This is a genomic window from Crossiella cryophila, from assembly GCF_014204915.1.
GTDB lineage: Bacteria > Actinomycetota > Actinomycetes > Mycobacteriales > Pseudonocardiaceae > Crossiella > Crossiella cryophila.
This window is the reverse complement of sequence record NZ_JACHMH010000001.1, coordinates 9027501-9083310: the sequence shown is the minus strand read 5'-3', so window position 1 is coordinate 9083310 and position 55810 is coordinate 9027501. Positions and strand designations below refer to the sequence as shown.

Genomic DNA, 55810 nt, shown 5'->3' with positions numbered 1-55810 from the left:
CTGCGGCTCGCACAGCGGGCCCATGCCGGAGACCAGTACCTTGGCCGCGAACACGCCCTGGGTGGTGCGCACGATCCACCGGCCGCGCTGCTCGTCCCAGTCCGCCCGCTCCACGTCGTGGCCGAACCGGATGTGCGGGTACACGCCCTGGTCCCGCGCGGTGCGGCGCAGGTAGCGCCAGATCTCCGGCTGCGGGGAGAACGAGCGCGTCCAGTCCGGGTTGGGCGCGAAGGAGAAGGAGTACAGGTGCGAGGGCACGTCGCAGGCCGCACCAGGGTAGGTGTTGTCCCGCCAGGTGCCGCCGACCTCCTGCGCGCGCTCGAGCAGGACGAAGTCGGTGATGCCGCGCTGTTTCATCCGGATGGCCATGGCGAGGCCGGCGAATCCGGTGCCGATGACGGCTACGTGCACCTCGTGCATGGGTCCGCCTCCTTATTGAGTGCTATTCAATAAGCTACTGGTGTTGTTGAACCGAAGTCAATAAGCTGGACGGCGTGGCCCAGCGCACTCGTCTCAGCCCCGACCTCCGGCGGGCTCAGCTGCTCAAACTCGGTGTGGAGCTGCTCAGCACGCGCACCCTGGACGAGCTGTCCATCGACGATCTGGCCGCCGAGGCGGGCATCTCCACCGGCCTGCTGTTCCACTACTTCGGCTCCAAGCGCGAGTTCCACCTGGCCGTGGCCAGGGCCGCGGCCACCCAGTTGCTGGACTTCCTGGCCCCCGACCCGGCACTGCCGCCGGTGCCGCGGATGCGGCAGAGCCTGATCGGCTTCGTGGACTACGTGACGCAGAACCGGGACGCCTACACCTCGCTGGTGCGCGGCGCGGCCACCGGCGATGAGGCCATGCGCGCGCTGTTCGAGCAGACCAGGACCGCGATCGCGGAGATCGTCCTGCACAACGTGGACGACCTGGGCATCGAGCCGACCCCGAAGCTGGCGATGACCGTGCGCGGCTGGGTCGCCTTCGCCGAGGAGGTCACCATCACCTGGCTGCGGCAGGAGGAGGTCGACCGGGACGGGCTGCTGGAGCTGCTGGAGCGCGGCTTCTTCCAGCTCGCCATGGTCGCGGTCGGCGTCGACGCGGTCGCGCCGTACCTGCCTGATCTGTCCTGATTCAGCCGGATCCGGGCAACCGGACCGCTCATCCGGTCGGATGAGTCGCGGTGCTACCGTCAATGCCGTGCGCAGCCGGTACCTGAGCCCTGGATGGCTGGCCGGGCATGTCCTGGTGCTGCTGGTCGCGCTCGTGTGCGGCTGGCTCGGCTGGTGGCAGCTCGAACGGGCGCTCTCCACCACCGGCAGCGGCCTGAACCTGGGTTACGCGTTGCAGTGGCCGCTGTTCGGCATCTTCGGCATCGTCGGCTGGATCCGGTTCCTGCGCATGGAGTCCACCCGCGCGGACGAGGACCAGGACGAGAGCGCCGAGGCGCCCGAACCCGAGGTGCCCGAGCAGCCCGCCGAGCCGGTGGCGGAGAAGTGGCTGCCAGGACGGCCCCGGCCGGCGGCCCAGGACGCGGACATCGACCCCGAGCTGGCGGAGTACAACCGCTACCTCAAGCAGAAGGCGGAACAGTGGCAACAAAGGTGAAGCCCGGAACCCTGTCCCGGTTCCGGATCATGGCCTACATCGTCGGCGTCGGCCTGCTCGCGCTGGTGCTGGTGGCCATGCCGTTGAAGTACCTCGCGGACATGCCGCTGCTGGTCGCCTTCATCGGCCCCATCCACGGCTTCCTCTACGCCGTCTACCTGGTGCTGGCCTTCGATCTGGCGCTCAAGGCCAAGTGGTCGATCGGCGGCACCCTGCTGGTGCTGCTGGCCGGGACGGTGCCGTTCCTGTCCTTCGTGGCCGAGCGCTGGGTGACCCGCAAGGTCCAGGCGGGCGAGAAGATCTAGCCGGGCCCCGGTCTAGTCGGCGGAGCGCTGGCGGACCAGCACCTCGACCCCGTCCAGCACTCTGGCCAGCCCGAACTCGAAGGCGTGCGCCGGGTCGACCGCGCCGCCGTGCTGCATCCCGGCGGCCTGGCCGACCCGGCTGGCCACCGGGTAGCGCGCCGGGTCCAGGACCTTGCTCAGCAGCGGGGCGTGCGCCTGCCACCACTGCTCGTCGGTGACGCCGCTGCTCTGGTTGGCCACCGCGATCTCGGCGGCGTTGCGCACCGCGCTGTGCACGTAGTCCAGCACCAGCCACAGCACCGAGTCCATCTCGACGTCGCTGAGGCCGATGCCGTCGATGGCGCTGAGTTCGTGGTCGTACTTGGCAGTGACGTTCGGGCCCAGCACCGGGCGGCTCATCAGCACGTGCGGCAGCCAGGCGTGCCGCTGGTAGAGCGCCTGGTTCTGCCGGGCCAGGTGTTCCAGCCGGTCCCGCCAGCCGCCCTCGGGGTGCTCGCGGGGGAGTTCGCCGAAGACGGTGTCCAGCATGACGTCGATCAGCTCGCCCTTGCCTGGCACGTAGGTGTAGAGCGACATGGTGCCCACGCCCAGTTCCTCGGCCACCCGGCGCATGGACAGCGCGCCGAGGCCCTCGGTGTCGGCCAGGTCGATCGCGGTGCGCACGATCCGGTCCACGTTCAGCTCGGGCTTGCCCTTGCGGCTGGCCCGTTCGCTGGTGCGCCACAACAGGGCCAGGCTGCGCGCCGGGTCCCCGTGGCCGCTGTACTCGATGTTCGCCATGGCCGGATCAGCCTAAAGGGGTGTGGTTGAGGCTGGCCGGTCCGGGTATTCGGCTGGGCGTACCCACCACGAGGAGGACCCCATGGCCCGCGACGCGGTTTCGCTCATCAAGGCCGATCATCGCCTCATGGAGCGGTTGTTCGAGCAGCTCAAGCAAGCCAAGCCGGCGGAGCGGGCGCAGCGCCTCGACGAGATCGAGGTGCGCCTGGCCGCGCACAGCCGGGCCGAGGAGATCCACGTCTACCCGGTGCTGATGGTCGCCGACCCCGGTGAGCAGGCGCAGGTGCGGCACGGCACCGAGGAGCACCTGGAGGCGGCCGAGCTGCTGGCCAAGGCCAAGGCGGGCAAGCCGAATTTCACCGTGGCCTTCCGGAAGTTCGTCGACGCGATCGACCACCACGTCAAGGAGGAGGAGACCGAGCTGCTCCCCGCCCTGCGCGCGGCGGTGGACCGGGAGGAGCTGACGCGCCTCGGCGAGCTGTTCGACCACGCGCGGCAGACCTACCTGACCGCAGCCGGGATCGCCCCGGACGTGCCGGCACAGGTCACCAAGGAAGAGCTGTACCAGCAGGCCAAGGCCGCCGACATCCCCGGGCGGTCGAACATGTCCAAAGACCAGCTCGCCAGGGCGGTGCGCAGGACCTGACCCGGCGAGTTCCGGAGGCGCGGGCCGCGTCCACCGCTCAGATCGGCGCGGCCAGCGCCTCTTCCAGGGTCTCCCGCAGGTCGAACAGGGTGCTCAGACCGGTGGTGGCCAGCGGCCGGAACACGGTGCGGTTGCCCGCGACCAGGCGCAGCGCGGTGCCCTTGCCCTGCGCCGCCTCGCGCGCCTCGACCAGCGCGGCCAGGCCGCTGGAGCCGAGGAAGGAGACCCCGCTCAGGTCGATCACCAGCAGCGGGCGGCTGATCGCGAGCTGTTCCTCGATGCCGGACTTGAGCAGCGGGGTGGTCAGCAGGTCGACCTCGCCGCCGACCTTGAGCACCCCGGCTGACTCGGTGGAGGCCGCCGAGTCAAGATCGATCAGCGCCGCCGCGCGGGCCTGGTCCTCTGACTGCTCGCCGGCCGTCGACACTGCGTCCTCCACTGAAGCTTCCCGAAGTGAACAGGCGTTTCACTTTTACCGTAGGCAGCTACGGGGTAAGGCACAACATAGCCGGGGTTGGTGACACCGGTGTGGTCGGTGGGCCAACGCTCAGGAGGGCCGGGACGGTGGCTGGTGAGCGCGGTGGGGGAGAGGACCTGCTCGGGACGCGGCCGGACCTGACCAGGGTCCTGCAGGAACGCCTGCTGCCGACCGCGCTGCCGGTGCTGCCGGGGGCCAGGCTGGCCGCCCGCTACGCCACCGCCGGATCGGCGCGCAGCGCGGGCGGGGACTGGTACGACGCGATCAGCCTCGGCGACGGCAGGCTGGCGTTCAGCGTCGGTGACGTGGTGGGCAGCGGACCGGCGGCGGCCGCGGTGATGGGCCAGCTGCGCAGCGCGCTCTCGGCCTACCTGCTGGCCGGGATGGAACTGGCCGAGGTGATCACCCGGCTGGGCGAGTTCGCCCGCCGGATCCCCGGCGCGGCCGGGGCCACCGCCTGCATCGCGGTGCTCGACCCTGCCCTGGGCGAACTGAGCTACACCAGCGCCGCGCACCCGCCGATCGTGCGGGCCCGCCCTGGTGGCCGGGCCGTGTTCCTGCCAAGGGCCGACGGCAACCCGCTCGGGCTCGGCGACGGCGACTTCGCGCTGCGCCGGGCCCCGGTCGAACCCGGTGACCTGCTCCTGCTCTACTCCGACGGCGCGGTGGACCGCACCGGCAGGCCCCCGCATCGCGGCGCGGCCGGGTTGCTGGCCCGCATCGCGGAGATCGCCGCCGACCACGAGGCCACCGTGGACGCCTGCTGCGACCGGCTGCTGGCCGGGCTGCTGCCCGAGGGCCCACCGGCCGACGACATCGCGTTGCTGCTGCTGCGGGTGCGCTCACCGCACGCCCCGCTGGACCGGACCGTGCCAGGGCGTTCCGACCAGCTCGGCGTGCTGCGCCGGGAGCTGCGGGACTGGCTGGCCGAGCGGGAGATCGACGGCGAGGACGCGCTGGCGGTGCAGATCGCGGTCGGCGAGGCCACCGCGAACGCGGTCGAACACGCCTATCCCGGCGCCGATCCGGGCCCGGTCACGCTGACCGCCGAACTCGACCCGGCAGGCACGCTGCTGCTCGCCGTCACCGACGCCGGGAGCTGGCGGGTGCCGGATGAGGACCCGCACGGGCGGGGCAGGGGACTGCTGCTGATGCAGGCCGCGATGGACTCGGTGCGGGTGCGGCACACCGAGGCCGGCACCACGGTGGAACTGCGCCGCAGACTGGGCGCCGGGCCCGGCCGGGAGGTCGAACCCGGGCTGGACGAGCTGGCCGTGGTGATCGAGACCGGTCCTGGCGGCCCGCTGGTGCGGCTGCGCGGCGTGGTCGACTCCACCACCGTCGACCTGCTGCAACCCGTGCTGCGCCGGACCGGCCGGGGCGGCGCGCTGGCGCTGACCGTGGACCTGGCCGAGGTCGGTTACCTGGCCAGCGCCGGGGTCCGGATGTTCTTCGAGCTGGCCGCCGAGGCCGCCGCGGCTGGTGGACGGCTGGTGCTGTGCGCCCCGCCGGGAACCTCGGCGGGCTATGTCGCCCGGCTCACCGGCCTGGACGCCTACGCCGAGGTGAGGACACGCTGACCGCGACACCGCCCGGCGAGGCCGCGGCCTGCGTGCCCACTCCCCGCACCGGCTCAGTCGGTGCCGAAGGTCTGGTCCCCGGGGGTCTGGCTGCTGCGGAAGTCGGTGATGGCCGTCTTGGCCGCGAACACCGCCGCGACGGCCTGCCCGACGGCGACCGCGCCCTTCACGCTGACCAGGTTCTTCTCCTTGGTCAGCCGGACCAGCAGCCGGACCGTGTTGATCGCCGACACCGCGGCGAAGGCCAGCTTCAGCACACCCTGGAGCAGTTCCAGCTTGTCCACAGTGGACTTGGCCTTGTTTTCCATCCGGCTCCTCCTATGACGACGGCTACAGAAAGCTCGGGTACCCCCATGGCCGGCCCGCACTCCGCTCCGGCACTCGCGTCACCCGCTGCGTATTCTCCGGGGGACGAGGGAGGCAGGCCGGAGGTGGGTGACCCACAGGGCGACGGACGGCTCTCGATCGTGCTGGTCGAGGACGATCGCGGGGACGCGTTCCTGGTCGAGGAGCTGATCGCCGAGGCAGGGCTGAGCGTTGACCTGCACTGGGCGCGCAGCGTCGCGGACGCCCGCCCGTACCTGCGGCCGGGCGTGCACTGCGTGCTGCTGGACCTCAACCTGCCCGACGCCGACGGCCTGCAGGCCCTGCACACCGTGCTGGAACGGGTGCCGGGCGCGGCCATCCTGGTGCTCACCGGGCACAGCGACGAGCAGCGTGGCGTCCGAGCGGTGGCAGCAGGCGCGCAGGACTACCTGGTCAAGGGGCAGGTCGACGGCGGGCTGCTGGCCAAGGCGATCCGGTTCTCGGTGGAGCGCAAGCGGGTCGAGGAGGGCCTGCGCAAACTGCGCGAGGCCGAGCTGCTCGCGCAGGAGAACTCCCGGCTGGAACGCGGTCTGCTGCCCACCCCGCTGCTGTCGGACCCGCGGATCGGCCACCGCACCCGGTACCGGCCCGGCCGCAGCCAGACCCTGGTCGGCGGCGATTTCTACGACCTGGTCGAGGCCGACGACGGCACCCTGTTCGTGCTCATCGGCGATGTCTCCGGGCACGGGCCGGACGAGGCCGCGCTCGGCGTGTGCCTGCGTGCGGGCTGGCGGACCCTGGTGCTGGCCGAGACCCCGCCGGAGCGGATGCTGCCCGCGCTCAACCGCAAGATCATCCGGCATCCGTACCCGCGGATGGTGTTCGCCACCGTGTGCATGCTGATCATCTCGCCGGACCGGCGGATCGCGCACCAGTACCTGGCCGGGCACCCGCCGCCGATCGCGCTGGCCGGTCCGGACACCCGGCAGCTCCCGGAACGGCCGAGCGGGCCCGCGCTGGGCATCTTCGAGCGGAGCGAGTGGCCCGCGCTGCGGCTGGACCTGCCGCCGGAGTGGACGCTGCTGCTCTACACCGACGGGCTGTTCGAGGGCCGGACCGGGCGGGGCAGGGAACGGCTCGGCGAGGACGGTCTGGTCCGGCTGCTGCGGGCGCGTCCGCAACCCGGCCCCGATCCCGCGCGCTGGCTGGACGAGGTGATCAACGAGGTGCAGCAGCTCAACGGCGGCCCGCTCACCGACGACGTGGCCATGCTGCAACTGTCCTTCCACCCCTCAGCCGGATGAACGCGGCCGAGGTCACCGCACTGTCCACTGTGGATGAACGGCGGCGGTGGTCGCTGCGGCGGCGGCTCGCGGTGTCCTTCGGGGTGCTGGGCGCGTTGCTGGCCATCGGCGTGCTGGCCGGGGTGCTGGCCGCCTCCCGGCTCTTCGCCGCCAGCACCGAGGTGGTCGACGACGTGTCCCCGGCCCGGATCCGCTCGGCCATGCTGGGCCAGACCTACGGCGCCCAGCAGTTGGCCGTGCGTGACTACGTGCTCAGCGGCACCGAGAACCGGCTGGAGCGCTACCAGGCCGAGCGCAACCAGGAGTTCAGCACGCTGACCCGGCTGCGCGAACTGCTCGACGGCCGGACCGAACTGCTGTCCAAAGTGGACACGGTGGAGGCGGCGGCCCGGCGCTGGCAACGGGAACTGGCCGAACCGGCCATCGCCCAGGTCCGGCAGAACGGCGCCAGCGGGGCGCTGCTGGGCGGCCTGGACTACACCGAGCCGCGCTTCGTGGCCCTGCAGGAATCGCTGACCAAGCTGGACAGCGCGGTCGGCGCGCAGCGGCTGGCCAGCAAGGCCGCGATGGAGCGCGCGCTGTGGGTGCTCACCGGCCTCGGCATCGGGTTCGTGGCCTTCGCGCTGGTGTGCGCGGTGGTGCTGTGGTTCGCGTTGCGGCGCTGGGTGACCGGGCCGCTGCACATCCTGGGCGAGGAGACCACCAGGGTGGCCCAGGGCGATCTGGCCCGGCAAGTCGGCAGTGACGGGCCGCAGGAGATCGCCGCGCTGGCCGCGGACATCGAGGCCATGCGGGTGCAGATGTTCACCGCGCTGATGACCGCGGTGCGGGTGCAGGAGACGTTGCGCGAACAGGCCCAGCAGCTGGCCGAGTCCGCCGAGGAGCTGCGCCGCTCCAACGCCGAACTCGAGCAGTTCGCCTACGTCGCCTCGCACGACCTGCAGGAGCCGCTGCGCAAGGTGGCCAGCTTCTGCCAGCTGCTGCAACGCCGTTACGGCGGGCAGCTGGACGCGCGCGCGGACCAGTACATCGAGTTCGCGGTGGACGGCGCCAAGCGGATGCAACAGCTCATCAACGACATGCTGGCCTTCTCCAGGGTCGGCCGCGCCATCGGCGAGTTCACCCCGGTCGAACTGACCCAGGCCCTGGAACGGGCCCGCACCAGCCTGACCGCCGCCCGCGAGGAGACCGGCGCGGTGATCGAGTCCGACCCGCTGCCCAGGGTGCTCGGCAACCTCACCCTGCTCGCCCAGGTGCTGCAGAACCTGCTCGGCAACGCGATCAAGTTCCGCGGCCAGGACACCCCGCTGATCCGGATCAGCGTCGAGCGGCACGGCGCCGAATGGCTGTTCCGCTGCGCCGACAACGGGATCGGCATCGAACCGCAGTACGCGGAGAAGATCTTCGTGATGTTCCAGCGGTTGCACGCCAAGGCCGACTACACCGGCACCGGCATCGGCCTGGCGCTCTGCCGCAAGATCATCGAACACCACGGCGGCCGGATCTGGCTGGACACCGAGGTCCGCGCAGGCACTACGGTCTGTTGGACCCTGCCCGCGCTCGCCGAGGAGTCCGCGTGATCGATCCGTCCATCACCCGCCCCATCGAGGTCCTGCTGGTCGAGGACGATCCCGGTGATGTGCTGATGACCACCGAGGCATTCGAGGAGAACAAGGTCGGCAACCGGCTGCACGTGGTCAGCGACGGCGTGGCCGCGATGTCCTTCCTGCGCCGCGAGGGCCAGTACGCCGACGCCCCGCGCCCTGACCTGGTGCTGCTGGACCTCAACCTGCCCAAGATGGACGGCAGGGAGGTGCTCTCGGAGATCAAGAACGATCCGGCGCTGCGCCGGATCCCGGTGGTGATCCTGACGACCTCGGAGGCCGAGGAGGACGTGCTGCGCAGTTACCAGCTGCACGCCAACGCCTATGTCACCAAGCCGGTGGATTTCGAGCAGTTCGTGAAGGTGGTGCGGCAGGTGGACGACTTCTTCCTCACCGTGGTCCGGCTGCCCCGCAGCGACTGAGGTTCACAGCGCGAGCACCCGGCGCAGCCCGGCGTCCACATCGCGCATCAGTCGGAGCGGCAGCATGCCGACCTGCTCGGACAGGTCCTCCTTGTTGAGGGTGACCAGCGAGGTCACGTTGATCACGGAGTTCTTGGGCAGCCCGGTCGCGGTCCTGGGCAGGTAGACGTTGCCGGGGAAGAGGGCCAGTTTGGTGTTCGAGCTGACGGCCGCGACCAGCACGGTGCCCAGCCTGCTCACGTTGTAGGGGGCGGACTGCACGACGAGCACCGGGCGCAGCTTGGCCGGGCGGGAACCCTCGGCCTCGCCGAGATCGGCCCAGTGGATGCCGCCGCGTTCGATCACCACTCGTCAGCCATCCCGGCCAGGTGGCGGCGACCCGCGGCGACCGCGGCGGTGGTGGTCGTGTCCGGGCCCTCGACGTAGGCCAGGGCGGCATTGATCTGATTTGTCAGTGATTCTTCGTCGATATGTTCAAGATAGAATCGCGCGGCCCGCGTGAAGAACTCCGAGCGGGTGACTCCCAGTCGGTCCGCATACACCTCTACCTGGAGAAACGTCTCCCTTGGCACGGAGATCGCAGTTTTGGTACTCAGCGTCGTCATGGCCCGAGTATAACCCAGTTATACCGGCCGTGGCACCCCCGCCCGAAGTGCGGCGGGGGTGCCACGGATCAGCCGGTCACCGGGCGAACTGGAACCAGTTCACGTTCACGAAGTTCGCCCCGCCGCCACCGGCGGCCACCAGGTACAGCCGCTGCACCCCGGTGGCGTTGCCGCTGACGTTGGCCACCCGGCTCTGCCAGGTCTGCCAGCCGCCCGTGCTCGCCCCCGACACGGTGGCGACCACCGGACCGGTCGGCGAGCCGAGCCGATACTCCAGCGTCCCGGTGCCGGTCGCGCCGGAGGCCACCCTGGTGGTCACCGTGCGCGGGGCGGTGGCGCCGAAGTCGACGTCGGCGTAGGCGAGGTAGTCGCCAGCGGCCAGCCAGCCCACGTTCTGCCCGCAGCCGGAGTCGGTGCAGCGCTGCACATCGGTGCCGCGCTGCTCGTCGTAGTAGCTGGCGCCGATCAGGCTGTACGGGCTCTGGGTGGCCGGGAACCGGTCCCCGAAGCCGTAGCCGAACAGCGGGGTCTTGCCGTCGCCCACGTTGACCGGCTGCTGGGCGGCGCTGGCCATCCAGCTCACCGGCAGGGTCGCGGTGGGCTTGTGGTCGCCGAAGAGCACGTCGGCCACGCCGTTGCCCTCGGTGCCGGGCAGCCAGGCGGCCACCAGCGCGGTCCAGTCCGGCAGCTGCGGGGCGATGTCCAGTGGGCGGCCGGAGACCAGCACGGTGATCACCGGGATGCCTGCCGCCTTCAGCCGGTTCAGCGTGGCCAGGTCCTCCGCGTCCAGGCCGAGGCCGCCGGGGCGGTCGCCGTTGAACTCCGCGTACGGGGTTTCGCCGACCACCGCGATGGCGGCCTGGTAACTGCCGTCCACGCCGTTGCCGCCGCGCTCGTAGGTCACCGTGGTCTGCGGCGAGACCGCCGCCCGGATCCCTTGCAGCACAGTGGTTCCCGGCGTGATGTCACCACTGCTGCCCTGCCAGCTGATCGACCAGCCGCCGCTCTGGTTGCCGATGTCGTTGGCGTTCTTGCCGGCCACGAAGACCTTGCTCGCGGTCTTGGGCAGCGGCAGCACGCCGTTGGCGTTCTTCAGCAGCACCTGGGACTTGCGCACCGCCTCGCGGGCCAGCGCGCGGTGTGCGGGGCTGCCGACGGTGCCGGTGAAGGAGCGGTCGGTGAGCGGCTTCTCGAACAGGCCCAGCTCGAACTTCTTGGTCAGGATGCGCCGGTTGGCGTCGTCGATCCGGGACATCGGCACCCGGCCCGCCTGCACCTCCGCGCGCAGCAGGTCGATGAACTTCCGCCACTCCGCGGGCACCATCACCATGTCGATGCCCGCGTTGATCGACTGCCGCACCTCGGCCGCGGTGAAGCCGGGCTGGCCGTCGATCTGGTCGATCGCGTTGTAGTCGGAGACCACCAGGCCGGTGAAGCCCAGCTCGTTCTTGAGCAGGTCGGTGATCAGGTACTTGTGGCCGTGCAGCTTGGCGCCGTTCCAGCTGCTGTAGGTGATCATCACCGAGCCGACCTTGCGCGCGATGGCCTCGCGGAAGGGCGGCAGGTGCACCGAGCGCAGTTCGGCCTCGGAGATCTGGGTGTCGCCCTGGTCCTTGCCGCCGGTGGTGCCGCCGTCGCCGATCCAGTGCTTGGCGGTGGCCAGCACCGAACCGGGCTGGTTCAGCGCGCTGCCCTGCAGGCCGGTGATCATCGAGGTCATCGAGGTGGCGATCTCGGGGTGCTCGCCGAAGGACTCGTAGGTGCGGCCCCAGCGGTCGTTGCGGGCCACGCACAGGCAGGGCGCGAAGTCCCAGTCGATGCCGGTGCCCGCGACCTCCTTGGCGGTGGCCTCGCCGATCCGCTGCACCAGCGCCGGATCGCGGGTCGCGCCAAGGCCGATGTTGTGCGGGAAGATGGTCGCGCCGCGCACGTTGTTGTGCCCGTGCACCGCGTCCACCCCGTAGATCAGCGGGATGTTGAGCGGGGTGGCCAGCGAGGAGCGCTGGTAGTTGTCGTACATGTCGGCCCAGGCGGTGGCCGTGTTCGGGTTGGGCGCGGAACCGCCGCCGGAGAGCAGCGAGCCGAGCCGGTAGGTGGTCACGTCGGCCGCGCTGACCGAGGCGCGCTCGCCCTGGGTCATCTGGCCGATCTTCTCGTTCAGCGACATCCGGGGGAGCAGGTCGTTGACCCTGGCCGCCACCGGCTGGGCCGGGTCCTTGTAGATGGGGTCGGCCGCGGCGGCGGGACCCGCGGTGACCAGGGTCGAACTCAGCAGGGCGAGGGTGAGCGCGCCGGTGGTCAGTCTCGCGATCGACCGGCTTCCGTGAGCGCTCTCACGACGATGTGAAAGGGGCATGGCGGGGCCTTTCGGGAATTCGTTGCGACTCACAACAAGGCGGCACCCTGACCGTAACCGGTCAACCCCCGTTAGGTCTAGACCAATCAGGTCCCTACTTTCGGGCTGAACCGAGCAGTCTAGAAATACGGCCTGTTCGGCTTATCGACCCCATGTGGAAATGGAGCTACGCTTTTCTTCCATTTCCTTCGAGAGTGTTTCCGCAACAACCGCGAACGGTGAACTCTCTTTTCTAGCGTACCCCTGCACGCATGTCCACGGCTGTACGTGAGTGCAAACAGTGAATAGAGTCCGCCCTTACGTTCGCGCGAGCGTGCCTCACTTCCGTTCTGCACTAGAGCCAACCCTGCCCGGTGGTGCCAACAGGTGCCGTCCGGCAGCTCTGCGGGAGAGGAATTATTCGATGAGTGGAACACGGGACTGGCGGGGCAAGGCGGTGGCGGTAACGCTGCTGGCCGCTGCCACCACCGCCATGGCCGCCCTGCCTGCCGTCGCCGCGCCGGAGGCCGCCATCCGCAACGCGGGTGGTGAGGGCGCTGTGCCCAACAGCTTCATCGTCGTGCTGAAGGACAGCGCCGAGGTCAGGGCAACCTCGGTCGCCACGGTCGCGAGTGACCTCGCGAGCACCTATGGCGCAAAGGTCGGACGAACCTATGACACCGCCCTCCGTGGTTTCTCGGTGACCGCCGGGGAATCGCAGGCGCGGCGTCTGGCGGCTGACCCGAACGTCGCATTTGTCGAGCAGAACCGCACGGTGAGTATTTCCGGAACCCAGCCGAATCCGCCATCCTGGGGACTCGACCGAATCGACCAGCGGTCCCTCCCGCTGAATCAGTCGTATACGTATCCGGTTGACGGCGCCGGGGTGAGCGTCCACGTCATCGACACCGGTATCCGGGTGACGCACCAGGACTTCGGCGGCCGGGCGGTCTCCGGTTACGACTTCATCGACAACGACACCAACGCCGATGACTGCCAGGGGCACGGCACGCACGTCGCGGGCACCGTGGGTGGCACCGCGCACGGCGTGGCCAAGGCCGCCAAGCTGGTCGCGGTCCGCGTGCTGAACTGCCAGGGCTCTGGCACCTACGAGCAGGTCATCGCCGGTATCAACTGGGTGGCCAACAACGCGGTCAAGCCGGCCGCCGCCAACATGAGCCTGGGCGGCGGAGCCAGTGACGCCGTCGACGCCGCGGTCCGCGGCGGTATCGCCAAGGGCGTGACCTTCGCGCTCGCGGCTGGCAACGGCGACCCCTTCGGCCGCCCGCTGGACGCCTGCACGGTGTCCCCGGCGCGGACCCAGGAGGCCATCACCGTCGGCGCCACCGACATCAACGACAACAAGGCGACCTTCTCCAACTTCGGCACCTGCGTCGACATCTTCGCGCCAGGGGTGAACATCACCTCGGCGTGGAAGGACAACGACACCATCACCCGGACCATCTCCGGCACCTCGATGGCCGCCCCGCACGTCGCGGGTGCGGCGGCGCTGATCCTGCAGGCCAACCCGGCCTTCACCCCGCAGCAGGTGCGGGACGCCATGGTCAACGCGGCCACCCCGGACAAGGTGATCGGTCCTGGCACCGGCTCGCCGAACAAGCTGCTGTTCGTGGGTGAGGGCGGCACCGTGCCGCCGCCCACCTGCACCGTCACCAACGACACCGACATCCCGGTGCCGGACCTGGCCACCGTGGAGAGCCCGGTGACCGTGGCCAACTGCGCGGGCAACGCGGGCAACGTGACCGTGGACGTCAACATCAAGCACACCTGGCGTGGTGACCTGGTGGTCGACCTGCTGGCTCCGGACGGCACCCCGTACCGGCTGAAGAACTCCAGCGGTTCGGACAGCGCGGACGACGTGGTGGGCTCCTTCACCGCGAACGCCGCGGGCAAGGCCAAGAACGGCGTGTGGAAGCTGCGGGTGCAGGACGTGGCCCGTGCCGACACCGGCACCATCCTGACCTGGACCATCAAGCTCTGACGAACCCCCGGGGTGGCGGCGTGTTGGGTGAATCTCAACCGCCGCCACACCGGCGTCAGCCGGGTTAGCTTCACCGGGTGCCCACCGTTGTCGCTGGTTTCGTGCCGATCTGGGCACTGACCGGGGTGGGTTACCTGGTGCGCCGGACGAACCTGTTCGGCCTGGCCGCCGAACGCGCGCTGACCAGGGTGGTCTTCTACCTGGCGATGCCCGCGGTGCTGTTCACCACGCTGAGCCGGGTCTCGCTCAAGGGCCTGGCCAGCACCTCGATCCTGGCCTTCGCGGTGAGCACGGTCCTGGTCGGCGCGATCGGCCTGGCCGCCAGCCGCTGGCTGTTCCACCGCAGGCTGGCCGATCAGGCCATCGGCGGCATGTCCTCGGCCTATGTGAACGCGGCCAACCTGGGCATCCCGGTGGCCATCACCGTGCTCGGCGACCCGAGTTTCGTGGTGGCCGCGCTGATGTTCCAGCTGCTGGTCGTCATGCCGACGGTGCTCACCCTGATCGACACCGACCTCAACACCGGCGGCACCGGCCGCTTCCGCCGGGTCCTGCTGCTCCCGGTCCGCAACCCGGTGATCCTGGGCGCCGCGGGCGGTCTGGCCATGGCCGCCCTGGGCTGGCAGATCCCGCCCCTGCTCGCCCAGCCCCTGGACCTGCTGGGCGCCGCGGGCGTGCCACTCGCGCTGCTGGTGCTGGGCATGTCCCTGTTCGGCCGCGGCCAGTCAGCGGACCTGCCCCGCCGGAGCGAGGTGCTGCTGGTGGTGCTGCTCAAGATCGTGCTGCAGCCCCTGGTCTGCTTCCTGGTCGGCCACTTCGCCTTCGGCCTCACCGGCCCGCCGCTGCTGGCCGCGGTGCTCTTCGCCGCGCTGCCCACCGCGCAGAACGCCTTCGTCTTCGCCAGCCAGTACGAACTCCGGGCCGGCGCGCTGGCCCGGGACGCGATCCTGCTGACCACCCTGCTCTCGATGGCCAGCCTGACCCTGGTCGCCTACCTGCTCGCCTAGCCACACTCCCCGGACCACAACACGAACCGCCGATTCCGCGGCTGCTGCGCCCGTGCGCTGTCCGCGTGCGCCCGGATGAACCCGCGCAACCGGTCATCACCCACCGCGACCGGCTCCGGGTACACCACCCAGCTCACCGTCTCGTCGTACCCCGGCGTGGTCAACGACCCCTCGTACCGGTAGAAATCCCGCCCCGGCGGCAACAACGCGGCCAGGTCGAAGGCGAACGGCGGCACCTCCACCGGCACCCCCGGCTCCTCGGCGCCCAGATCGAGGAAGATCGCCACCGCGCACACCCGGAGATCCTGCTCGGCGCGCACGTGCACCGCGTGCAGCTCGGCGATGTGCGGCCCGGCCGGCACCCCGTCCAGCCAGTGCTCCACCGGCCGGTGGAAGTGCACGTTCACCATCCGGAACGCCCGCCCGTCCAGCAGCACGGTGTTGTCCGCCGCGGGCGCGAACCGGTACCCGTGCTCCTGCTTGCTGACCGAGAATGCCTGCTCGCCCTCGGCCCACTCCACCCGCACCCGGTCCCGCAGCCCCGGCGCGGACACCGCGCCCCCCAGGCTGATCGGCGACTGCTGATCTCCCATGAGGTGAAGCTACCGACGCCGGGGCCCGCCTCGCCCGCACAATCACCCGGTCGGGAGCGGCACCCGATAGGTCACGTGGGTCACCGCGGCGCTGCTCTCCACCAGCACCGGCTCCAGCTCCAGCCGCGGCCCCTGGTCGAACAGCGAGGTCCCCGCCCCCAGCAACACCGGCGCCACGTGCAACCGCAACTCCTCGACCAGCCCCGCGTGCATGGCCGCCCGGATCACCTGCGCCCCACCGGCCACCACCACATCCCGCCCACCGGCCGCGGCCCGCGCCCGATCCACCGCCCGCCGCACCCCGTCGGTGACGAACATGAACCGCGTGACGCCCTGGATGTGATCGCTCCGCTCGCGATTGGTGAGCACGAAACAAGGCCGCTGCCAGGCTCCGTCCCCACCCCACTTCCCGATCCCCACGTCGAAGAGCCGCCGCCCCAGCACGAACGCCCCGGTGTTGGCGAACATCCGCCCGGCGACCTCCAGGTCCGCGGCACTGGGTGGCGTGTCGCCGAACCCCAGCCAGTGGTGCAACCGCAGCCCGTGCAGGCCCATCGGCTGCGCCGCGCTCACCTCCGGCCCGGCGACGAACCCGTCCACCGACACGGTGATCTCCGCGATGACCCGTCCCACACCAACTCCCAGCCCCGCCGATTAGCGTGTCCGGTATGCCGGGCCAGACCCGGCGCACTGGGAGGAAACCCTATGGCCAGCCACACCCGCCCCATCTGCCGGACCTGCGGCACCCAATACGCGGCGCCCCGCCCGGACTGCCCCATCTGCACCGACGAACGTCAGTACGTCCCCAGCACCGGCCAGCAATGGACCACCTTCGAGGACCTGCGCGCAGACCCGGCCCTCTCGGCCCGCATCGAACCCGAAGGCCCCGGCCTCACCGGTATCGGCACCAACCCCCGCTTCGCCATCGGCCAACGAGCCCTGCTGGTGAACACCCCCAACGGCAACATCCTCTGGGACTGCACCGCCTACCTGACCGACGAGATCATCACCGAGATCAACGACCAGGGCGGCCTGCACGCCATCGCCATCAGCCACCCGCACTACTACACCACCATGGTCGAGTGGTCCCACACCTTCGACGCCCCCATCCACCTGCACGAGAACGACGCCCAGTGGATCGGCCGCCCAGACCCCGGCATCCACCTCTGGTCCGGCACCCACAAGACCCTCCTGGACGAGGTGACCCTCATCAACCTGGGCGTCCACTTCGCCGGCGGCACGGTCCTGCATCGCGGCCAAACCCTGCTGACCGGCGACATCGTCCAGGTGATCCCGGACCGGACCCACGTGGCCTTCATGTACAGCTACCCCAACCTGATCCCCGAACGCCCGGCCGTGGTCCGCCGCGCCGCGGAACTCCTCAAGCCCTTGTCGTTCAACACGATCTACGGCGCCTGGTGGGACTCGAAGATCGAAACCAACGCCCACGAAATCGTCCAACGCTCAGCAGCCCGCTACCTCGCCTACACCCAAGAACCCTGACCCACCCCACGAAACCCCTTGCCACACAAGGCTTCCACCCGCAACCCCCGTCCCACAACGGCCAACACGGCGTACCACAACGGCCAACACTCCGTACAAGAACGGCCAACACGCCGGGCGAAGTTCCGACCTCCGCGCGTGTTGGCCGTTGTCGTACCGAGTGTTGGCCGTTTTCGTACGGCATGTTGGCCGTTGTGGTACGGGGACGGTCTTGAGCCCGCCTACTTGGCATCTCCGTAACACCCGACGACCGCCGCGCTCAACGGAAATCGGACCGGTGTGTCCCCGAACAGCAACCGGGTAGCCCGCTCCGCCGCATCCCGGACCACCTCGACCACCGCCTCGGCCAGCTCGCTCGGGCAGTGCACGATCACCTCGTCGTGCTGGAAGAACACCAGCTCCGCCGGAGCGGGCAGGCTGGTCCGCAAGCAGGCCAGCAACGCCAGCGCCCACTCGGAAGCCGTTGCCTGCACCACGAAATTCCGGGTGAACCGCCCCCGGGCCCGAGCCTGCCGGGCCTGGCTGGTCTCGGTCTCCGCGTCCTCCACGATCCCCTGCCACTCACTCCCCGGCGGCGGACAGGTCCGCCCCAGATGCGACCGGACCAGCCCACCCAACTCCCCGGCCCGAGCCGCCCGCTCCACATACTCGATCGCCGCCGGATACCGCTTCCGCAACGCCGCCAGCAACTCCCCGGCCCCGCCCGAGGTCTGCCCGTACATCACCCCCAGCATCCCGATCTTCGCCCGATCCCGGTCCCCGCCAAAAGCCTCATCCGCCAGCGCCGAGTACAGATCCCCACTGGCCCCGGCCGCCGCCAACCGCTGATCCCCGGCCAGCGCGGCCAGCACCCGCGGCTCCAACTGACTCGCGTCGGCGACCACCAGCGACCACCCCGGATCGGCGACCACCGCCCGCCGCACCGTCTTCGGGATCTGCAACGCACCCCCGCCCCGGGTCGCCCACCGCCCGGAGACCACACCCCCCGCCACCCACTCCGCCCGGAACCGCCCACCCCGCACCCAGGCCGACAACCACGACCACCCGTGCGCGGTGTAGATCCGGTAAAGCTCCTTGTACTCCAACAACAACGGCACCCCCGGGTGATCAACCCCCTTGATCACCCAGGACCGCGTGGACGGCAACGAGAACCCCGCCTTGGCGAACGCCCGCAGCACCTCGGCAGGCGAATCCGGATGGAACCGCCGCCCGCCGAACGCCTCGATGATCTGCTCGGTCAGCTCCACCAGCCGGGGCGGCGTGGCCCCCAGCGGCGGCCGCGGCCCCAGCAACTCCGTCAGCAGCGCGTCGTGGATGTCCACCCGCCAGGGCACCCCCACATGCCCCAGCTCCACCGCAGCCAGCCCACCCGCCGACTCCGCCGCCACCAGCAACCGGAACCGTCCTGGCTGCGGCAGCTCCGCGATCCGGGCCTGCTGATCCCGGTGCACCGCGATCACCGCGTCGAGTGGATCCAGATCCACCAGATCGTTGCGCGCCGTCTCGAACAACACCGGGTGCTCATCCCGCGGCCGCACCGGCGGATCCGGCAGCACCGGCAACCCGGCCTGCCGCGCGTACGCCGCCGCCAGCCCCCTCGGCTCCCCCCACCGGCCCGCGTACCCCGACAGCAGCGACTCGGTCAGCTCCAGGTCATGGCACCGCTCCAGCCGCACCCCGGCCCGCAGCAGCTGCGGGTACAACTCGGCACTGCTCGCGAGCACCCAGCGCGGGTGATGGGCCTGTTCCAGCGCCGCCATGGTGCCCGCAAGGGCAGTGGTGGACGTGACCTCGCTCACGGGCTGCCCGTCCTCGGCCAGCTCGCGCAGTCTCGCCTCCCCGTTGGGGCTGGTCACCACCGCGATACGCATCACGAGCGATTCTGCGCGATGGCACCGACAATCCTGTGTGGACGAGCCATGGGTAGCGTGTCGGGCGCACCCATGCAGAGGGAGTTTCTGAGGAGGGAACATGAGTGCGGACGAACGACCTTTGATCGATCTGTCCCGGGATCCGAACCCGGGCAAGCCGGATCACGCGCTGCCGGAGGGGGCGCCGCGGCATCCGCTGATCGACCTGTCCCGCGACCCGAATCCGGGCATCGCGGACCACGCCCGGCCGGATGACGAGGACTGATCCGGAGCTGGCTCGCGTCGGCGGGGCCTACAACAGGCCCCGCCGGTACGCCTCCCCGACCGCGGCCGCGCGGTCCCGCACGTCCAGTTTCGCGTAGATGTGCAGCAGATGCGTCTTGATGCTGGCCTCGCTGATGAACAGCCTGCGCGCCGCCTCCCGGTTGGTGGCCCCGCCCGCGACCAGCGTCAACACCTCCAGCTCGCGCTTGCTCAGCGCCCCTCGGGCCGGCTTGCGCACCTGACCGATCAACCGCCCGGCCACCGTCGGCGCCAGCACCGACTCACCGCGGCTGGCCGCCCGCACCGCCTTGAGCAGCTCCTCCGGCGGGGCGTCCTTGAGCAGGTAGCCGGTGGCCCCGGCCTCGATCGCGGGCAGCACGTCCGAATCGGTGTCGAAGGTGGTCAGCACCAGCACCCGCAGCTCCGGGTGCTGCTCGCGCAGCCGCCGGATCGCCCGCACCCCGTCCAGCTCCGGCATCCGCAGGTCCATCAGCACCACGTCCGCGGCCACCCGCGCGGCCAGCTCGACCGCCTCCAGGCCGTTGGCCGCCTCGCCGACCACCTCGATGTCCGGTTCCGCGCCGAAGGCCACGGCCAGCCCGTTCCGCACGATCGGGTGGTCGTCCACGATCAGCAACCTGATCCGGCTCATGCCTCGCCTTCCCCGGCCTCGAACGGGATCGCCGGCACCGCGGCGGCCACCGCGGTGCCCTGGCCCGGACCGCTCTCGATCTCCAGCGTGCCGCCCACCCCGCGCACCCGCTGCCGCATCACGCCGAGACCGTAGCCCTCCACCCCCGGCGCGCAGCCGGTGCGCGGCTGGATGCCCACCCCGTCGTCGACCACGTCCAGCAGCACCACATCGTCCTCATAGGACAGTGTCACGCCGACCCTGCTCGCCTTGGCGTGCTTGGCCACGTTGGTCAGCGCCTCCTGCGCCACCCGGAACAGCACCACCTCCACCCCGGTGGCCAGCCGGTCCGGATCACCGGTGACCGCCAGCTCCGGGGTGATCCCGTTGGCGGCGGCCCATTTCGCGGTCAGCTCGGCCAGCGCCTCCGGCAGCGGCGAGTCGGTCAGCGCCTCCGGCCGCAGCGCCCGCACCGACCGGCGCGCCTCGGCCAGGCTGTCCGCGGCCAGCGTCCGCACCCGGTCCAGGTGCTCCCGCCGCTCCGCCTCGCCCGGCACCCGGTCGGCCGCGTTGAGCTGGGTGATGATCCCGGTCAGCCCCTGCGCGAGGGTGTCGTGGATCTCCCGCGCCATCCGCTGCCGCTCCTCCCGCACCCCGGCCTCCCTGGCCTGGGTCAGCAACTGGGCGTGCAGCCCGGCGTTCTCCGCCATGGTCTCCCGCAGTGCCGCGTTGGCCGCGGTCAGCTCGGTCACCATGGCGCGCCGCCGCTCGCTCTCCCTGCCGATCACCCAGCCGCCGAAGGCCAGCGGCAGCAACAGCCCCAGCAGCGCCGAGTACGGCTGGACGTGCTCGGTCAGCCAGTCGGTCTGCGCCGCCAGGTTGACCACCGCGGTCACCCCGACCCCGACCATCGCCCCGCGGGCCGGGAACAGCAGGAAGGCGGACGGGTAGGCCACCGAGGCGAACGCGGCGTACTGCGGGTCCACCGCCAGCAGGCTGCCGCCGATGGCCACCAGCACCGCGTAGTAGCCGATCGCCAGCCACCGCCGCCTGCCGGTCTGCCGCTCGGCCGGGATCCAGAACCGGCCGTCCCGCCGGTTCTCCGCGACCAGGTCCGGCAGCCAGGGCAGCCACAACACGGCCAGCCCCAGCAGCACCAGCAACACGGTCAGCTCGGTCCCGGCAGGCCAGCCGCCGGTGACCCACACCAGGGAACTGGACAGCGCGAGCGTGCCGTACACCCAGGCCAGGTGCACCCACCTGGCAGGCGCGTCCGGCCGCCCGTGCAGCTCCTGGATCACTCCCATCGGAACGTCCGCGCGGCCACGGCGCCGAAGACCACGATCAGCCCGGCCATCGCCACCAGCGGCAGCGTGTCCGGCCACTCCCCGGCCCAGCTGGCCCGCATGGCCTGCATGGACGCCCCGATCGGCAGGTAGGAGCCGATGGTGGTCATGAACTTCGGGGTCACCTCGGCAGGCATGAACACCCCGCCGAAGATGATCAACAGGAAGAACACCCCGGCGCCGATCCCACTGGCCACCCGGCCGCTGGGCGCCACCGCGGCCACGCAGAGCCCGACCGCGAACAGCGCGCCGGTGCCGAGCAGGAAGGCCAGCGCGAAGCCCAGCGGCTCCTTGGGCAGCGGGAAGCCGAGAACGAACGAGCCGACCACGAGCACCATGGCCAGCGCGGTCAGCGCCATCAGCAGGCTGACCGCGAGCTGCGCGCCCAGCAGCCTGCTCGGGTGCACCGGGGTGGAGGCCATACGACGGAGTATGCCGTTCTCCCGGTAGGTCGCCAGCGCGCCGGGCAGCAGGGTCAGCGCGAGCTGGGCCACGCCGAGGGAGAGCGCCATGGCCGGGAAGTAGGTGACGATCGGGTTGGTGTTGGTCCGCGGGCTGGCCGTCAGGCCGAACATGGTGACCAGGGCCAGCGGCAGCATCAGCACCAGCAGCCAGGCGGCGGGTTCCCGCAGCAGCAGCTTGAGTTCGACGACGAAGAGCTTGCGCAGCACGTGCATGTCAGTGTCCTTTGTGGAGAGTCGGGCTCAGCGTTCGGTGCCGGTGAGTGCCACGAAGGCGTCGTCCAGGCCGGTCTGGTCCAGGCGCAGGTCCTCGGCCACGATCCCGGCCCTGGCCAGCGTCGCGGTCACCGTGTGCAGCAGGTTTCCCGTGCCGCGCACCGTGATCACCGATCCGCTCCGGTCCACTCCGGACACATCCGGCAGCGATTCCAGGAACCCTGGCGGCAGCGGGATCGAGGGCCGGAACCGGATCCGTACCTCCGCGCGCACGCTGGCGACCAGGCCGCCCGGGGTGTCCAGGGCGACCACCCGGCCCTGGTCGATCACCGCGATCCGGTCGCAGAGTCGTTCCGCCTCGGCCATGAAGTGGGTGACCAGCAGCACCGTGACCCCGTTGTCCCGCACCCGTTCCACCAGTTCCCAGGTGTCCCGGCGGGCCTGCGGGTCCAGGCCGGTGGTCAGCTCGTCCAGCACCGCGATCTTCGGGTTGCCGATGAGGGCCAGCGCGATCAGCAGTCGCTGTTTCTGCCCGCCGGAGAGCTTGCGGAAGGCGGTGTTCCGCTTCTCCCGCAGCCCCCACTCCTCGATCAGCCGCTGTGGGCTGGCGGGTTCCGGGTAGAAGGAGGCGTAGAGGTCCAGTGCCTCCCAGACGGTGATCTTGTCCGGCAACCGGCCCTGCTGGAGCTGCACCCCCAGGGCGGCCCGCAGCGCCAGGCTGCCGTGCGCGGGGTCCTCGCCGAGCACCCGGACCGTGCCGCCGTCCCGTTCGCGCAACCCGGTGACGCATTCGACCGTGGTGGTCTTGCCCGCGCCGTTGGGGCCCAGGATCCCGAAGATCTCACCGCGTTCCACGGTGAAGGACACATCGGCCACCGCGGTGTGCTCGCGGTAGCGCTTGTGCAGGTTGGCCACCTCGATAACCGGCATCGCCGCCCGCCTCTCGCTAGTTCCGTTGTCGGAACACAGCTTGCGGCGGACGGCGATGTTCGCGGATCGTCCAGGTGGCAGGTGGAGCGGTTGATGACCGGCATCAGCCGATCGGTTGATGTCAGCCCGAGGTGATCAGGTCCTGGGGCAGTGGGGTGTCGTTCTTGAGCGCGTCGAAGAACCGCTTGGACCTGGCCGGATCCCACTGCACCACCGAGCCCACGCCCGCCACGCTGCGGCTGGCGCCCAGCGGCACCGTGGTGGTCACCAGCCCGCCGTCGGCCGCCCCGCGCATCGCCCAGGCCAGCCCGGTCAGGTTGTGCAGGTGGTCGCCCTCGTTGACGGTCAGCGTCTCCACGGTGTTGTTGGCCAACGGGATCGCCCGGAACGGGTTGATGATCGTGGTGAACCCGGTCGCCTTGTCCACCAGCGCGGAGAGGAACTGCCGCTGCCGCGCGATCCGGTCCAGGTCGGCCCGGGGGGTGGCCCTGGTGCGCACGTAACCCAGTGCCTGCGCGCCGTCGAGTTCCTGGCAGCCGGCCTGCAGGTCGAGGCCTGCTTTGGGGTCCTTCATCGGCTTGTCGATGCACATGTCCACCCCGCCGACCGCGTCGACGATGTGCACGAACCCGCCGAAGCCGATCTCGGCGTAGTGGTCGATGTGGATCCCGGTGTTGGTCTCCACCGTGCGCACCAGCAGTTCCGCCCCGCCGAGGGCGAAGGCGGCGTTGAGCTTCTGCTTCTTCTTGCCTGGGATGTCCACAAAGGAGTCCCGAGGCAATGAGACCAAAGTGGACGGTCCGGAGCCGTCGGGGATGTGCAGCAGCATCATGGTGTCGGTCCGCTTGCCCGCAGCGCCACCGGTGGCCAGCTCCTCGCGGTCCTCCTCGGACAGTCCCTCGCGGCTGTCCGAGCCGACCACCAGCCAGTTGGTGCCTGGGGTGTCCGCCGGCCTGCCGGGGTAGTCCTTGAGCGCGTTGATCCGGTTCAGCTTGGAGTCGAGGTAGAACCAGAAGGCGACCAGTCCGATGAGCAGGACCAGCAGCACGATGAGCACGATTCGGCCCCAGCGCCGTTTGCGGCGCGGTTTCGCCTGCACCGGCGTGGCCTCCCGGTAGTAATGACCAGACACGACGTCACCATACGCATTTCCGGCGGTCAGTGACCCGGCGGCACCGGTGTTTCACCGTGTGTGCCCAGCGGGTACCCGGGGAACAGACCAACACGCGCTGGTCCAGACGTCGAGAAGGTGAGTCAGGTGGACGAGAACCTCAACGGGTATGTCGCGTTCCTGGTGCTCGGGGTGATCCTGGTGCTCGTCGACGGCCAGCTCATCCTGCGCAGCGGGAAGGCCTACCTCCAGCAGGGCTACCGGGACCAGGAGGCGGCCGCGTCCATGGCCCGGCTGGTCGCGGTGCTGTTCCACCTGGTCGTGCTGGGCCTGTTCATGATCATCTCAACGATGGAGGTCCAGGTCGGCGGCATGGTGCAGACCGTGATCACCAAGCTGGGCATCGTGTTGCTGCTGCTCGGCCTCATGCACGGGGTGACCATGGCGATCCTGAACCGGATCAGGGCCCGCCAGCGCGAGCAGCTGATGGCCGATGAGATGAACGAGCGGATCGAGGAACGGCACGCCCAGCAGAACGCGGGTCAGGGTTACCCGCCGGTGCCCGCGCAGGGGCAGGTCACCGTCACCCCTGGCACCAGCTCCTCGCCCGGACCGGTGGTGAGCCCGGCGATCGAGGACCAGCCCGGCGTGGCGCGACGCTGACCGTCGTGCCGTCGGCGCCCAGCGCCACGCCTGAAGTTCGCGGTCTGGCCCACCCCCCTCCGGGTCAGACCGCGAACACCTGGTCGTCATCGGCGAAAGCCTTGAACTCCAACGCGTTCCCGGCCGGGTCGCGCAGGAACATGGTCCACTGCTCGCCCTTCTCCCCGGCGAAGCGCAGGTAGGGCTCGATCACGAACACGGTGCCCGCCGCGCGCAGCCGTTCGGCCAGTTCGTCGAACTGCACGGTGCCCAGCAGCAGCCCGAAGTGCGGCACCGGCACGTCGTGCCCGTCCACCGGGTTGTGCGCGTCCGGGTTGCGCGGGGCGAGGTGGGTGACCAGCTGGTGGCCGTAGAAGTTCCAGTCCACCCAGCTGTCCGCGGACCGCCCCTGCGGGCAGCCCAGCACCTCGCCGTAGAACCGCCGCGCGGCGCCGAGGTCGTCGACCGGGATCGCCAGGTGGAATCGAGGCACGGACATGCGCACTCCTCAAACAGGGTCACTCAGGACGGCAGAATGTTAACATTCAGACAATCTGCCGACCTGCTGCTGGAGGCCAAGGTGACCGACACCACGCCGCTGCGTCCCGCCGACCGCCGCGGCCTGGCCGACGAGGTCGCCGACCGCATCCGCGCCGCGATCTTCGACGGCGCCTTCCCGCCCGGCGCGCCCCTGCGCGAGGTCGACCTGGCCGCCCGCCTGGAGGTCAGCCGGGGTCCGATCCGGGAGGCGCTGGCCAAGCTGGAACGCGAGGGCCTGGTCCGCACCCAGTGGCACCGCGGCGCCACCGTCACCACCCTGTCCGCCGAGGACGCCGAGGAGCTGTACACCCTGCGCGAGGCCCTGGAACGCCTGGCGGTGGCCCGCTTCCACGCCCACGCCACCCCGGCCGACCTGACCGCCCTGGACGCGATCGTGGACCGGATGCACACCGCGGGCACCGAGCACGAACTGCTGCGCCTTGACCTGGAGTTCCACGACACGGTCTACGCCGCCACCCGCCACGACCGGCTGAACCAGGCATGGTCGGCCATCCGCGCCCAGATCATCCTGTTCCTGCTCAGCCGGATCGCGATCAGCACCGACTACCGCCGTCAGGTCCCCGGCGAGCACCGGTCGCTGGTGGCGGCGTTGCGCGCGGGGGATCCCGGGCACAGCACCGAGTTGTTCGTGGCGCACCTGCGGCTTGCCTACGACCGGCTATCAGCGACGTTCTGTAACAGTTCCCGGTAGCCTGCCAACATGCTTTAGGGAAAGACTGTTGCCATTCGAGGGGAGATCAACGTTGGCACTGCAGCGGAGCTATCCGGGGTGCTGGGGTCTGCTGACGGCGGGGGCGGCCGCGCTATCGCTGATCGTGCCGCTGGGCGTGGCGGTGGCGGGCGGGGTCAAGGTGACCGAACCCGTTGCCGGGCAGCTGATCGCGGCCCCGGCCACCAGGTCGGAGCCGGAGCCGTTGAAGGTCTACCTCCGGCTCGAGCCCGGGAGTCGGCGACTCGTGGACCAGCCACAGCCGTTCGGGGTGACGCCGGAGCAGTTCGACGCTTGTCCGGGCGGAGCGCAGTGGGCGCCCTGCTCGCTCCAGTAGCCTGAGCGGCGTGTTCGGCGGACGGCGAGGGAACTGCACGCGAGCGGGTCTCGCGCGGGCTCTCGCCGTCCTCGGCCTGCTGGTCGGCCTGCTCCTGACCCAGGAGTCCGGGCACGCCGACGATCCGCACACCGCGGGCTGCCATTCGCTGTACTCGGTCGCGTTGCTGGTCGCCGACAACTGCGCGCCCGGCCAGGCCGCGCCGCAGCACGGCCCTGACCACCCGGCCGACCTGCTCGGCGCCTGCCTGGCGTTGCTGGTGGCGGTGCTGCTCGTGCTGGCCGCGCTGCCCGGCCCGCGGACGGTGACCACCGTGCTCGCCCAGCTCCGCGCCCCACGCCCGCCCACCGGGCGACACCGCCCCGCGCCCAGCCTCGCCCTGCTCTGCGTGCTGCGCACGTAGGCCGATCCGCCCGCATCCGCCACGAGGTCCCGCCGGCCTCGTGCGCCCGCGCGCGTTCGCGCCCACCCGCACGCACCCAGAACCGAGGGACACCCATGTCTGCCAATGCCAGGATCTCGCTCGTCGTCATCGCGGTCGTCGCCGCGGTGGTCACCGCCCTGTTCGTGTTCAACCGCCCCAACACCCCGGCCCCGGCCGCCCAGCCCGCTCCGGCGGGCACACCGTCCACCGCACCCGCCGAGGTGCTCGTCCGGCCCAACAGCCACAAGCTCTCCACCGCGCCCGACGGCAAGGTCACCGTGGTGGAGTTCCTCGACCTGGAGTGCGAGGCATGCCGCGCGGCCTACCCCGGCGTGGAGCGGCTGCGCGCGGAGTACGCGGGCAAGGTCACCTTCGTGCTGCGCTACTTCCCGATTCCCAGTCACCGCAACGCCGAACTCGCCGCCCGTGCGGTGGAGGCGGCGAGCAAGCAGGGCAAGCTGGAGCCGATGTACCAGGGCCTCTACGAGACCCAGGCGCAGTGGGGCGAGCAGCAGACCGACCAGCGCGGCGCCTTCCTCGACCTCGCCCGCCGGATCGGCCTTGACCTGCCCACCTTCGAGCGCGACCTGGACGACCCGGCCACCCAGGCCCGGGTGCTCGCCGACCGCGCCGACGGCACCACCCTCGGCGTGCGCGGCACCCCGACCTTCTTCGTCAACGGCGCCCAGTACACCGGCCGCCCCAGCTACGAGGGCCTGAAGTCCGCCATCGACGCGGCACTGGCGAAGTGAGCACCGCAGTGGCGGAGCGGGCCCCGTTCCCGCTCCGCCTGCTGCCCTGGCTGCTGATCACCGGCGGCCTGCTCGGCCTGGCCGCGGCCTTCGTGCTGACCGTGGAGAAGATCGTGCTGCTGCGCGATCCGGACTACGTGCCCAGTTGCAGCATCGACCCGATCCTGAGCTGCGGTTCGGTGATGCGCACCGCCCAGGCCGAGGTCTTCGGCTTCCCCAACCCACTGCTCGGCGTGGCCGGGTTCGCCGCGATCACCACCATCGGCATGGCATTGCTGGCGGGCGCCCGGTTCCGCCGCTGGTTCTGGCTGGGCGTGCAGGCCGGGGTCACCTTCGGCGTCGTGTTCACGCACTGGCTGATTTTCCAGAGCCTGTACCGGATCGGCGCGCTGTGCCCGTACTGCCTGGTGGTGTGGGCGGTGACGATCCCGATCTTCCTCTACGTCACGCTGCACAACCTGCATCACGGGCATCTGCCTTGCCCGGCCGGGGTGCGGCGGGGCCTGGTCACCTTTCACACGGTGGTCCTCACGGGCTGGTTCGCGCTGATTCTGGCGGGGGTGTTGCAGGCGTTCTGGGATTACTGGATCACTGTGTTCTAGGGCAGCCAGAGGTCCACCGCGACCGGGTGGGTGTGCTCGCTGAAGATCCCGTCCGGACCGGCCGCGCGGAGCAGTCGCCGGAGATCGGCCTCGAACTCCGCGCGCCGGTCGCCGAACAGGTGCGGGGCCGAGCTGGACAGCGAGAAGACCGCGGCGACGAGGTCGTCAGCTCGCCGGGTGACCACCCGGCCCGGCAGCTCGATCCGCCGCGGTCCGCGGAACCCGGCCGCCCGGTAGACCAGGTCCTCGCCACCGGCGGTGCCCCTCGGCAGGCTGCCCTGGCCCGCCCGCCGCACCTCGCCGAGGTGGTCGCGCACGAGAGCGGCGATCTCCTGGTGCGGGGGCCGGGGGAAGGGCAGTGCCGGGCCGTCGGCGCGGCCCTGGTGGGTGGTGGCGTGCACGTGCGCGCAGGCGCCGTCGGCGGTCAGCATGCCGAGGGCCGCCGCGGCCACCCGCGGGCGGTCCAGCCAGTGGAAGGACTGGGCGAAGGTGATCAGCCGGAATTCGCCCAGCCCGGCCGGTAGTTCCTCGGCACGCAGGCAGTGCCACCGGGTGTTGGCGATCCCGGCTTCGGCGGCGTGCCCGCGTGCCGCCGAGACCATGTCCGCGTCCGCGTCGATGCCGATCGCCTGCTCGAACCGGTTGGCCAGCAACAAGGTCAGCGAGCCTGGCCCGCAGCCGATGTCGAGCAGCCGCCCGGATCCGTCCAGGCCCAGCTCAGCCGTGAGTGCGTCGGCGAGGGCCTCGGGGTAGGGGAGTCGGCCCCTCGCGTAGTACGCCGCACTGCCCGCGTACAGCGAGGGGTCCCACCGCCAGGACTCGCCGGGCACCTAGGCCCGCATGATGATCACATCGCCGTGCCCGCCGTAGCCCAGCACCGGGTCGGCGTACTGGGTGCCGTCGAAGGTGATCAGCAGCCAGTTCTTGCCGACCGGCACGATCTGCGGGTGCGGGATGTTGGTCTTGTACGGCGCGTCCAGGGTGCCGAGGAACTTCACGTCCAGGTCGTAGACCCGGTACTGCCGCCCGATCCCGTCGCTGGCCAGCAGGTACCACTGGCCGCCGACGCGCTGCAGGATGGTGCCCTCGCACTCCCGCACGGTCGCGTCGCGGCCGCGCAGGGTGAGGCGTTCGTGGTAGTCGGCGCCGCGCGGGGCCACGGCCAGTGCCGGGTGGAAGTTGAACGGGGTCTGGCTGGGGCTTTCCACGAAGCCGACGTGCCAGCGGCCGTCGATCTTGGTGATGGACGGGTCCCATGAGCTGACGTTGGTGGGCACGGTGAGCCGCTGGGTGGGCAGCACGTGCACCCCGGCCAGCACGTTCGCCCTGGTCCGCAGGTGCCGGATGTGCACGCCGCGGAAGGCGAAATCGCCCCAGGAACTCATCGCCACGATGAACTCGTCGCCGTCCAGCACGATCTGCCCGGCGTGGTCGCCGACGATCACGCCGTCCTCGCGGCTGAAGTACAGCTGCGCGACCTGGGTGATCCGGCTCGGGTCCTTCAGGTCCAGGGTCCACACACCCCAGTGCGCCTGCTGGAAGAAGCCCAGCCCGGCGCAGGTCGCGGTCAGGTACAGCTTTCCGTTGCGGACCAGGGGTTTCCCGTCCGGGGTCTGCACCGCGTGCAGGTCCCGCAGCCCGGCCTGCCCGAAGTAGCCCGCCTGCACCCGGCCCAGCACCACCGAACCGTCGCCGCCCGCGCCGTAGGCGTAGGCGTAGGTGCCCAGGGTGGCCGGGCGGCGCAGGTCCAGCTTGGCCGACACGCCGTCGCGCTCGCTGACCAGCGGCGCCCAGCCGGTGCCGGTGCCGGTGCTGTCGTGCAGGGCGGTGACCGCGTTCTCGTTGACCACGAAGGCGAACCGGAACGGCGCCCGCAACCTCGCCGCCACCGACTTCACCACGGTGGTGGTGCCGTTGACGGTGACCTCGATGCTGGCGGTGCCCGCGGCCGCGTCGTAGCGGGCCAGCACCCGGTTGGCCGAGTTGGCGGCCAGCCCGGCCACCACCGACGCGCCCGGGGCCAGCTCGTTGACCTCGACCAGCACCGAGGCGAACGGCGCGCGCGGGCTGATCCCGGTGCGCACCAGGAAGTCCCCGCTGGTCCTGGGCAGTGGCGGCGCGGCCGTGTCGTACTGCTCGAACCCGGGAGCCAGCAGCGCGAACGGCCGGAACTGCTCGGCGATCCGGAACCGCAGGTCCATCGGGGTGATCCCGGCCGCCTCGGCCAGCGCGGTCTCCGCCGGGGTGGCCTCGGCGGCGGCCGCGGTGCCGGTGCCCACGCCCACCATGGCGGCCGCGCCCAGCGCGCCCAGTCCGGTGAGCAGGTGCCGTCGGTCGATACCGCGTGGCGACTCGGGAATCGTCATTGTCTCCCCCAGGTTCTCAGGCCGGCCGGACTACTTCGTGAGCTTGAGGATGTCGATGCCGCGCTTGTTGTCCGCCACGTAGGTCAGGCCGCGGTGCCACGCAGGTTCCCACGACGCGGCGTCCACCGGTCGGAAGTAGCCGACCTGTGTCGGGTTGGTCGGGTCGCTGACGTCGATGAACCGGGTGCCCTGGGCGTAGAAGGACTGCACCAGGATGTTGCCGCGGATGTCGAAGTAGTGCGCCGAGCAGTCCCCGCTGTCCGGGTTGCTGCCCTCCTGACCGGCCACGCTCCAGGTGCCGACGGTGTTGAGCCGGAACGGTTTCTCCTTGGAGGAGCGCCAGCCCTCGCCGCCGTAGGAGCCCTTGAGCGAGGAGATCACCAGCACGCCGTCGGCGGCGCAGCCGGGGTTGAACGCCTCCTCGGTGGCGAAGAGCAGGTCGCCGCCGCCGTAGTGCCACGGGTTCGCGCCGTCCCCGGCCCGCCTGCCGACCTGGCGGTAGCTGTTGTGCATGAACTTGGAGGCCGCGGCCAGCTCGTCGATGCCGCCGCCGGCGTAGGGGATCGGGTCCCACGGGGTGGCCTTGCGGATCCGGTTGGCCACCGGGTCCCAGTGCCAGCCGCTGGTCCGGTACCCGCGCACGCCGCCCCGGCCGGCGGCCCAGGCGATGCCGGTGGCGTCGACCTGGACGTCGTGCACGTAGTCGGTCTTGCCGTCGTTGCGGCCGGTGTCGATGGGCTTGGCGAAGACCTTGGGGTTGCGCGGATCCCGGATGTCGGTCACCCACACCGGGCGCCCGCCCCAGTCGGCTGGCATGTCCGCGGCCTTGGCCGGGCCGCCGGTCCACAGGTAGCGGCAGTCCTCGATGCAGCTCGTGGTGTGCCCGGCGGGCAACTCGACGAAGCTGAGCACGGTGAGCTTGGCCGGGTCCTTGGCGTCGACGATGTACACGCCGGACTTGCCGGTCTGCACGTTGCCGCCGAAGGCCCTGGGGTCCCTGGCCAGGAAGACCAGCTTGCGCTTGGGGTCGACCTCGGTGTCCTCGGTCTCCCACAGGCCGGGCATGGACAGCTCGCCGATCTGCACCGGCTTGGCCGGGTCCTTGCTGATGTCGTAGGACTTCAGCCCGAACTGCCCGGAGACCAGCAGCACGTCCTGGCGGCCGTACTGCAGGAAGTCCAGCGCGATCGCGCCCTGCGCGCCCGGCACCGAGCCGACCAGTTCGACGTTCTTGACCGCGCCGGTGTCCTTGCCGCTCTTGCCGTGCGCGTGCCCGGAGGCGGCGGCGGGCGCCTGGAACTCCGGTTGCTCCTCGTCACAGGCCCACGCCGGCAGCGCGGTGGCCGCCAGCGCCAGCGCGGTGATCATCGCGACGATCCCGGACCGCTTCCCTACCCGAGCCATAACGCCCTCCCGATCGTTCGGCCAGGAACAACCTAGGCTGGGATGCCGTGGGGGACAAGGCATCGACCTGTCCGCCCCCAGAAGGAGGAAGCCCGGATGCGCCGCCGCAACGCCCTGCTGATGGCCCTGGCGATCAGCGGTCTGACCGCCTGCACCACCCCGGAGGCCCCGGCGCCCGCCCAGCCAGGTGCCTTCACCGTCGCGGTCACCGAACCCGCCGCGCTGCTGCCCGGACAGGCCGTGGACCAGCCAGGGAAGCTGCTGGTCGGCGCGCTGTGGACACCGCTGATGACCCTGGACGACCCGGCGGCGGCCCCGGTCCCGGCGGCCGCGGAGAAGGTGGAGAGTCCCGACCAACGTCGGTGGACGATCCGGCTGCGCCCGGGTTGGCGCTTCCACGACAACACCCCGGTCACCGCCCGCGCCTACGCCCAGACCTGGGCGATGGCCCGGCAACAGCGCTGGGCCGCCGCCGGACTCCTCGATCAGCTCCAGGTCCAGGAGGTGGGCACCCCGGACGACCTCACCCTGGAGGTCTCCCTGGCCGCCGCCCAGCGGCACTTCCCGGTCGCGCTCACCAGCAGCCTGCTCGCGCCGCTGTCCGAGCAGGCCCTGACCCGCCGGGACTGGACCACCCTGATCGGCAACGGCCCCTACCGCGCCGAAGGCCAGTGGTCCCAGGGCATCCGGCTGACCGCCAACCCGGCCTACGCCGGCGCCACCAAGGCCAAATCCGAGTCGATCAAGGTCGTGGTGGCCACCGCGGAAACCCAGTACAACCAGCTCGTCGCCGGCGGCATCGACCTGGCCACCGAGATCCCCGCCGCCGAACACGGCAAGCTGACCAGCCAGTTCGCCAACCGCAGCAGCACCTGGCCGCAACCGGAGACCACCTACCTGGCCTTCCCGGCCGGACCCGGGTACGCCGACCCGGCCCGCAGGCACGCCCTGTCCATGGCCATCGACCGCGAGGCCCTGGCCACCGGCCCGCTCGCGCACCGGGTCACCCCGGCCACCGCCCTGCTGCCCTCGGCCCTGGGCGCGGACCGCAAGGACTCCGCCTGCCGCCCCTGCAACCACGACGTCCAGGCCGCGGCGTTGCTGGCCAGGCAGAGCGAACTGCCCAAGAACCTCACCGTGTACTTCGACCAGGACACCGACCACCGCACCTGGATCGAACCCCTGGCCGCCCAGCTCCGGCTGTCCCTCAACGCCGAGGCCATCACCACCAAGGGCCTGCCCGCCGCCGAGTACGCCGACCGGCTCGAACACCGCCGCTTCGACGGCCCCTACCTGCTCACCGCCCGCGCCACCTACCCCCACCCGACCGCCCTGCTGGCCACCCTGGCCGCGCGGGTGGGCTTCACCCACCCGACCTTCGCCGAACTCCTGGCCGGCGCGGACACCTCGGCGGCGGCCGACCGGGAGCTGCGGCTGGCGGAGAACATCGCGCTGCGCGAGCTGCCGCTGGCCCCGCTGTGGTCGCCGCACGGTCACCTGTACTGGTCCACCCGGCTGTCAGACGTCACCCCGGACCCCGTCACCGGCCTCCGCCTGGCGGCCATCCGCGCCGCCTGACCCTCGCCCACCCCGCCCGGGTGTTCGCCGTTCTCGTACGCCGGGTTGGCACTTGTTGTACGCAGGGCCACCCAGCGTCGCGCCCCAGCCTCGGCCGGGCCGTACCGAAGCGGCCAAAACCCTGTACCAGAACGGCCAACACCCCGTACCGGAACGGCCAACACTCCGACGGAGTCAGGGGGTCAGCGACAGGTACACCAGGATGGCCACGCTCAGCGCCAGCATGGTCATGCCCGCGAACACCAGGCTGGTGCGTCGGGGCGGCGGCGCGGTGGTCGGCTTCGGCGGGGGCGGCGAGCCCGCCCGTCCGGCCATGATCCGGCCGAGCTGCTCGCGCAACTGGTCCGGCCCCGGCCGGTCCACCGGATTGCGCCGCAGCAGGGCCGAGACCACCGGCCCCAGCACCCCGGCCTTCGAGGTGGTCGGCGGTTCCGCGGTGATCGTCGCGGTCAGCGTGGCGGCCGCGGTTTCCCGCGTGTACGGCGATCTGCCCTCCACCGCCGTGAACAGCGTCGCGCCCAGCGACCAGAAGTCCGAGGCGGGCCGGGGGAGCTGGCCCTTCAGCCGCTCCGGCGCGATGTAGCCGGGGGAGCCGTGCAGTGCGCCGGTGGTGGCCGCGGTTTCCGCCTCGGTCAGCCGGGCCACCCCGAAATCGGTCAGGAAGATCTGCCCGTCGTCGGCGATCAGGATGTTCGCCGGTTTCACGTCCCGGTGCAGAATCCCGCGGTGGTGCGCGTTGTCGAGTGCCTCCACCACCGCCAGTCCGATCCGGGCGACCAGCATCGGCGGCAATGCGCCGTCCTCGTCGACCACCTGTTGCAGTGATCGACTCGGAATTTGTTCCATGACAATCCACGGCCTACCGTCCGCACTCACCAGATCGTGCACCCGAACCACGTTCGGGTGATCCAGCCGGGCGGCGCTGGTGGCCTCCCGGCGGATGCGCTCGTGGTGGGCGGCGGCGGTGGCGGCGGACCAGTCCGGCGGGGTGCGCAGTTCCTTGATCGCGACCTCGCGCTCCAGCACGGTGTCGAATCCGTACCAGACCACGCTCATCCCGCCCCGGCCCAGCTCACCGTCGAGCCGATAGCGGTCGGCGAGCAGGTAGTTCACGCGAGGGCTCGCTTTCTCAAAGCGGAGACAGCGCGTCCGAGTCTAGTCGCAATTTGCGAAAAGTCGGAAATCGAATACTGCTGGTAATGGGATCACCTGATGGCATTTTCCCGGACGGGTTAATTTTTGCCAGTAGGTATTCAGGCGAGTGGCAGCAGCACCCGGAATCGGGAGCCCTGCCCGGTGTGCAGCTCGACCCGCCCGCCGTGCGCGTGCACGATCGCCGCGGTGATCGCCAGCCCCAGCCCGGAACCGCCGTTGGCCCGGCTCCGCCCCGGATCGGCCCGGTAGAAGCGGTCGAAGACGTGCGGCGCGTGCTCCGGCGGGATGCCCGGCCCGTCGTCGGCCACCTCCAGCACCGCCACCTCGCCCCCGGTCGGCGGCGCGGTCCCGGCCGCCGCCGCCGGCGCGGATCGTTGCGCCGCGGCGGATTCCCTGGTCAGGGTGATCCGCACCGGGGTGCCCGGCGGGGTGTGCCGCAGCGCGTTGGTCACCAGGTTGGCCAGCACCTGGCGCAGCCGGTACTCATCACCGAGCACCCGCACCGGACCGTCCTTGGCCACCAGGGTGACCTTGCGGTCGGGATCGTGCGCGCGGGCGTCGTGCGCGGCGTCCCCGGCCAGCACCAGCAGGTCCTGCTCGGCGAAGTCGAAGTGCCGCTGCTGGTCGAGCTGGGCGAGCAGCAACAGGTCGTCGACCAGCAGGCCCATCCGGCTGGCCTCGGCCTCGATCCGGCTCATGATCCGGTCCACGTCCGCGCGTTCCGGCGCGCCGCCCTTGCGGTACAGCTCGGCGAAGCCGCGGATCGAGGTCAGCGGGGTGCGCAGCTCGTGCGAGGCGTCCCCGACGAACAACCGCAGCCTGCCCTCGGACTGCTCGCGTTCGCGCAGCGCGTCGCCCAGCCGTCCGAGCATCACGTTCAGCGCCGCGCCCAGCCGCCCGGTCTCGGTGCGCGGATCGCTGTCCGGCACCCGCCGGTCGATCTCCCCGCCCGCGATGCCCTGCGCGGTCTGCTCGATCCGGTTCAACGGCCGCAACCCGATGCGCACCACCGCGGTCGCCGCCGCGGCCATCAGCCCCAGCACCAGCACGCCGACCACCAGTTCGATCACCAGCAGCTGGTTGAGCGTGGCCTCCAGCCCGGCCAGCGAATGCGCGGTGACCACGATGTCCCCGTTGGGGATCACCATCGCCCGCACCCGCCAGTCGCTGCCGCCCGCCTTGTCCGGCACCACGAACGGCCGGTCGGTCCGGCCGCGCAACTCGGCGCGGTTCAGCTCGGGTCCACTGGCGTCGCCGGGCAGGCTGCCCAGGCTGTCCCGCAGATCGCCACCCGGGCTGAAGAACAGCACCCTGGCGTCGGTGGGCAGCTGCCGGTCCGGCCTGCCGTCCTGCGGGCGGTTGCGCGGCGGCGGGCGGTCGTTGCTGAACGGCCGGGCCAGCCCCTGCAACTGTTCGTCCACTTTGGACATCAAGGAGCGGGCGAGCAGCAGCTGACTGGTCACCGCGACCACCGCCAGTCCCAGTCCGGACAGCAACAGCAGCGTCACCAGCAACCGGGTGCGCAGGGTCAGCGGCCGCCTCATCGCGCGCCGGACCTGGGCATCCGCAGGGTGTAGCCGACGCCGCGGATGGTGTGGATCAGAGGTGGATCGCAGAAGTCCAGTTTGCGTCGCAGGTAGCTGATGTAGGACTCGACGATCCGGCCGTCCCCGTCGAAGTCGTAGCTCCACACCCGGTCCAGGATCTGCGCCTTGCTGACCACCTTCTCCGCGTTGGTGATCAGGTAGCGGAGCAGGTTGAACTCGGTGGGGGACAACGTGATCAGCGTGCCGGACCGGCGCACCTCGTGCGCGTCCTCGTCCAGCTCCACATCGGCGTAACGCAGTTTCCCGCTCACCCCGGCCGGTTCGGCCACCGCCCTGGTGCGCCGCAGGATCGCCCGCAACCGCAGCACGACCTCCTCCAGGCTGAACGGTTTGGTCACGTAGTCATCGCCGCCCGCGGTGAGCCCGGCGATCCGGTCGGCCACCCCGTCCCGCGCGGTCAGGAACAGCACCGGCAGTTGTTCCTGTGCCGCCCGCAACCGCCTGGCCAGGGTGAACCCATCCTGATCGGGCAGCATCACGTCCAGGATCACGATGTCCGGCACCACCTCGCGCGCCACCGTCAGCGCCCTGGCCCCGGTGTCCGCGGCGTGCACCTCGAACCCGCTCAGCCGCAACGCGGCCGAGAGCAGCTCCAGGATGTTGGGCTCGTCGTCGACGACGAGCACCCTGGCCGGGCGGGAGGAGTCAGCGGCGTCCACACCACTCAGTCTTCCCGCCCAACCTGGGAGTTGCCTGGGAGCTTGCTGGATGTCCCCGATCAGGTGAGGCAGGAGTACAGCCTCGGCCCGGTGGCCGTCCCGCCGTAGCCGCTCGGATCCACCAGCGTGCAGTTCTGCTCGATCCAGGTGGCCCGACCGGTGGCGCCACCCCGGCCACCCCGACCGCCGGGCCCTTCGCTGAGCACGAACGCGAGCTTGCCCTCGGCCTTCCACTGGCTGAGCTGGTCGACACTGGGCGCGGGATCCCCACCGGAGAACCCGCCCATGCCGATCACGGTGACGTCGCTGTTGATCAGGAACGCGGACGCGCCCATCGACCCGCCCTCCACCGCCAGCACGATCTGGGCACCGCGGGAGTTGGCGTTGGCGTAGTCGAGGATCTTCCGCTGCTCCGCGGTCAACGCGGTGCCCCGCCCGGCGAACCCGCCACCGGGCCCCTGCCGCATCCCGCCCGCCGCGCCGCCGGGAACCTGCCCACCGCCCGGCGATTGCCCATCGTTCGCCGCGCCACCCGGCACCTGTCCGCCGCCCGGCGATTGCCCGCCATTCGCCGCGCCGCCCGGCGATTGCCCACCGCTCGCCGCGCCGCCCGGCGATTGCCCGCCGCCCTGCGCACCGCCCGGCGGCTGTCCATCGGCTCCGGGCGGCAACGCACCCTGCCCCGCGCCACCGGGCCGCGCCCCACCCCGCCCGCCAAACCCGGCCGTGGCCGGTCCAGCCGTCGGATTGGTCCCGTTCATCGCCCCGGCCGTGCTCGCGAACGCCTTCTCCGCCGACCACACCGCGGGCGTCAGCAACAACCCGGCCACCGCCGCGACCGCGCCCACCCGCCGCACCAGCACACCCCGCGGCAGCCGCCCGATCAGCAACGCCAGCACCGCGATCCCGCCGGAAACCGCCACCGCCCACCGGGTCCACCCCTGCCAGCCGGTGTCCCGCGAGGTCAGCGCGAACGCCCAGACCGCGGTCCCGCCCACCGCCCACGGCAGCAACAACCACAGCAACCCGGTCGGTTCCCGGTACCGCCGCCACAACTCGCGCGCACCGGCCGCGGACACCGCCGCCACCGCGGGCGCCAGCATCGTTGTGTAGTAAGGGTGGAACGTGCCCTCGGCGAAGCTGAACACCGCCCCGGTGACCAGCAACCAGCCACCCCACAGCACCCAGCCCGCGCGGACCTGCCCGCTCACCCCGCGCCGGAACACCGTCACCGCGACCAGGATCAGCACCACCGCGCACAACGGCAGCAGCCAGCTGATCTGCCCGGCGATCTGGTCGTTGAACATCCGCAACGGCCCGGCCGTGCCACCGAACCCGCCGCCACCCATCATGCCGCTGGGCACCTCGGCCCCGGCAGGCGGCGTGCCACCGAACTGCCCGCCACCCGCGCCACGGCCGAAGATCCGGCCCAAACCGTTGTACCCCAACACCAGATCCAGCGCGGTCCCGTCCGTCGACCCGCCGATGTAGGGCTTCTCACCCGGCCACAGGTCCACCACCGCGACCCACCAGAACGAGGAGACCACCAGCATTCCCGCCGCCGCGAAGAGATCCGCGATCCGCCGCCGCACCGTGCCGATCCCGGCCACCAGGTACGCGGCCAGGAACACCGGCACCACGATCCACGCCTGCAACATCTTGGTCAGGAACCCGCAGCCGATCAGGAACGCCGCCAGCAGCAGCCACCTGGTCGTGCTCCCGGCCGGGATTCCGCGTTCCACCGCCCTGGTGAGCGCGTAGGCCGCGGCCACCAGCAACAGCACCAGCAACGTGTCCGGGTTGTTGTCCTGGTTGATCGCCACCGTGATCGGCGTCAGCGCGAACACCAGCGCCGCCAGCAGCGCGACGTTCTCGCCTGCCCAGCGTCGCACCGTGCGGTGCAACAGGAACACCGCCGCCACCCCGGCGATCACCTGCGGCAGCAACACCGCCCAGCCACTGTAACCGAGAATCCACACCGACAGCACCTGCGGCCACAGACCCATCGGCGGCTTGTCCACGGTGACGACCCCGGCCGGGTCGAAGGAGGCGAACAGGAAGTTGGTGAAGCTCTGCGACATCGACTTCACCGCGGCCGAGTAGTACGCGTTGCCCCAGCCGGCCGAGCCGAGCGCCCAGCCGTAGAGCACGGCGGCGAGCACGCAGATCGCGAGCAGCGCCCACGGTCGCCAACGAGTCCTGGTCATGCCGATTTCTCCTTGCCATCACGGAAGACCCAGCTGCGCAGCACCACGAACCGGGCCGCCGTGCCCAGCACCGAGGAGCCCAGCAACACGCTGACCTCCAGCCAGCGCGAGGGATCCGGATCGGTGGCGTGCAACGCGAGCAGCGCCCCCGAGGTGAGCGCGTAGTACAGCGCGAAGACCAGCAGCCCCTGCAGGTGCACCCGGCGTTTCGACCCGCTCCAGCCGAGGAAGGTGAACCGCCGGTTGGCCTCGGTGTTCAGGATCGTGGTCAGGGTGAGCGCGAACAGGTTGGCCAGCAACGGATCCAGCCAGCCGCGGAACAACGCGTACAGCGCCGCGGTGGCCACAGTGGACAGTGCGCCGATCAGCCCGAAGGACACCAGCTGCCACAGCAGCCCACTGTCCCGCCGCCCGAGCACCGCGTCCGGGTGGATCGGCGCGGGCTCCGGCCGCCGGGGCAGGTTGTCCACAGTGGCCGTTCCCCTCGCCTTGGCCCTGGCCACCCTGAGCAGCCCGCGCACGTCCTCCCAGGCCGTCCGCGCGATCCGCACCCGGCTGTCGGTGTCCTCGACCCAGTCCACCGGCACCTCGTGCACCCGCAACCCGTTGTGCTCGGCCAGCAACAGCAGTTCGGTGTCGAAGAACCAGGAGTTGTCCGCGACCTTGTCCAGCAGCGGCCGGATCACCTCGGCCCGCGCCGCCTTGAACCCGCACTGCGCGTCGGAGAACCGGGCGCCGTGCGCCAGCCGGATCAGCGAGTTGTAGCCACGCGAGATCAACTCCCGCTGCGGCCCGCGCACCGTGCGCGATCCCGCCGCCAGCCGGGACCCGATGGCCAGGTCGGAGTGCCCGTTCACCAGCGGCGCGACCAGCGGCAGCAGCGCGTCCAGGCCGGTGGACAGGTCCACGTCCATGTACACCACCACATCGGCGTCACTCCAGCCCCACGCGGTGCGCAGCGCCAGCCCCCGGCCCTTCTCCTCCAGCCGCAGCACCCGGATCCGCGAGGACGCCTCGGCCAGCCGCCCGGCCACGGTGAGCGTGCCGTCGGTGCTGGCGTTGTCGACCACGGTGATCGTCCAGTCGAACGGGAAGTGCGCGCTCAGGTAGGCGTGCAGCACGTGCAGGCAGCCGGGTAACGCCTTCTCCTCGTTGAACACCGGCACCACGATGTCCACGCTCGCGGTCCGCTGCCGCTCCGGACGTTCAGCACGGGGTCCGGCGCCCCTGGTCACGGCCGCACCACCCATGTCGATCACCAACCCTCCACGCCACGGCCGCGTTTCTCGCGACCGGTGTCAGGTATGGCCGCCGGATGTGCGAGGAGCCTGGACCGAGCCTGGGAGGGAGCTGGGAGCGGCGGAGTTCGATCGATCGGCTTACCCTGTCGGGTGATGAGCACCGAGACCACGCCCGCGAACCCCGCCGCGCCCCGCCGTCTGCCGCTGACCCTGCTGGTGGCCGCGGTGCTGCTGGTGCTGGACCAGCTCACCAAGCTGTGGGCGGTGGACGCGCTCACCGGCCAGGCCCCGATCCCGGTGATCGGGGAGTTCATCCGCTTCCGGCTGCTCTACAACCCGGGCGCGGCCTTCTCCCTTGGCGCCGACTCGACCTGGGTCTTCGCCATCCTCAGCGGGGTGGCGGTGATCGCGCTGGTGTGGATCGCGGTGCGGGTCCGCTCCACCGGCTGGGCACTGGCGCTGGGCCTGCTGCTCGGCGGCGCGAGCACGCACCTGCTGGACCGGCTCTTCCGCGATCCCGGCTTTGCCCGCGGCCACGTGGTCGACTTCATCGACTACAACGGCTGGTTCGTCGGCAACGTCGCCGACATCGCGCTGTTCTTCGGCGCGGTCGCGCTGCTGGTGCTCAGCTTCCGCGGGGTCAACCTGGACGGCAGCCTGGAGCGGGACAAGAAGGCCGAGGACGCCGCGGCCGAGTAGCTCAGCCGCCGCTGCGTGCCTGGCCCAGCTGCTGCCGCCCGTAGAAGGTGGACAGCAGCAACATCGCCGCCCCCGCCGCGACCAGGTCCTGCGCCAGGTCGGACACGCTGACCTTGACCGGCTGCCACTCCGGCGAGCGGATCTGGGTCTGCAACGCGCGCTCGATCTCTCGTACGTAATATTCCCGGCCCGCGTCCACCGCGCGCCCGGCCAGCACCACCTGGTCGATGTCCAGCAGGTTCACCAGGTCCGCGATCGCGCCGCCGAGCAGCCGGGCGGCCCTGGTCAGCTCGGCCCGCGCCACCATGTCACCGGCCGCCGCGTCCGCGCACAGCCGCTGGAACTCCGGCAGCACCTCGGGGCTTATCGGCGAGGGCGCTCCGCCGGTGCCGCGCCTGCGGCGCACCCTGGCCAGCACGGTGGCGGGGGAGCAGAGCACCTCCACACAGCCGCGCCGCCCGCACGCGCAGTGCGGTCCGGTGGCCTGCAGGGTGGTGTGCCCGAACTCGCCCGCGTTGGTCCGGCTGCCGCGGTGCACCACGCCGTTGAGCACCAGTCCGGCGCCGATGCCGGTGCCGATGTAGACCAGCGCGGCCTCGGACAGGCCCTCCGCGCGCCAGCCCTCGGCCACGATCGCGGTGTTGGTGTCCTTGTCCAGGATCACCGGCAACCCGGTCAGCCGGGCCACCCGGTCCCGCAGCGGCACGTCCACCCAGCCGGGCAGGTGGGTGGCCTGGTGCACGACCCCGGTGTGGTGGTCCAGCGGGCCTGGACAGCCGATGCCCAGGCCGAGCAGCCGTTCCTGCGGCACCGAACCGCTGTTGACCATGCCCAGCGCGTGCTGGGCGAGCAGCGGGATCACCACGTCCGGGGTGGGTTCGGCAGGCAGCGGCACCCGGCGGCGCTCCAGCACCGTGCCCGCCAGGTCGACCAGCACGAACCGCAGCTCGTCCCGGTCCACGTGCGCGCCGAGGGCGAACCGGGCCTCGGGCAGCAGCCGCAGCAGCGTGCGTGGTTTGCCCACGGTCGGCGCGGCCTGACCGGACTCGGCGACCAGGCCCTCCTCCATCAGCCTGCCCACGATCTTGGACACCGCCTGCGCGGTCAGCCCGGTGCGCTGGGCGATCTCCACCCGGCTCAGGCCCTCGGTGCCGCGGATGAGGTCGAGCACGAGCGTGCTGTTGTGTCCGCGCAGCGCGCGGAGGTTGGCGCCGCTCGCAGGCGGTCGCGGGGTCGACGGTTCGGACATCAGTTTCAGATCATGACACCTTGCTGTTAATCAACAGTGTTGTTTTAATCAGGATATGGTCTCCACAGACGACTTGCGTGTCGGGGTGCTGGGCTACGGCATCGCAGGCGCCGTGTTCCACGCCCCACTCATCGCCGCCACCCCCGGCCTGCGGCTGAGCGCCGTGGTCACCGCCAACCCGGAACGCCGGTCCGCACTGCGTGCCCGGCACCCGGAAGCCAGGGTGCTCGACTCCGCCGAGGACCTCTTCGCCGCCAGGGACGAGTTCGACCTGGTGGTCGTGGCCACGCCCAACCGCACCCACGTGCCGCTCGCGCTGACCGCGATCGAGGCCGGGTTGCCGGTGGTGGTGGACAAGCCGTTCGCGCCCAGCGCCGAACAGGCCCGTCTGCTCGCCACCCGTGCCTCGGCCGCCGGGGTGCCGCTCACCGTGTTCCAGAACCGCCGCTGGGACAACGACTTCCTGACCCTGCGCAAGCTGCTCGACCAGGGGCGGCTGGGCCGGGTGCACCGGTTCGAGTCCCGGTTCGAGCGCTGGGCGCCGACCCCATGGGACAACTGGCGCGAGCTGCCCGGCGCCGAGGAGGCTGGCGGCATCCTGTTCGACCTCGGCGCGCACCTGGTCGATCAGGCGTTGCAGCTCTTCGGTCCGGTGACCTCGGTCTACGCCGAGCTGGGCCAGGTCAGGGCCGACGTCCGGGTCGACGACGACGCCTTCGTCGCGCTGACCCACCAGGACGGCACCCGCTCGCAGCTGTGGATGAGCGCGCTGGCCGCGCAGCTCGGCCCGCGCTTCCGGGTGCTCGGCGACCAGGCCGGGTACACCAAGTTCGGCCTGGACCCGCAGGAGGACGCGATGGCCGCGGGCGGCCTGCCAGGTTCACCGGGTTGGGGGACCGAGGTTCAGTCGGCCTGGGGACAGTTCGGCGTCGGCGCGGAGTCGGTGCGGCTGGAGACCGAGCCCGGCGCCTACCAGGACTTCTACGCCGCGGTGGTCGCGGCGCTGCGCGAGGACGCGCCGCTGCCGGTCCAGCCGGCCGAGGCGATCGCCGCGTTGGAGATCATCGAGGCGGCCAAGCGGTCCGCCGAAACCCGCGAGCCCGTGGTGGTGACGGCATGACCAGCCCCTGGACCCTGGACGAGCTGACCGAGCAGGAACTGGACCTCCAGTTCGACCGCTTCGACAACGACACCGCGTGGGAACTGGGCTCCCAGCTCGTCGCCGCGGCGCGGGCGGCCGGACTGCCGGTGGTGGTGGCCATCCACCGCAACGGCCAGCGGCTCTTCCACGCCGCGCTGCCCGGCACCTCCGCGGACAACGACGCCTGGGTGGAGCGCAAGGCCAGGGTGGTCGCCCGGTTCGGGCACAGCTCGTTCCTCATCGGCGAACGCTGCCGGGCCAAGGGCAGCACCTTCGAGGAGACCATGCGGCTGGACCAGGACACCTACGCCGCGCACGGCGGTTCGTTCCCGGTGACGGTGCGTGGTGTCGGTGTGGTGGGTTCGGTGACGGTGTCCGGACTGCCGCAGGTGGAGGACCATCGCTTCGTGGTGGCCCAACTCACGGAGTACTCCCGGTTGGCGAAAAGTACTCACTCCATGTGACTAGTAGAACGGCGTCCCATCCGTTCGATTGGAGGATGTGCCCCGCCGCGATCCACGAGCTATAGTTACTGAGTCTCAGCGCGATGGTGGTTCACACCGCCAAGATCATGAGACCTTAGAGCCCCGAGGCCGGACCCCCAGCGGCCTCGGGGCTCTCTCTTGTCCGGGGTCAGCCCGCGATCTTGGCCACCAGCTCGTAGGACCGCAGCCGGTCGGCGTGCTCGGCCACCATGGTGGTCACCATCAGCTCGTCCGCCGCGGTCTCGGCCAGCAGTTTCTCCATGCCCGCGGCCACCTTCTCCGGGCCGCCGATGATCTGACTGGCCAGCCTGGCCTCGACGAACTCCCGCTCCATCGGCGAGTACGGGTAGTCAGCGGCCTCCTGCGCGGTCGGGATCAGCCCGGGACGGCCACTGCGCAGCCGCAGGAAGGACAGCCCGCCCGGACCGGCCAGCCAGCGTGCCTGCTCATCGCTGTCCGCGGCGATCACCGAGGCGCAGACCATGGCGTAGGGGCGGTCCAGCTCGGCCGATGGCCGGAAGTTGTCCCGGTAGAGCCGCAGCGCGGGCAGCGTGTTCTCCGCGCTGAAGTGGTGCGCGAAGGCGAACGGCAGCCCCATCAGCCCGGCGAGCTGGGCCGAGTAGCCGCTGGAACCCAGCAGCCACAGCGGCGGCCGGTTGCCGGGGGCGGGCACCGCGCGCACCGCGGGCTCCGGCTGGCCGGGCGCGATCTCGTCGAAGTAGTGCGTCAGCTCGGTGAGCTGCTCGGGGAAGTCATCGGCGGACAGCGGCGCGGTGGAGCGGCGCAGCGCGTGCGCGGTCCGCGGGTCGGTGCCCGGCGCGCGGCCGATGCCCAGGTCGATCCGGCCCGGGTAGAGCGCCTCCAGCATGCCGAACTGCTCGGCCACCACCAGCGGCGGGTGGTTGGGCAGCATCACCCCGCCGGAGCCCACCCGCAGGGTCTTGGTGACCGCGGCCACCTGGCCGATCAGCACCGCAGGGGCGCTGCTGGCCACCCCTGGCATGTTGTGGTGCTCGGCCAGCCAGAACCGGTGATAGCCCAGCTTCTCCGTCTGCGCGGCGAGGTCGAGGGTGTTGCGCAACGCGACCGAGGCGGTGGAGCCGTTGGTGACGGTCGCGAGGTCGAGCACGGACAGCGGAACAGAACGAGACAGGGCCATGTTCGACATAACGCGAACGAAGCCCGGCTGCTTCCCGGCAATCGGTTCCCTTGGCGTATTTACAGTCACGCCCTGACTGTCTAGACAGTGGGCATGGCCCCTGAGTCGCCCAGCCGACGCACCTTCCTGACGGCCGCCCTCACCACCGCGGCCGCCCCGTTGATCTTCCCAGCGGGCGCCGCCCAGGCCGCCCCGGAGACCTCCGCCGCTGGTGGCGGGCCGGTCGACCGGGAACTGAAGGCCCTGCTGCGGGAGATCGACCCGAAGCGGATCGAGGCGAACGTGCGCACCCTCGCCGCGTTCGGCACCCGGCACACCCTGTCCAGCCAGGACGACCCGAAACGCGGCATCGGCGCGGCCAGGGACTGGCTCTTCGCCGAGCTGAACCGCTACGCCGCGACCGCAGGCGGCAGGCTGACCGTGGAACTCCAGTCCTACATCCAGCAGCCCGACCCGCGCATCCCGGTGCCCACCAAGATCACCAACGTGCTCGGCACCCTGCGCGGCAGCGGCGCGGGCAAGCGCACCTACGTGGTCGCCGGCCACTACGACTCCCGGGCCTCCGACGTCATGGACGCGGTCAGCGACGCCCCCGGTGCCGACGACGACGCCTCGGGCGTGGCGGTGGTGCTGGAACTGGCCCGGATCATGTCGAAACGGCCGATCGAGGCCACGGTGATCTTCGCCGCGGTGGCGGGGGAGGAGCAGGGCCTGCACGGCTCCCGGCACCTGGCCAGGCAGCTCAAGGCGGCGGGCGCGGACGTGCAGGGCATGTTCACCAACGACATCGTGGGCAGCAGCACGGCCGATGACGGCAGCAGGGACCCGCGCACGGTCCGGCTCTTCGCCGAGGGCGTGCCCACCTCGGAAACCCCCGAGCAGGCCAACATCCGCCGCTCGGTCGGCGGTGAGAACGACTCGGCCACCCGCCAGCTGGCCAGGTACGTGCGAGCGGTCGCCGGCGAGGACGTCACCGGCATGAACGTCCGGGTGATCCACCGCAGGGACCGCTACCTGCGCGGCGGCGACCACATCCCGTTCCTGGAGCTGGGTTTCCCGGCGGCCCGCTTCACCGAGCCGAACGAGGACTTCGCGCACCAGCACCAGGACGTCCGGGTGCAGGACGGCAAGCAGTACGGCGACCTGCCCGAGTTCTGCGACTTCGACTACATCGCCCGCGTGGCCAAGGTCAACCTGGCCACCCTGTGGTCCCTGGCCCAGGCGCCCGGCACCCCCACCGGCGTCGGCATCCTCACCCAGGCCCTGACCAACGACACCGAACTGGTCTGGCAACGCGGCCAGGAAACGGACCTGGCCGGGTACGAGATCCTCTGGCGGGAGACCACGGACACCTGGTGGACCCATGTGGTGCCGGTGGGCGATGTCACCCGGGCGACGGTCAAGCGGTCGAAGGACAACGTGTTCTTCGGAGTGCGCGCCGTTGACCGCTCCGGACGTCACAGTCCAGTGGCTTTTCCGTTGCCAGTGCGCTAAGTGGGCCCGGAAAACCCACTCGCGGAGCGTGCGGACACGTACACCCGATGTAAGGACTAATAGGGTGGATGTCGTCAGCTTCGGGTGAAGTGGGGATGGAGGGGTTCGTGGACGCGGTCGTCCAGCTGGTCGGCTCGCTGTTGTCGGCGCTGCACCGCCTGTTCGGCTTCGCGGTCTGCCCAGGTGACTGGGCCTGGACCGTCACCGCCGCCGGCGTGGTCTTCGGCCTGCTGCCGCCGCTGGGCGCGGTGTGCGTGGCCCTGCTGCGGCACGGCATCGGCAACCGGTACACCCCCGCGACCACCATCCCGATCGCCCTCTTCGGCCTGCTGAGCACCCTGGTGCTGCCCTGGATGGCGTTCACCGCGACCGACCGGATCATCACCGCGGCCGCCCGCGGCGTCCCCACCGGCGGCCTGTCAGCCGACCTGGGCGGCTTCGGCCGCGACTTCTGCCTGCTGGGCACCCAGGGCCAGTACCTGGCCAACGCCCCGGAGGCGGCGGACGCCCTGTTCAACCCGGGCGGCGCGACCAGCTGGCTGGGCGCCATCGGCTACATCATCCTGCTCGGCGTGCTGCCGGTGCTGATCCTGCTGGCAGTCGTCTTCCAGAGCCTGCTCGCCTTCCGCCGCGGCCCCAAGTGGCCGGCCTGGCTGTTCTTCCGCCTGCCGTTCGTGCTGCTCGCGGTCCTGACGGTCCCGCTGAGCGCCAGCATCCTCGGCCACCTGTGGCTCGGCTTCCTGCCGACCTCGATCGCGGGCATCTTCGCCGTGATGCTGATCGGCTCCCCCCGGCGTTCGGTGATCAGCCGCTCCGAACGTGACCCCGAACCAGCCGAAAGGCGTCAGTTGGAACCCCGCAAACCCCTGCCGCCCCCCAAACCCAAGCCCCTCGCGGAACCAGTCCGCCCGGCGTCCAACCAACTGCCGAGAAAACCCAGCACCGCACCCCCCAACCCCACCCGCATCGACCCGGCAGTACGCCTGGCCGAACCAGTAGCGGCCACCAAGGTGACGAACAACCCCGCCGCGGCCCCAGTAGCCACCCACCGCCCCTCAACCCAGTCCCCCCAGCCCCGCCCGGCCCCAGGCCGCCAGGGCGCCCCCCACTCCGCGGGCCAGCCCGCGCCCCCCACGGTCGTCACCGGCCAGAACGCGCCCAAGACGGCCGCCGGTCAGGGAACTCCCACCGTGGTCGCAGGCCAGGGCACTCCCACGGTGATCGCAGGCCAGGGCAAGCCCAAGGTGGCCGCGGGCCAAGAGCCCCCCACCGTGGTCAGAAGCCAGGAACCCCCCACGGTCGTCCGGAGCCAGGAACCCCGCACCGTGGTCACCGGCCAGGAACGCACGGTCATCGCAGGCCACCAGTCCCCAAGCGCGGCCGCAGGCCAGCAGCCCCCCACCACAGCCGCAGGCCAGCAGCCCAAGGCCGCCGCCCAGCACCTACCGCCGACCCTGGTCGCCGGTCAACCCCCCGCGACCTCCGCGGGCCAGCACGGCCCGACCAACACCCCCGGCCAGCCCGGCATGCCCAACCTGCCCGGCCAGTCCGGCGGGCCCAACCAGCCTGGCCAGTCCAACGCCCCCGGCCAGTCCGGCGTCCCCAACACCCCTGGACAGCCCGGCCAGTCCAACCTGTCCGGCCTGCCCAACCCCGCCGGCCAACCCAACGCCGCGGGTCAGCAGCCCCCGCCCAACGCCACCGGCCAGCCCCCACTCCGTCCCCCCATGGTCGCCACCGGCAAGCCCCCGACCCTCAAGGCCCCAGCCGCCGCCCTCGCCAACACCCCCGGCCCCCTGCCCGCCTTCCTGGGCGGCGCGGCCGGAGCCGCCGCGGCCGGAGTCGCGGGCGCAGGCCGGATGCCCTCCGGCGCCACCCGCACCACCCCGGTGCTGCCCCGCGGCGGCGTCTGGCACCCCGCGGGCGGCCGGTTCCGCAGGCTGCGCAAACTCGGCGCGGGCGGCTTTGGCCAGGTCTGGCTCGCCATGGACACCAGCCTGGGCCGCACCGTCGCGGTGAAGCTGGCGCACGCCCCCGACGCCGAGACCGAGCAGCGCATGCTCCGCGAGGCCCGCGCCCTGGCCGCCGTCCGGCACCCGAACTGCGTCCGGGTCTACGACGTCGTCGAGGAACCCGACGGCCTGGCCATCGTCATGGAGTACATCGAGGGCGGCACCCTGGCCGACGCGGTGCACAACGACGGCGTCGTCGACGATGTCTCCGCCGCCCGCCTGTGGGCCACCATGGCAGGCGCCCTGGCCGACGCGCATGAGCAGGGTGTGCTGCACCGTGACGTCAAACCGGCGAACGTGGTCCTCGACGAGGGTGGCACCGCCCACCTCATCGACTTCGGCATCGCCCGCTCCAAGGGCGACAGCACCCTGACCGCCACCGGCATGATGATGGGCACCCCGGACTTCATCGCCCCCGAGGTCGCCGCAGGCGCGTCCGCCTCCCCGGCCGCCGACGCCTGGCAACTCGCCGCCACGGTCAGCTACGCCCTGGCCGCCCACCCGCCCCGGGGCGTCTTCGAGACCCCGGTCTCGGCCCTGATGGCCGCAGCCAAGGGCACGCCCTGCACGCACCTGCCCCAGCACAGTGCCCACCGCCACCTGCTCGCGGCGGCCCTTGACCCGGATCCCCGCCGCCGCCCCACCCTGGCCGTGGTGAAGACCGAGGTCTCGGCCTGGCTGATGCGCCACGGCGCGGTGATGGACGGCCCGGTCTCCACCACCGTCATGCCCCGCGCCACCGCCGCCAACACACCACCGCCCAAGTACAAGCCGTAGCCCACCCGGACAAGCGAGGGCTCCACACCTGACCACCAGGTGTGGAGCCCTCGCCCGGTCCACCACCACAACGCCGCAGGCCGCTGCCGCACGTTCCCGTGCGGCCCGGCACCGCACCGACCGCCTGCCTGCCGAGCCCGACGAACTCGCACAGCCCGCACAGCCCGCACAGCAGCGTGCCGCGCCCCCAGCCGGGAACGCGGCACGCGCGGCAATACCTCAGCTCAGGGCACCAGCTGCTGGCGGTAGTAGCGCAGTTCCTCGGGACTGGCCACCCGACGCTGCCCAGGCAACGGCCCCGGCATCGGACCCGGCAACGACCCTGGTCGCGGGCCCGGCAACGGCGGCTCGACCACCGGCGGCGGCGCGGGCGAATCCCCGCGCACCACCACGGGCGCGAGCAGCTCGACCGACCGCAGCAGCGCGGTCACCGCCAGCACGATCAGCACACTCGCCGACTGCGCGGCGGCCATCGCGATCTCCGTCGCCGTCGCGTCCACATCGCCGTACCGCACCAGGAACCAGCCGGCCGCGACCACCGCCGCGACCCAGCCCAGCACCAGCCCGAGCGGACCCGGCCGGTACACCGCCCGGCGCGCCTTGCCCAGCGCCAGCAACAGGCCCACCGCCAGGCAGCACACCGTGGCCGCGAGCAGACCGGCGCCGAGCGTGTCGCTCAGCCGATGCCAGCCCGCCTCCATGGTCGCCGTCGACACCGACGCCACCCACAGCGCGCCCGGCACCGCCGCCAGCACCCGAAGTCTGCTGGGCAGCACCACCAGCAAGGCCAGCACCAACGCCATGGCCAGGCTGACGTGACCGCTCGGGAAGCTGTTGTGCGAGGGCAACGGCCCGGTCTGCAACCGCGGCCGCTCCAGCAGCGACAACTTCAGCACCTGCGAGGCGGCCACCGTGAGCCCCATGCCCACGACCGCGGCCAGCCCGGCCCACCAGCGCCGCCCGACCAGCGCCACCAGGATCACGCCGACCACCGCGCCGATCAGCAACGGACGGTCGTCCATCACCTCGAGCAGCCCGGAGTTCCGGTCGCGCAGCCACCCCGTCCCGCGCCCGCCCGCGGCCAGCACCTCGTTCTCCCAGCGCTGCCCTTCCCGGGTGCGCACGAACTGCAGGTAGGTGGCTATGAAGGCGAACAGGAACAGTGGCACCGACAGTGCGATCCGCCAGGCAGCGGCAGGGCTGGTCGAGGAGGGACGCATGCCTACACCGTCCATCCGCGATGTATCAGCCGTGCCCGTGGCACGTCATGGTTCTGTCACAGACCAATTGCCTCCTAGGTCGTCTCTCGTCGGAACACCAGGTGCAGCACCCGCAACGCGATCACCGAGCTGATCACCAGCAGGTTGTAGCCGAACACGTGCAGCAGGCTGATCCCGTCGGCCACCATCGGACCGGCCGTGGTGCTCAGCAACAACACCGCCATCAAGCCGGTGGTCGCGGTCAGCACGGTGAGCAGCACCTGGTTCAGGAACCCGCGCAGCACTCGCCGATCCCGCTCATCGGCGAACAAACGCACGTTCAGCCCGAACCGCCCGCGTTCCATCGCGCCGGTGATCCGCTCCAGCCGCCGCGGCAGCCTGCGCAACACCGGCAGCAGCGCCAGCAACTCCTGGCTCGCCGCCTCCTTCACCGAGGACGGCCGCAACGCCGCGCTCACCTTGTCCGTGGCGAAGGAACGCGCCTCCGCCACGATGTTGAACCCGGGCGCCAGCGCCGCCAGCGTGCCCTCCATCGTGGCCAGCGCGCGGAACACCGCGGCCACCTCCGGCGGCACCGTCAGGTCATAGGTGGCGATCAACCGGAACAGATCGGTGAACATCTCCACGTCCGGCCGCATGCCCGGACCCAGGTGCCGGGCCATGAACTGCCCGACCGCGCGCTCCAGCGCGGACTCGTCGATGTCATCCGGTCTGCTCACCACCTCCAGCAGCGCGTCGGTCATCGCCGCGGGATCGCCGCGGTCGATGGCCAGCAACAGGTTCTGCACCGCGCCCCGGAGCTGACCGTCGAGCCGCCCGACCGACCCGAAGTCCAGCAGTCCGAGCCGGCCGTCGGCCAGCGCGAGGATGTTGCCGGGATGCGGATCCGCGTGGAAGACCCCGTCCACCATCACCTGCTGCAGCAGGCACCGCAGCAACGCCCTGGCCAGCTCCTGCCGATCGGTCTCCACCGGCAGCCGCCCGCTCAGCGGCACCCCGTCGAGCCGTTCCATCACCAGCACCCGTGCACTGCACAACTGCTCGTGCAGCACCGGCAGCCGGATCCCTGGATCGCCGCCACGCACCGCGGCGGCTGCCTCCACCGCGGCCATGTTGCGCGCCTCGATGCGGAAGTCCAGCTCCTCCCGCAACGCGTCGGCGAACCCCTTCGCCAGCTCCACCACACCCAGCGCCCGGCCCCAGCGGGTCCTGGCCTCCAGGGTGCGGGCGAGCCGGTCGACGATGTCCAGGTCGCGTTCGACCACCGGCCGGATGCCGGGCCGCTGCACCTTCACCACGACCTGCTCGCCGGAGCGCAGCGTGGCCCGGTGCACCTGCGCGATCGAGGCCGCGGCCAGCGGTTCCCGGTCGAACTCGGCGAACACCTCCTCCGGCACCGCACCCAGCTCCGCCACCAGCACCGACTCGACCTCGGCCCACTGCGCCGCGGCGACCTGGTGCTGCAACCGGCTCAGCTCGGTGATGAACTCCGCCGGCAGGATGTCCCGCCGGGTGGAGAGCACCTGCCCGAACTTCACGAACGTGACCCCGCCGTCCTCCAGCGCCAGCCACAGCGATCTGGCCAGCTTGGACTGCCCCTGCGGCACCGATCTCCGGCTGCCGCGCAGGTAGGGGCTGAGCCCGTGCCGGAAGGCGATCCGGCTGATCTGCGAGTACCGCCGCGCGCGCCCGAATCGGCGCCGCAGTCCACGCAGCCAGTCCACCGGACCCGGCACCGAGCCCGTTGGCACCAGCACCTCGGCCAGTACCAGCAGCACCATCGGCACCAGCACCGCCAGCCCGATCCAGACGGTGATCAGCGAACCCTTGCTGTCCGCCTCGAACAGCACCCGCGCCAGCGGCGGGATCAGGGTCAGCCCGATGACCGCGGCGATCACCGCCCGCACCAGACCCACCCGGAAGCCCAGCAGTCTTCGCAGCACGATCACGAAGGCCACCAGGACCACCAGGTAGCTGGCCGGGGCGAGTACCAGACTCAGGAACCAGTTGTCGTCCATCGCCTCCGGACGCTACCCAGATTTCCGGGCCGGTCCGAACAACGTGATCATCACCCTGTCCCTCGGGTCGGTGACGAAATTGGCTGCATAGCGTCACCTCAACGGAGTTGGGAAACGCTGATCAGCAACGACTTCGGCCCGCAAGATCACCAAAGACGTGTTCAGATTCCGCTGTGCGCGGAACCGGCACCAGGTCCTCCGGCCGCTCCGCACTGGCCAGGAACCGCAACAGCTCCCGGGCCACGTTGTCGTTGCGGCGGAAGGAAGGCGCGTTGGTCCGCGGCCGCGCGAACGCCGCCACTGACCGGCCGTTGGTGTGCGCGCCGAGGGCGAACCGCCGTTGGTGCGCCCGCCCGTCCCGGTCCAGCACCCGCGCGTCGTCCCCGCGGACCAGCAACAACCCGGTGTTGTGCCCGAAAGCCCCCTCGGCCAGCACCTCCTCGGCGCCGTCGCCGTCCTGCACCAGCCTGCGCAGCAACTCGGCACCGCTGCGCCGCGCGTTCGCCCTGGGCAGCCGCGCCTCGATCAGCCCGCTCGCGGTCAGTTCCTCGGTGACCCCGGCGCTGCCCGCCACGAACCGCCCGCGCTCGGCATCCGCCCGCACCCACATGTCCGGCCCGAGGAACCGCAGCACCCCGGCCCTGGACAACGCCAGCAACTGCTCCAGCCGGTCACCCGGCGGACCGCTGGCGTAGAAGCTGAAGAACCCGGCCCACCACCCGTCGAACTCCTCGACCTGCGAACGCGCCGACAACCGCCCGCTCTCCAGCAGCCGTGGCAGCTGCCCGTACACCGACAGCAGGGCCAGGAACGCGCCGAGATCGGCGGAGAACGCCGGATCCGACCGCCGCGCCAGGTCCTGTTCCACGTAGTCATGCAGGTAGCCACCCAGGTCGGCGAACCGGTCGAAGCTCATCCCGCGCAGCGGCCGGTCCAGCGTGGCCAGGTCCAGCCGGTCCGCCTTGGCCGGCACCGCCCGCGCCACCAGGTCCCGCATCCGCTGTCCGAGGAACTCCAGCTCGGCGAAATGCTCGGCGAACTCCGCCCAGTCCATCGCGACCTTGTCCGGGTGCCCGGTGAACAGCTCCCGGTAGTACCCCCAGCCGATCTCCTTGGCCATCGCGGGCCACACGTCCCGGCGGAACTCCAGCCGGCCCGGCTGGGCCAGCAGCCCGTCGATGGTGTTGGCGTCGAAGAACTTCGGCAGTTCGGGTGACTCGCCCTGCAACCGGTAGGTGGTCTTCGCGTGATAGGGAACCCCGCGCCGCGAGCCGACGTACAGCACCGGCTCCTGCCCCGAAGGCAGGTATCGCAGACCGTCCCCGACCGGCTCGAACCGGCCGCCCCTGCCCTCGGTCAGCAACACCATGAGGTCGATGAACGCCTGCCCGAACCCACGCATGACAACCGGTTCACCAGCCGGGATGGCCGAGAGATCGGCGTCGGCGGAGTACTCGGGCGGCAGGTAGGCCAGCCCGTGCTCGGTGGCGAAGTCGGCCAGCCGCCGCTGTTCCGGCTCTGGCTCGGCGTCCAGGTGGCCGAGCGCGAGCACCACCGCGTCCGCGGCCAGCGGCGCCACCCGGTCGGCCAGCCAGACCTGCTGGGCCTGGTCGCAGTTCCCGGTGACCGCGGTGGCCGTGGTCGCGTGCACGTGCACCGTCACCGAGTCCGGAAGTCGCCTGATCGTGTGACGGAAGAACCACTCCAGATACTTGCTCTGCACCTGGCGAGTCGGAAAGTCATTGCCGCGCAACGACATCAGCTCAGCATCCAGCTCGACGCCGGTGATCTCGCCGGCACGCACCGCGGTCGCCCACTCGGCGAGTGAGGGTCCGGGGCGCACCGGCCCCTGACATCGCACCGACTCGTCGGTGAACATCGTGACGTCCTCGGCCATCGAGTTCATCCGCAGCAGTGGTGACTGCGCGTGCCGCCACACCCGTCCGGGGCCAGGCGGAAAGGGATCGACCAGGTGAATCTCCAGCGGTCCAGTGCGCAATTCCTCGGCCGCGTCCAGGTTGGCGCTGATCCGCTCCAGCAGACCGGCCCCGTTCGGACCGGCGCCCACGATGACGACCACAGCTGGCCTCGGCATGCCAGATCTCCTTGCGAGAAGAGGGGAACGCGAGGCCACGGCGGCGCGCGTCGGGAGAAGGTCAGGCAGGTGGAACGCCGGAGACGGCGGTGTCATCACGCGGGACGCGCCCCTCAACGCGTCCGGGCACTTCGATCGTGCGCAGCAGCTCACGCGGTGTCAAGGAAACCCGGCCGGGGCGTCCACCCTGTGGGCAGGTGTTGACGCGGTGAAGTCCTTGCGGTTCCGTGGATCCCGTGCTGGTGCGTCCGCCGCTCGTGACCCGCGACCACATCGACTTCGGTCGAGTGTGGTCCAGCTCGTGTCGTAGCTGACCGCCTTCTCCGGTCGGCACACGCTCTCGCGGTCCACCCCTCAGCCCGGACCCCGGCGCCGATCGGCTCCTCGCCCGTCATCACGCGTCCTCACCAGCACCGGTCATCGCGGCCGGTCGACGCCGCGCGCCCGCGTCACCAGCGCCCGCGCGCCAGAGAGGTCCGACCATGCCTGTGGAGTTCCTGGGAATCGGTGGCACCAACGACGGTTCGGAGACCGCGCCGCGATCCGGCGCCTCCTTCGACCCGGAGTACACGCTCAAACTCGCCCGCGCGCACGAGGAACACGGCTGGGACCGGGTGCTGTTCGCCTACGGCTCAGGTTCACCCGATCCAGCGCAGGTGGCCGCCTTCGTCGCCACCAAACTGGACACCCTGCAGATCCTGCTGGCCCATCGGCCGAACGTCTCCTACCCGACGTATGCGGCCAAGACCTTCGCAACCCTCGATCAGGTGGCGAATGGTCGCCTGACCGTGCACTTCATCACCGGCGGCAACGACCGGGAGCAGGGCCGGGAGGGCGACCGGCTCACCAAGGACGAGCGGTACAGCCGGACCAGGGAGTACATCCAGATCGTCAAGCGGATCTGGACCACCCGCGAGGCGTTCGACCACCACGGCGAGCACTACCGGTTCGACGACTTCGTCAGCGACGTCTTCCCGGTGCAGCTGCCCAGGCCGAACGTCTCCTTCGGCGGCTCCTCGCCGGCGGCCTACGCGGCCGGCGGCGCCGAGGCCGACATCTACTGCCTGTGGGGCGAGCCGCTCGCGCAGACCGCCGAGCAGATCCAGGCCGTGCACGCCGCGGCCAGGGCGGCGGGCCGCGCTGACCTGCCACGCATCCAGGTCGCCTTCCGGCCGATCATCGCGCCGACCGAGGAACTCGCCTGGGAGAAGGCGTACCGCACGCTCGAGGTGATCAAGCAACGGCGCGAGGGCGGCAACGCGCTGCTGCGCCGCCACCACACCGACGCACCGCAGAACGCGGGCTCACAGCGACTGCTTGCCGTCGC

At 71.1% G+C, this 55810-nt stretch carries 54 protein-coding genes and 1 pseudogene (2 of these 55 only partly in view); 25 read left to right on the top strand and 30 right to left on the bottom strand.

Features of this window, described 5'->3' with window-relative positions:
* A protein-coding gene (locus HNR67_RS38895) for a flavin-containing monooxygenase (RefSeq protein ID WP_185008322.1) crosses the window boundary here: on the bottom strand, window positions 1-420 show its 5' end (the start). The gene continues 1086 nt to the left of window position 1, outside the view; the window shows 420 of its 1506 coding nt (coding positions 1-420); the start codon lies at window positions 418-420; the stop codon falls past the left edge of the window.
* 74 nt (window positions 421-494) lie between these two features.
* Here HNR67_RS38895 and HNR67_RS38890 point away from each other — a divergent pair, with 74 nt between their 5' ends.
* The 3 genes from HNR67_RS38890 (at window position 495) to HNR67_RS43940 (ending at window position 1895) form a co-directional block, all read left to right on the top strand.
* Window positions 495-1115, top strand: coding sequence for a TetR/AcrR family transcriptional regulator (locus HNR67_RS38890; protein WP_185008320.1), 621 nt, complete (start codon window positions 495-497; stop codon window positions 1113-1115).
* A 67-nt stretch (window positions 1116-1182) separates the two neighbouring features.
* On the top strand, window positions 1183-1590 hold the full coding sequence (locus HNR67_RS43945; protein WP_312989087.1) for a hypothetical protein: 408 nt from the start codon (window positions 1183-1185) through the stop codon (window positions 1588-1590).
* Window positions 1587-1895: a DUF3817 domain-containing protein gene (locus HNR67_RS43940; RefSeq protein ID WP_312989085.1), complete on the top strand. Its 309-nt coding sequence runs from the start codon at window positions 1587-1589 to the stop codon at window positions 1893-1895. The genes HNR67_RS43945 and HNR67_RS43940 overlap by 4 nt, the downstream gene beginning before the upstream one ends.
* A 12-nt stretch (window positions 1896-1907) precedes the next feature.
* Here HNR67_RS43940 and HNR67_RS38880 read toward each other — a convergent pair whose 3' ends face one another.
* Window positions 1908-2675, bottom strand: a complete 768-nt coding sequence (locus HNR67_RS38880) for a TetR/AcrR family transcriptional regulator (protein WP_185008316.1) — start codon at window positions 2673-2675, stop codon at window positions 1908-1910.
* A gap of 82 nt (window positions 2676-2757) precedes the next feature.
* On the opposite strand from HNR67_RS38880, the gene HNR67_RS38875 reads away from it, so the two are divergent.
* Complete coding sequence (locus tag HNR67_RS38875; protein WP_185008314.1) at window positions 2758-3321, top strand: hemerythrin domain-containing protein; 564 nt, start codon at window positions 2758-2760, stop codon at window positions 3319-3321.
* A gap of 37 nt (window positions 3322-3358) precedes the next feature.
* Here the strand turns inward: HNR67_RS38875 and HNR67_RS38870 are convergent, their stop codons facing one another.
* Window positions 3359-3748: an STAS domain-containing protein gene (locus HNR67_RS38870; protein WP_185008312.1), complete on the bottom strand. Its 390-nt coding sequence runs from the start codon at window positions 3746-3748 to the stop codon at window positions 3359-3361.
* Window positions 3749-3885: 137 nt separating this feature from the next.
* On the opposite strand from HNR67_RS38870, the gene HNR67_RS38865 reads away from it, so the two are divergent.
* The gene (locus HNR67_RS38865; protein ID WP_185008310.1) at window positions 3886-5379 is read left to right on the top strand and encodes a SpoIIE family protein phosphatase; all 1494 of its coding nucleotides are present in this window, start codon (window positions 3886-3888) and stop codon (window positions 5377-5379) included.
* A 53-nt stretch (window positions 5380-5432) separates the two neighbouring features.
* Here HNR67_RS38865 and HNR67_RS38860 read toward each other — a convergent pair whose 3' ends face one another.
* On the bottom strand, window positions 5433-5687 hold the full coding sequence (locus HNR67_RS38860; protein ID WP_185008308.1) for a hypothetical protein: 255 nt from the start codon (window positions 5685-5687) through the stop codon (window positions 5433-5435).
* Between the two features lie 123 nt (window positions 5688-5810).
* On the opposite strand from HNR67_RS38860, the gene HNR67_RS38855 reads away from it, so the two are divergent.
* The 3 genes from HNR67_RS38855 to HNR67_RS38845 are packed head-to-tail and all read left to right on the top strand — an operon-like array spanning window position 5811 to window position 9015.
* Entirely contained in the window at window positions 5811-6989 is a 1179-nt protein-coding gene (locus HNR67_RS38855) for a PP2C family protein-serine/threonine phosphatase (RefSeq protein ID WP_312989082.1), read from the top strand.
* Complete coding sequence (locus tag HNR67_RS38850) at window positions 6986-8569, top strand: sensor histidine kinase (protein ID WP_185008304.1); 1584 nt, start codon at window positions 6986-6988, stop codon at window positions 8567-8569. Before HNR67_RS38855 ends, HNR67_RS38850 begins: the two co-directional genes overlap by 4 nt.
* Entirely contained in the window at window positions 8566-9015 is a 450-nt protein-coding gene (locus HNR67_RS38845) for a response regulator (protein ID WP_407645164.1), read from the top strand. Before HNR67_RS38850 ends, HNR67_RS38845 begins: the two co-directional genes overlap by 4 nt.
* 3 nt (window positions 9016-9018) lie before the next feature.
* On the opposite strand, the gene HNR67_RS38840 is transcribed toward HNR67_RS38845, so the two are convergent.
* The 4 genes and pseudogenes from HNR67_RS38840 to HNR67_RS38830 all read right to left on the bottom strand — a co-directional run.
* On the bottom strand, window positions 9019-9363 hold the full coding sequence (locus tag HNR67_RS38840) for a type II toxin-antitoxin system PemK/MazF family toxin (protein WP_185008302.1): 345 nt from the start codon (window positions 9361-9363) through the stop codon (window positions 9019-9021).
* Window positions 9357-9620: a CopG family transcriptional regulator gene (locus HNR67_RS38835; RefSeq protein ID WP_185008300.1), complete on the bottom strand. Its 264-nt coding sequence runs from the start codon at window positions 9618-9620 to the stop codon at window positions 9357-9359. The genes HNR67_RS38840 and HNR67_RS38835 overlap by 7 nt, the downstream gene beginning before the upstream one ends.
* A 76-nt stretch (window positions 9621-9696) precedes the next feature.
* Window positions 9697-10086 (bottom strand): carbohydrate-binding protein, encoded by a 390-nt coding sequence (locus HNR67_RS45375; protein WP_312989695.1) that lies wholly within the window; start codon window positions 10084-10086, stop codon window positions 9697-9699.
* A gap of 27 nt (window positions 10087-10113) precedes the next feature.
* Window positions 10114-11976 (bottom strand): annotated as a pseudogene (locus tag HNR67_RS38830) (glycoside hydrolase family 3 protein); the annotation flags it as partial.
* A gap of 403 nt (window positions 11977-12379) precedes the next feature.
* Between HNR67_RS38830 and HNR67_RS38825 the strand changes: the two are divergent.
* The gene (locus tag HNR67_RS38825; RefSeq protein WP_221490197.1) at window positions 12380-13957 is read left to right on the top strand and encodes a S8 family peptidase; all 1578 of its coding nucleotides are present in this window, start codon (window positions 12380-12382) and stop codon (window positions 13955-13957) included.
* 77 nt (window positions 13958-14034) lie between these two features.
* Window positions 14035-14964 carry an AEC family transporter gene (locus tag HNR67_RS46545; protein ID WP_185008296.1) on the top strand — a complete coding sequence of 310 codons (930 nt, stop codon included), beginning with the start codon at window positions 14035-14037 and terminating at the stop codon, window positions 14962-14964.
* On the opposite strand, the gene HNR67_RS38815 is transcribed toward HNR67_RS46545, so the two are convergent.
* Together HNR67_RS38815 and HNR67_RS38810 are read right to left on the bottom strand one after the other, a co-directional pair.
* Complete coding sequence (locus HNR67_RS38815; RefSeq protein WP_185008293.1) at window positions 14961-15557, bottom strand: carbonic anhydrase family protein; 597 nt, start codon at window positions 15555-15557, stop codon at window positions 14961-14963. The genes HNR67_RS46545 and HNR67_RS38815 overlap by 4 nt on opposite strands.
* A gap of 42 nt (window positions 15558-15599) precedes the next feature.
* Window positions 15600-16190 carry a dihydrofolate reductase family protein gene (locus tag HNR67_RS38810; protein ID WP_185008292.1) on the bottom strand — a complete coding sequence of 197 codons (591 nt, stop codon included), beginning with the start codon at window positions 16188-16190 and terminating at the stop codon, window positions 15600-15602.
* A gap of 72 nt (window positions 16191-16262) precedes the next feature.
* Between HNR67_RS38810 and HNR67_RS38805 the strand changes: the two genes are divergently transcribed.
* Entirely contained in the window at window positions 16263-17060 is a 798-nt protein-coding gene (locus HNR67_RS38805) for an MBL fold metallo-hydrolase (protein ID WP_185008290.1), read from the top strand.
* Between the two features lie 221 nt (window positions 17061-17281).
* Here the strand turns inward: HNR67_RS38805 and HNR67_RS38800 are convergent, their stop codons facing one another.
* Window positions 17282-18931, bottom strand: a complete 1650-nt coding sequence (locus HNR67_RS38800) for a bifunctional 3'-5' exonuclease/DNA polymerase (protein ID WP_185008288.1) — start codon at window positions 18929-18931, stop codon at window positions 17282-17284.
* Window positions 18932-19031: 100 nt separating this feature from the next.
* On the opposite strand from HNR67_RS38800, the gene HNR67_RS38795 reads away from it, so the two are divergent.
* A complete protein-coding gene (locus HNR67_RS38795) occupies window positions 19032-19196 on the top strand; it encodes a hypothetical protein (protein ID WP_185011822.1) in 165 nt (54 codons plus the stop codon).
* A gap of 27 nt (window positions 19197-19223) precedes the next feature.
* Here the strand turns inward: HNR67_RS38795 and HNR67_RS38790 are convergent, their stop codons facing one another.
* The 5 genes from HNR67_RS38790 to HNR67_RS38770 all read right to left on the bottom strand — a co-directional run bounded on the left by HNR67_RS38790 (window position 19224) and on the right by HNR67_RS38770 (window position 23911).
* Window positions 19224-19847 carry a response regulator gene (locus tag HNR67_RS38790; RefSeq protein WP_185008286.1) on the bottom strand — a complete coding sequence of 208 codons (624 nt, stop codon included), beginning with the start codon at window positions 19845-19847 and terminating at the stop codon, window positions 19224-19226.
* Window positions 19844-21133, bottom strand: coding sequence for a sensor histidine kinase (locus tag HNR67_RS38785; RefSeq protein WP_185008284.1), 1290 nt, complete (start codon window positions 21131-21133; stop codon window positions 19844-19846). The genes HNR67_RS38790 and HNR67_RS38785 overlap by 4 nt, the downstream gene beginning before the upstream one ends.
* Window positions 21124-21849, bottom strand: coding sequence for an ABC transporter permease (locus HNR67_RS38780; RefSeq protein WP_185008282.1), 726 nt, complete (start codon window positions 21847-21849; stop codon window positions 21124-21126). The genes HNR67_RS38785 and HNR67_RS38780 overlap by 10 nt, the downstream gene beginning before the upstream one ends.
* A gap of 27 nt (window positions 21850-21876) precedes the next feature.
* Window positions 21877-22779 carry an ABC transporter ATP-binding protein gene (locus HNR67_RS38775; protein ID WP_185008279.1) on the bottom strand — a complete coding sequence of 301 codons (903 nt, stop codon included), beginning with the start codon at window positions 22777-22779 and terminating at the stop codon, window positions 21877-21879.
* A 121-nt stretch (window positions 22780-22900) separates the two neighbouring features.
* Window positions 22901-23911, bottom strand: a complete 1011-nt coding sequence (locus tag HNR67_RS38770) for an LCP family protein (protein ID WP_185008277.1) — start codon at window positions 23909-23911, stop codon at window positions 22901-22903.
* A gap of 126 nt (window positions 23912-24037) precedes the next feature.
* Between HNR67_RS38770 and HNR67_RS38765 the strand changes: the two genes are divergently transcribed.
* Complete coding sequence (locus HNR67_RS38765; protein WP_185008275.1) at window positions 24038-24553, top strand: hypothetical protein; 516 nt, start codon at window positions 24038-24040, stop codon at window positions 24551-24553.
* Window positions 24554-24617: 64 nt separating this feature from the next.
* Here the strand turns inward: HNR67_RS38765 and HNR67_RS38760 are convergent, their stop codons facing one another.
* Entirely contained in the window at window positions 24618-25031 is a 414-nt protein-coding gene (locus HNR67_RS38760; protein ID WP_185008273.1) for a VOC family protein, read from the bottom strand.
* 36 nt (window positions 25032-25067) lie between these two features.
* On the opposite strand from HNR67_RS38760, the gene HNR67_RS38755 reads away from it, so the two are divergent.
* From HNR67_RS38755 to HNR67_RS38735, 5 genes are all read left to right on the top strand, one after another.
* Window positions 25068-25784, top strand: a complete 717-nt coding sequence (locus HNR67_RS38755; protein ID WP_185008272.1) for a GntR family transcriptional regulator — start codon at window positions 25068-25070, stop codon at window positions 25782-25784.
* Window positions 25785-25836: 52 nt separating this feature from the next.
* Window positions 25837-26139, top strand: a complete 303-nt coding sequence (locus HNR67_RS38750; RefSeq protein ID WP_185008270.1) for a hypothetical protein — start codon at window positions 25837-25839, stop codon at window positions 26137-26139.
* Between the two features lie 10 nt (window positions 26140-26149).
* Window positions 26150-26542: a hypothetical protein gene (locus HNR67_RS38745; RefSeq protein ID WP_185008268.1), complete on the top strand. Its 393-nt coding sequence runs from the start codon at window positions 26150-26152 to the stop codon at window positions 26540-26542.
* Window positions 26543-26637: 95 nt separating this feature from the next.
* Window positions 26638-27315 carry a DsbA family protein gene (locus HNR67_RS38740; protein WP_185008266.1) on the top strand — a complete coding sequence of 226 codons (678 nt, stop codon included), beginning with the start codon at window positions 26638-26640 and terminating at the stop codon, window positions 27313-27315.
* Window positions 27312-27917 (top strand): vitamin K epoxide reductase family protein, encoded by a 606-nt coding sequence (locus HNR67_RS38735; RefSeq protein WP_185008264.1) that lies wholly within the window; start codon window positions 27312-27314, stop codon window positions 27915-27917. The genes HNR67_RS38740 and HNR67_RS38735 overlap by 4 nt, the downstream gene beginning before the upstream one ends.
* Here HNR67_RS38735 and HNR67_RS38730 read toward each other — a convergent pair.
* The 3 genes from HNR67_RS38730 to HNR67_RS38720 are packed head-to-tail and all read right to left on the bottom strand — an operon-like array spanning window position 27914 to window position 31687.
* On the bottom strand, window positions 27914-28747 hold the full coding sequence (locus tag HNR67_RS38730; RefSeq protein ID WP_185008262.1) for a class I SAM-dependent methyltransferase: 834 nt from the start codon (window positions 28745-28747) through the stop codon (window positions 27914-27916). The genes HNR67_RS38735 and HNR67_RS38730 overlap by 4 nt on opposite strands.
* Window positions 28748-30283 (bottom strand): hypothetical protein, encoded by a 1536-nt coding sequence (locus HNR67_RS38725; RefSeq protein ID WP_185008260.1) that lies wholly within the window; start codon window positions 30281-30283, stop codon window positions 28748-28750.
* A gap of 30 nt (window positions 30284-30313) precedes the next feature.
* Window positions 30314-31687 carry an LVIVD repeat-containing protein gene (locus tag HNR67_RS38720; protein ID WP_246492694.1) on the bottom strand — a complete coding sequence of 458 codons (1374 nt, stop codon included), beginning with the start codon at window positions 31685-31687 and terminating at the stop codon, window positions 30314-30316.
* A gap of 96 nt (window positions 31688-31783) precedes the next feature.
* On the opposite strand from HNR67_RS38720, the gene HNR67_RS38715 reads away from it, so the two are divergent.
* Window positions 31784-33265: a peptide ABC transporter substrate-binding protein gene (locus HNR67_RS38715; RefSeq protein WP_185008258.1), complete on the top strand. Its 1482-nt coding sequence runs from the start codon at window positions 31784-31786 to the stop codon at window positions 33263-33265.
* A 174-nt stretch (window positions 33266-33439) separates the two neighbouring features.
* Here the strand turns inward: HNR67_RS38715 and HNR67_RS38710 are convergent, their stop codons facing one another.
* The 5 genes from HNR67_RS38710 to HNR67_RS38690 all read right to left on the bottom strand — a co-directional run bounded on the left by HNR67_RS38710 (window position 33440) and on the right by HNR67_RS38690 (window position 40143).
* Entirely contained in the window at window positions 33440-34378 is a 939-nt protein-coding gene (locus HNR67_RS38710; RefSeq protein WP_185008256.1) for a serine/threonine-protein kinase, read from the bottom strand.
* 140 nt (window positions 34379-34518) lie between these two features.
* Complete coding sequence (locus HNR67_RS38705) at window positions 34519-35964, bottom strand: sensor histidine kinase (protein WP_185008254.1); 1446 nt, start codon at window positions 35962-35964, stop codon at window positions 34519-34521.
* The gene (locus HNR67_RS38700) at window positions 35961-36686 is read right to left on the bottom strand and encodes a response regulator transcription factor (RefSeq protein WP_185008252.1); all 726 of its coding nucleotides are present in this window, start codon (window positions 36684-36686) and stop codon (window positions 35961-35963) included. The genes HNR67_RS38705 and HNR67_RS38700 overlap by 4 nt, the downstream gene beginning before the upstream one ends.
* Before the next feature lie 59 nt (window positions 36687-36745).
* Window positions 36746-38893: an ArnT family glycosyltransferase gene (locus HNR67_RS38695; protein ID WP_185008250.1), complete on the bottom strand. Its 2148-nt coding sequence runs from the start codon at window positions 38891-38893 to the stop codon at window positions 36746-36748.
* Window positions 38890-40143: a bifunctional glycosyltransferase family 2/GtrA family protein gene (locus HNR67_RS38690; RefSeq protein ID WP_185011618.1), complete on the bottom strand. Its 1254-nt coding sequence runs from the start codon at window positions 40141-40143 to the stop codon at window positions 38890-38892. Before HNR67_RS38690 ends, HNR67_RS38695 begins: the two co-directional genes overlap by 4 nt.
* 144 nt (window positions 40144-40287) lie before the next feature.
* On the opposite strand from HNR67_RS38690, the gene lspA reads away from it, so the two are divergent.
* A complete protein-coding gene (gene lspA / locus HNR67_RS38685; protein WP_185008248.1) occupies window positions 40288-40833 on the top strand; it encodes a signal peptidase II in 546 nt (181 codons plus the stop codon).
* 1 nt (window position 40834) lies between these two features.
* Here lspA and HNR67_RS38680 read toward each other — a convergent pair whose 3' ends face one another.
* Window positions 40835-42082, bottom strand: coding sequence for an ROK family protein (locus HNR67_RS38680; RefSeq protein ID WP_185008246.1), 1248 nt, complete (start codon window positions 42080-42082; stop codon window positions 40835-40837).
* A gap of 55 nt (window positions 42083-42137) precedes the next feature.
* Here HNR67_RS38680 and HNR67_RS38675 point away from each other — a divergent pair, with 55 nt between their 5' ends.
* Together HNR67_RS38675 and HNR67_RS38670 are read left to right on the top strand one after the other, a co-directional pair.
* Entirely contained in the window at window positions 42138-43202 is a 1065-nt protein-coding gene (locus tag HNR67_RS38675) for a Gfo/Idh/MocA family oxidoreductase (RefSeq protein ID WP_185008244.1), read from the top strand.
* Window positions 43199-43687, top strand: a complete 489-nt coding sequence (locus HNR67_RS38670; protein ID WP_185008242.1) for a heme-degrading domain-containing protein — start codon at window positions 43199-43201, stop codon at window positions 43685-43687. Before HNR67_RS38675 ends, HNR67_RS38670 begins: the two co-directional genes overlap by 4 nt.
* 169 nt (window positions 43688-43856) lie before the next feature.
* On the opposite strand, the gene HNR67_RS38665 is transcribed toward HNR67_RS38670, so the two are convergent.
* Window positions 43857-44876, bottom strand: a complete 1020-nt coding sequence (locus tag HNR67_RS38665; RefSeq protein ID WP_185008241.1) for an LLM class flavin-dependent oxidoreductase — start codon at window positions 44874-44876, stop codon at window positions 43857-43859.
* 84 nt (window positions 44877-44960) lie between these two features.
* Here HNR67_RS38665 and HNR67_RS38660 point away from each other — a divergent pair, with 84 nt between their 5' ends.
* Window positions 44961-46361: a M20/M25/M40 family metallo-hydrolase gene (locus tag HNR67_RS38660; RefSeq protein ID WP_185008239.1), complete on the top strand. Its 1401-nt coding sequence runs from the start codon at window positions 44961-44963 to the stop codon at window positions 46359-46361.
* Window positions 46362-46468: 107 nt separating this feature from the next.
* The gene (locus HNR67_RS45370) at window positions 46469-49150 is read left to right on the top strand and encodes a serine/threonine-protein kinase (protein WP_312989073.1); all 2682 of its coding nucleotides are present in this window, start codon (window positions 46469-46471) and stop codon (window positions 49148-49150) included.
* A 224-nt stretch (window positions 49151-49374) separates the two neighbouring features.
* Here the strand turns inward: HNR67_RS45370 and HNR67_RS38650 are convergent, their stop codons facing one another.
* The 3 genes from HNR67_RS38650 to HNR67_RS38640 form a co-directional block, all read right to left on the bottom strand.
* Complete coding sequence (locus HNR67_RS38650) at window positions 49375-50370, bottom strand: phosphatase PAP2 family protein (RefSeq protein ID WP_185008237.1); 996 nt, start codon at window positions 50368-50370, stop codon at window positions 49375-49377.
* 74 nt (window positions 50371-50444) lie between these two features.
* Window positions 50445-52388, bottom strand: a complete 1944-nt coding sequence (locus HNR67_RS38645) for an ABC1 kinase family protein (protein WP_185008235.1) — start codon at window positions 52386-52388, stop codon at window positions 50445-50447.
* A 121-nt stretch (window positions 52389-52509) separates the two neighbouring features.
* Window positions 52510-54483 carry an FAD/NAD(P)-binding protein gene (locus HNR67_RS38640; protein ID WP_185008233.1) on the bottom strand — a complete coding sequence of 658 codons (1974 nt, stop codon included), beginning with the start codon at window positions 54481-54483 and terminating at the stop codon, window positions 52510-52512.
* A 482-nt stretch (window positions 54484-54965) separates the two neighbouring features.
* On the opposite strand from HNR67_RS38640, the gene HNR67_RS38635 reads away from it, so the two are divergent.
* Window positions 54966-55810 carry the 5' portion of an LLM class flavin-dependent oxidoreductase gene (locus tag HNR67_RS38635; RefSeq protein ID WP_185008232.1) on the top strand. Its footprint extends 265 nt past the window's final position, so the window shows 845 of its 1110 coding nt (coding positions 1-845); it begins with the start codon at window positions 54966-54968; its stop codon lies beyond the right edge, outside the window.

Excerpts from the sequence above, each read along its gene's own strand:
- HNR67_RS38880 (WP_185008316.1), bottom strand. The coding sequence starts at position 2,675 with ATGGCGAACATCGAGTACAGCGGCCACGGGGACCCGGCGCGCAGCCTG.
- HNR67_RS38875 (WP_185008314.1), top strand. The coding sequence starts at position 2,758 with ATGGCCCGCGACGCGGTTTCGCTCATCAAGGCCGATCATCGCCTCATG.
- HNR67_RS38860 (WP_185008308.1), bottom strand. The coding sequence starts at position 5,687 with ATGGAAAACAAGGCCAAGTCCACTGTGGACAAGCTGGAACTGCTCCAG.
- HNR67_RS38850 (WP_185008304.1), top strand. The coding sequence starts at position 6,986 with ATGAACGCGGCCGAGGTCACCGCACTGTCCACTGTGGATGAACGGCGG.
- HNR67_RS38835 (WP_185008300.1), bottom strand. The coding sequence starts at position 9,620 with ATGACGACGCTGAGTACCAAAACTGCGATCTCCGTGCCAAGGGAGACG.
- HNR67_RS38825 (WP_221490197.1), top strand. The coding sequence starts at position 12,380 with ATGAGTGGAACACGGGACTGGCGGGGCAAGGCGGTGGCGGTAACGCTG.
- HNR67_RS38815 (WP_185008293.1), bottom strand. The coding sequence starts at position 15,557 with ATGGGAGATCAGCAGTCGCCGATCAGCCTGGGGGGCGCGGTGTCCGCG.
- HNR67_RS38805 (WP_185008290.1), top strand. The coding sequence starts at position 16,263 with ATGGCCAGCCACACCCGCCCCATCTGCCGGACCTGCGGCACCCAATAC.
- HNR67_RS38800 (WP_185008288.1), bottom strand. The coding sequence starts at position 18,931 with ATGCGTATCGCGGTGGTGACCAGCCCCAACGGGGAGGCGAGACTGCGC.
- HNR67_RS38795 (WP_185011822.1), top strand. The coding sequence starts at position 19,032 with ATGAGTGCGGACGAACGACCTTTGATCGATCTGTCCCGGGATCCGAAC.
- HNR67_RS38790 (WP_185008286.1), bottom strand. The coding sequence starts at position 19,847 with ATGAGCCGGATCAGGTTGCTGATCGTGGACGACCACCCGATCGTGCGG.
- HNR67_RS38785 (WP_185008284.1), bottom strand. The coding sequence starts at position 21,133 with ATGGGAGTGATCCAGGAGCTGCACGGGCGGCCGGACGCGCCTGCCAGG.
- HNR67_RS38780 (WP_185008282.1), bottom strand. The coding sequence starts at position 21,849 with ATGCACGTGCTGCGCAAGCTCTTCGTCGTCGAACTCAAGCTGCTGCTG.
- HNR67_RS38775 (WP_185008279.1), bottom strand. The coding sequence starts at position 22,779 with ATGCCGGTTATCGAGGTGGCCAACCTGCACAAGCGCTACCGCGAGCAC.
- HNR67_RS38760 (WP_185008273.1), bottom strand. The coding sequence starts at position 25,031 with ATGTCCGTGCCTCGATTCCACCTGGCGATCCCGGTCGACGACCTCGGC.
- HNR67_RS38755 (WP_185008272.1), top strand. The coding sequence starts at position 25,068 with ATGTTAACATTCAGACAATCTGCCGACCTGCTGCTGGAGGCCAAGGTG.
- HNR67_RS38740 (WP_185008266.1), top strand. The coding sequence starts at position 26,638 with ATGTCTGCCAATGCCAGGATCTCGCTCGTCGTCATCGCGGTCGTCGCC.
- HNR67_RS38725 (WP_185008260.1), bottom strand. The coding sequence starts at position 30,283 with ATGACGATTCCCGAGTCGCCACGCGGTATCGACCGACGGCACCTGCTC.
- HNR67_RS38720 (WP_246492694.1), bottom strand. The coding sequence starts at position 31,687 with ATGGCTCGGGTAGGGAAGCGGTCCGGGATCGTCGCGATGATCACCGCG.
- HNR67_RS38715 (WP_185008258.1), top strand. The coding sequence starts at position 31,784 with ATGCGCCGCCGCAACGCCCTGCTGATGGCCCTGGCGATCAGCGGTCTG.
- HNR67_RS38705 (WP_185008254.1), bottom strand. The coding sequence starts at position 35,964 with ATGAGGCGGCCGCTGACCCTGCGCACCCGGTTGCTGGTGACGCTGCTG.
- HNR67_RS38695 (WP_185008250.1), bottom strand. The coding sequence starts at position 38,893 with ATGACCAGGACTCGTTGGCGACCGTGGGCGCTGCTCGCGATCTGCGTG.
- HNR67_RS38690 (WP_185011618.1), bottom strand. The coding sequence starts at position 40,143 with ATGGGTGGTGCGGCCGTGACCAGGGGCGCCGGACCCCGTGCTGAACGT.
- lspA (WP_185008248.1), top strand. The coding sequence starts at position 40,288 with ATGAGCACCGAGACCACGCCCGCGAACCCCGCCGCGCCCCGCCGTCTG.
- HNR67_RS38680 (WP_185008246.1), bottom strand. The coding sequence starts at position 42,082 with ATGTCCGAACCGTCGACCCCGCGACCGCCTGCGAGCGGCGCCAACCTC.
- HNR67_RS38675 (WP_185008244.1), top strand. The coding sequence starts at position 42,138 with ATGGTCTCCACAGACGACTTGCGTGTCGGGGTGCTGGGCTACGGCATC.
- HNR67_RS38670 (WP_185008242.1), top strand. The coding sequence starts at position 43,199 with ATGACCAGCCCCTGGACCCTGGACGAGCTGACCGAGCAGGAACTGGAC.
- HNR67_RS38665 (WP_185008241.1), bottom strand. The coding sequence starts at position 44,876 with ATGTCGAACATGGCCCTGTCTCGTTCTGTTCCGCTGTCCGTGCTCGAC.
- HNR67_RS38660 (WP_185008239.1), top strand. The coding sequence starts at position 44,961 with ATGGCCCCTGAGTCGCCCAGCCGACGCACCTTCCTGACGGCCGCCCTC.
- HNR67_RS38650 (WP_185008237.1), bottom strand. The coding sequence starts at position 50,370 with ATGCGTCCCTCCTCGACCAGCCCTGCCGCTGCCTGGCGGATCGCACTG.
- HNR67_RS38645 (WP_185008235.1), bottom strand. The coding sequence starts at position 52,388 with ATGGACGACAACTGGTTCCTGAGTCTGGTACTCGCCCCGGCCAGCTAC.
- HNR67_RS38640 (WP_185008233.1), bottom strand. The coding sequence starts at position 54,483 with ATGCCGAGGCCAGCTGTGGTCGTCATCGTGGGCGCCGGTCCGAACGGG.